The organism is Bifidobacterium sp. 2450 (assembly GCF_041900695.1).
In the GTDB taxonomy this organism is placed as follows: Bacteria; Actinomycetota; Actinomycetes; order Actinomycetales; family Bifidobacteriaceae; genus Bifidobacterium; species Bifidobacterium longum.
In genome coordinates, this window is sequence record NZ_JBHEEA010000003.1 from 115343 (window position 1) to 173013 (window position 57671).

Here is a 57671-nt window from a genome sequence, read left to right on the forward strand (position 1 = left end):
GGCGGCCGATCTCGTGTTCCTTGCCCTGCTTGTCGGTCAGCGCGATGCGCATGTCGTCCACGTGGAAGATGCACCCGGTATAAACGGTTTCGCTACTGATCACTTTGGCGGGCACGTCCATGTCGATGCCGTCCGAGGAGGCGTTCAGCTTATGGTCGAGCCGATGCTCCAGTTGTTTCTGCTTGCTTCCCCCCAACATGTCATCTCCTCGGAAAAAACGTTTTCGCCACGTTACTATAGCGTCTTAATCTCGATGCGCGGTAATGGACAGCGTCCATGGATCGGTCGTGTCGTGGAACCACTCGACTTCAGGCCTTGCTCCGGTCGCTTGTTCGATGGCGGCCGGCACGTCATCGATCGCGTAGTTGAACCACATGGATTCGATGGCGGCATGAGGGGTGTTGATGAAGCAGGGACGCACATGGCTCTCCCCCGCCATTCCATGGCCGAGCATGATGCCTTGGGCCCTCATACGGGCTTCATACCAGGCTTGTTCGATGGCGTCGGTCACCGGGTGGTGACGCAAATCGCTGGTTACGTACACGTCCGCACCGGTGGCACGTACCTCGTTGAACAGGGAGTCCCCGGAGCCAGGCAGAATGGCCACATACTGAACAAAAGTATCCGAATCGCCACATACCTGGATGCCGAGCGCGGTGGTCATGCCATGATCGGACACTTCGTCGAATACGCGCTGAGCGAAATCCTTCAGGGCAACAGGCTTCGGCAAACGACCCACACGCCCCAAGCCGACCGGATGAGAGGCGTTTGCATCGTCAATCGGCACGAGTGGTTTCTGGTCGATGAGTCCGAAGTAGTCGGCCGCCGCCTGCCCCACGCCGCGATACGCAGCGTCGGCATTGGTGTGCCCTACCCACAGCCCGCAGCCGTGCTGGTAGAGCCTGCGGACGATGTCGCCCCGGAAGCCAAGTCCGCTCGTCTCGTGTACGGAACGGAAGAACAACGGGTGGTGGGTGATGAGCAGGTCCGCGCCAGTGGCGATGGCCTTGTCGATGATGGCGGAGGTCGGGTCGGCGGCAAACACGATGCGGTGCACGTCGTGGCTCAGATTGCCGACGATGAGGCCCGGTTCATCCCATTCCTCGGCGTAGCGCAATGGGTACAGGGTCTCGAGAACGTCGATGACTTGCTTGAGATTCGGCATATGTCCCATTGTAGTGGGCTATTGCGGCAAGGGACTCATTCTGCAATTGCGGACAAGCCATGCTCGTGCTCTTCATTGTTTGACTATCGGCTCGCCTTCGCCTACAAACAATCCACTGGACTGTTTGCTCAACGACTCAGCCCCTCCACCCGAGGGGAGCTAGAAATTGTCAGTGTGCGGCGAGCTGCCAGTCGGAACCGATGCCGCACGATACGTCCAGCGGCACGGCAAGGTCGACGGCGTGTTCCATGGCGTTGCGCACCAGTTCGGTGACCTGGTCTCCTTCTCCCGGAGCGATTTCCACTACCAGTTCATCGTGAATCTGCAGAATGATACGGCTCTTGACGTGAGCCTCGGCCAAGGTCTGCTCGGCGCGAATCATCGCAATCTTCATGATGTCGGCGGCAGATCCCTGAATCGGTGCGTTGAGTGCCGCACGTTCGGCGGCCTCACGCGCAACACGATTGGTCGAATGCAGGGCCGGGAAGTAGCGACGCCGTCCGAAAATGGTTTCCGTATACCCCTTCTCTCGGGCATTGGCCACCAGCGATTCAAGGTAATCGTGCACCTTGCCGAAGGTATCGAAATACCGGTTCTTCAACGCTTCCGCTTCGCGTGGCGCGATCTTGAGCTGCTGGGCGAGACCATACGTGCTCAGACCATAGGCCAATCCGTAGCTCATGGCTTTTACGTGGCTGCGCTGGTCGCCGGTGATCTGGTCGACCGGCAGCTTGTAGACCATCGAGGCCACGTATTTGTGGAAGTCAGCTCCGGAGCGGAACGCTTCGATCAGCGCCTCATCACCGGACAGATCGGCCATGATGCGCAGCTCGACCTGTGAGTAATCGCAACTCATCAGGGCTTCGTACCCCTCCCCTGGCACGAACACGCCGCGAATCTCACGGCCGGCGGCGTTCCGGTTGGGAATATTCTGCAGGTTCGGGTCCACGGAGCTCAATCGGCCGGTGGCGGCAACGGTTTGCTCGAAAGTGGTGCGGATGCGCTCATCTGATGTGTTGGTGGCATCGATCAGCGTTTGGACGATCTGCTTGAGCTTGTTGATCTCTCGGTGGCGCAGCAACGCCCCGAGGAAACCATTGGCCCGCTCATTGTCCACTGATTTGACATACAGATCCTGCAATGCGGCCGCATTCGTGGTGTATGAGCCGGACTTGGTGCGTCTGGTGGGCTTCAAACCCATATCTTCGAACAGCACCTTCTGCAGCTGCTTGGGGCTTTGCAGGTTGATTTCGGCGCCGGCATACTCCCAAGCCATTTCCTGTGCCTGGCGAGCCTCGGCGGCAAACTGGTCACGCATGGAAACGAGTCGAACGCTATCGACTTTGGCTCCTGTGTGCTCCATGCCGTGCAATACGCGGGAAACAGGAAGTTCAATCGCGCGCATCAGCCAGCATTGTTCGCGCTCGTCGATAATCGGCCCGAGCATGACGGCAAGGCTGCGGATAATGGCCAGATCACGCAGACGATGTTCGTTCGGATCTTCTTCGACCTGATTGTCGTCGAAGTCCAATGTGCCTTGCGAAGGCTGTTCGGTTTCGGTGAAGTGGATGTCGAGGAAGTGCTCGGCCGCCTGCTTGAGGCTATCGGCGTGGAAATCCGGTTGGGCCAGATACCCGGCAAGCTTGGTGTCGAACATCGGCAGGTCCAGGTCAAGATCTACCGCGCCCAGAAGATGCAGCAACTCTTTATACCCATGCACGATGGTGCGGGAGTGTTCGCTTTCCAGGAACCGCGCAAGCTGTGCTCGCAAGGTATCGGTGATTGGAAGGGCCACTATGGCCGCTGATGTTGCCGTGGCCACGGCAATGGCTTGTGCCGTGGCACGTCCCGGCCTTTCGTCGCCCCATGCGGCCACGGTCCAAGCGTGGCCGACCGCGTCGCCGCAGACGGCATACCGCTGCGAGCCATCGCCATAGTCGGAAACCGTGAAATCGGCGATTTCGCCGGGAACCTTGACTTCGACGCGATGGGCCTTGACCCATTCGTCGAACTGCTCCGGAGCAGTGATGCTCGTGGGTTCCGGCAGGTTCAAGTCGAGGCTGCTATCCTGCTCGTCCTGCTCATTATTCGTAGACTCGCCAGCTCCGGATGTGTTGGATGCCTTGGCCCCGATATTGAAGGTTTTCAGCACGCGACTCTTGGTGCGCGGTCCGAATTCAAGTTCCTTGAACAGGGCGTCGATTTGTGCCACGTCCACGGTGCCGAATGTCAGATCCTCGATATCGACGCCTAGATCGACGTCTCGCACCAGTGCGTTGACTTTGCGATTGAGTTTGACCTGATCGATATTGGCCCGCAGTGATTCGCCTTTTTTGCCGCCGATTTCATCGGCGTGCTCGCAAATGCCGTCGAGGGAACCGAATTGGTTGATCCACTTGGCCGCAAAGCCATCGCCTACACCGGGTACACCGGGAATATTGTCAGCGGTTTCGCCGCGGAGTGCCGCCAGATCCGGATATTGTGCGGGAGTGACTTTGTATTTGTCGATGATGGACTGCGGCGTCATATGCTTCAGGTCTTTGAAGTGATGACCCGGGTACAACACGGTGACGTTGTCATCCACCAGCTGGAAGGCGTCTCGGTCTCCGGACAATACCAGTGTGTGGTAGCCGGCCTTGTCTCCCATGGTGGCGAGGGTGGCGATCACGTCGTCGCCTTCGAATCCCGGCTTCTCGATGTAGGTGACGCCGAGGGCCGTGAGCATGCGTTGAATCAATGGCAGCTGGGTGAGCAGCTCTTCGGGAGCCGCCTCACGGGTGCCTTTGTATTGCGGAAGCATCTCATTGCGGAATGTGCCGCCCTTCACATCGAAGGCGACGCCCAGATGGTCGGGTTTCTCCGCATCGATCACCTGCGCGAGCATGGTGGCAAAACCCCAGACGGCGTTGGTGGCCTGGCCGCTGGAGGTACTGAAGTTGTCGACCGGCAGGGCGAAAAATGCACGGAAGGCCAGCGAGTGGCCGTCCACCACCAGCAATGTTTCATCGGTGGGTACGGTCACGCTGGCCTCTCCCATAGTGTGTTTGTGTTGCTTTACGACTCAGTACGGCGATGCCGATAATCAGCGTTCGCCCGAATCAGAAGGCTTCGGATCGCCGTACTTGGCGATGATGGCCTGGGCCAGGCGCTTCTTGGGGATGCGCTGGTCCATGGAGGTCTTCTGAATCCAACGGAAGGCACCCTGCTCGGAGAAGTCGGCCTTGTCCATCAGCAGACCCTTGGCGCGGTCGACGAGCTTGCGCTCCTCAAGCGTGTCTTCGGCCTTCTTGAGCTTCTCTTCGGTTTCCTTGAGCTGGTCGGTGGTTTCCTTGAGCTTGCGTTCGCTGCGCTCCACGTTGTCCAGCAGATCGTTGATCTCGGCGAAACGGCCCATGGCCACCTCGAGGGTCGGCAGCAGCTTGGATTCCTCGTACGGCTTGGTGACGTATGCCATGGCGCCGGCACCGGTGGCCTTCTTCACCAGATCGGTCTGGGAGAATGCGGTGAGCATGACGACAGGGGCGATGTTCTCATCGCGGATAATGCCGGCAGCGGCGATGCCGTCCATACGCGGCATCTTGACATCCATGCACACCACATCAGGGCGATACTTGCGGGTCAGTTCCACGGCTTCCTCGCCGTTGGCGGCCTGACCAACGACCTCATAACCGCTGTCTTCCAGCATGGCGACCAGATCCATGCGGTTCACGGCTTCATCCTCGGCCACGACGACGGTACGCGGACCATCCTCGGCCACGGCCTTGCGCTCAGCAGGTTCGCTTTCATCGGCTACGGCCTTGAGTTCTTCGTCGGTCAGCACCTCATCGACGTTGATACTCGGTTCTTCGGACTTCTTCCTTGCAGCCATGCCAACCTCTTTCTTGAATTACCCAACAATGGGGTTCGTAATAATTTCAGCGAACTCCTAGCTAAAGTGCCCTCGGTGGGACTCGAACCCACACTGCGCAGATTTTGAGGCTGCTTCCTCTACCAATTGGGATACGAGGGCGTGCCAAAGCACTCTGAAGAGAATAGCATACCAATTCGACTCTTGCGACACAAGACACGCGCCAATCCTCCATTCCCCCGGCAAAACAGGCGAAACACGTCGATATCGCGGACGGCGTACCTGTGTGTTGCCCGTTCTCCTGCGTGGTTTCACCGCTTACAATGGGCTGTAGTTTCGATGTATCGCTTTTGTTAGGAGGGCTTATGAGCAACGAAACTTACCGTCAGTTCGATCCTTGGCGCCCCTCTCCGGTCAAGGAGATTTCCCGTAGACAGATTGTGGAGACGCATTATTTCAATGTCGATCACGTCTCCTATGAGTCGAATCAAATCGGTTCGTTTGAACGCTACTTTGTTCAGGAGAACAATGGTGACACTGTGGCGGTGCTGGCCGTCACCGATGATGGCATGATTCCGCTGGTCGAGCAGTATCGCATCGCCAACCATCGTTGGACGTTGGAGATTCCGGCCGGCCACGCCAACAACCCGTCCGAACGCCCGACCGATGTAGCTAAGCGCAAGCTGGCCGAGGAAGCCGGTTTCGACGCCACCAAGCTTACGCAGTTCACCCGTTTTATGAACACGCCGAGCTATTCCACCCAGCACACCGCAATCTTCTTCGCCACCGGTCTTACCCCGGCTCCCCGTCAGGAAATCGGCCCGGAGACTCCGCGTTCCGACGTGCATATGGTGTCGGTGGACGATGCCTATGAGATGGTGGTCAATGGCACGATTGTGGATGCCAAGACCATGGTCGCCATTTTGCGCCTGAAGAGCGGCACGCTCGATCATCTCAACGACTGATCGCCACGCTCGATCACCGCGGTGACTGTGGGCCATTGCAATCACCACGCAATCGCAACATAACAGATAACGAAAGCCCCCATCCACTTTGGATGGGGGCTTTCGTGTGCTATATGCTAGCTGTCAGCAGCTAGCAGAGGCCTGAAATCAGTCGCAAGCGCCAACGGTGTGCACGTAGATGGAGTCAGTGCGGCCCGGCTGGTGATCGCCCTGAGCAGAGCTCAGGATGACGATCTTGTCGCCGTCAGCAACCTTGCCAGCATCCTTGAGGACCTTGTCCGTGTAGATCATGAGATCCTTGCGGGACTTGTCGTGGTAGTCCTCCTTGAGCATGAAGGCTTCGGTGCCCCAGGACAGAGCCAGCCAGTGGTAGGTGTGCTCGTTGCTGGTCAGGCCGTAGATCGGGGCGGCCGGACGCTCACGGGAGACGCGGTGCACGGTGGCGCCGGTCTGGGTGTAAGCAACGATGGCCTTGGCGTTGAGCTTGTCGGCCAGGTCCACAGCGGCGGAGGAGACAGCGCCGGTGGAGGACATGTCAAGGTTCTTGAGCTCCGGGATGCGGTCGAAGCCGTGGTCGGTGGCGTAGCCGGAGATACGGGCCATGGTGGCCACGGTCACATCCGGGTACTTACCAACGGCGGTCTCGTTGGAGGTCATGGTGGCGTCGGAGCCGTCGAGGATGGCGTTGGCGCAGTCGGAAGCCTCTGCACGAGTCGGAACCGGGGAGTTCACCATGGAGCCGAGGACTTCGGTAGCCACGATGACCGGCTTGGCGTACTGGCGAGCCAGCTCGATGATGCGCTTAGTGGCCAGCGGGACCTCTTCCAGCGGGCACTCAACGGCCATGTCGCCACGGGCGGCCATGACACCGTCGAAGGTCTTGACGATCTCTTCGAGGTTCTCCAGAGCCTGCGGCTTCTCGATCTTGGCAACGATCGGGATGCGACGGCCTTCCTCGTCCATGATCTCGTGGGCGCGGTCGATGTCGGTGGCGAAACGCACGAAGGACATGGCGATGATGTCGGCGCCGGTGCGGATGGCCCAACGCAGGTCGGCCTCATCCTTCTCGGTCAGAGCCGGCAGGGAGACGGCGACGCCCGGCAGATTGATGCCCTTGTGGGAGGACACAGGACCGGCCACGACGACCTTGGTGTACACGTTGTTGCCCTCGACCTTGGTGACCTCAAGACGGACCTTGCCGTCATCGATCAGGATCGGGTCGCCCGGGTGGCAATCGCCCGGCAGGCCCTTGAAGGTGGTGGAGGTGATGTGCTCGTCGCCCTCGATGTCATCAGTGGTGATGACGAATTCCTGGCCGAGCTGCAGCTGAACCTTGTCTTCGCCATCGGCGTTCTTCTTGAACCAACCGCAGCGAATCTTCGGGCCCTGCAAATCAACAAGCGCGGCAACGTTGCGACCAGTGGCTTCGCTGGCCTTGCGCACGTTGTTGTAGACCTTGAGGTGATCCTCGGGGGTGCCGTGGGAGCGGTTCAGACGAGCAACGTCCATACCGGCTTCAACGAGCTTCAGGAGGTTGTCGTAATCCTCGGTGGAAGGACCGATGGTGTCTACGATCTTGGCTTTACGCATGAATGCCTGCCTATTCTTGTTCAATTTGGTTCGAGGCGCGATTGCCTCATTTGCCGAAACCCAGTCTACTAGCGCGAGCCGACTCATGACAAGTTTTCTTCACGGTGTGTTGTGAGCGCTCACATTGTTGTGTTGACTAGGTTTAAGGATTGTATTCTCTAACGATTTCAGCCCTTTTCAGCGCTTTCCATGCTCTTCATCTTGATCACGGAAGCCACGGATGCGCCGCCAATTGCGAGCACAATCACAGCCAGCGACAGCCATGTGGGCACCTCCGGCACCCAATGGATGCCTTCGCCGCCGTTGATGAACGGCAAGGTATTGCCGTGCAGGGCCTCCATAATGAGCTTGACGCCGATGAAGCCCAGTACCACGGACAGGCCGGCAGGCAGGTAGACGAGCTTGTCGAGCAGAGCACCCAGCAGGAAGTACAGCTGCTGCAGGCCGAGCAGGGCGAACACGTTGGAGGTGAACACCAGGAACGGATCCTTGGTCAGGCCGAAGATCGCGGGAATCGAGTCGAAAGCGAACATGACGTCGGTGGTGCCGATGGTCAGGAACACGATGAGCATCGGGGTCCAGTAACGCACGCCGTTCTTGGTGGTGCGCAGCTTCTCGCCGTCGTAGTCGTCGGTAATCTTGATGATCTTGCGCAGATTATGGATGATGCCGTTCTCGTGATATTCCTCATCTTCATCGCCGCCGAGCACCAGTTTGACGGCGGTGTAGATCAGGAAGGCACCGAACAGGAAGAACACCCACGTGAAGCGAGAGATCAGGGCCGCACCGATCAGAATGAAAATGCCACGGAAAATCAAAGCAATGGTGATGCCGATGGACAGCACATACTTCTGAATCTGCTTGGGCACCGCGAAGTTCGACATGATAATGACGAACACGAATAGGTTGTCGATGGACAACGAGTATTCGGTGAGCCAGCCGGAATAGAACTCGATGGCGGGCTTGGAGCCGGCGAAGAACCAGATGCATCCGCCGAAAATCAGCGCCATAACCACGAAGAAGGCGATATGCTGCACGCATTCCTTGGTGGAGGGCACATGCGGTCGGCGCCCGATGACGAACAGGTCGACGATAAAGAACAACGCGAGCACCACGAAGGTGATGATTTCAAATACGAGTGGGGTTTCTGCCATGATTCCCTACACTAACTTATGTATGTGACGGTTTTGGGGCCGTTCCGGTAGCGCTGATCGCCAGGCAGTCAGGGGATGTGTTGTTCGACACGCTCCGGGCCGCTCAGGCCAAGTCTTTACGGTCGAACAACGCATCCCCTGACTGCCCGACTCGGGTATGGGAATTTGGTTACTTGTTGGCTTCCGTCATTTGACGGAGTTCTTTTTTGAGGTCTCGGATTTCGTCGCGGAGACGGGCGGCGAGTTCGAACTGGAGTTGTTCGGCGGCGGTGTGCATCTGTTCGCTCAGTTGGCGAATCAGGTCGGCGAGGTCCTGCGCGGGCAGGCCGGCCTTCAGGATCTCCTCGTGGCGTTTGTCTGCCTCGTTGGGATCGAGTACCGGCACGCCCAGGTGCGTGTTGCCGGCCTTGCCCGCGTTGCGGTAGCCACCTTCAAGCAAGGTCTGGGTGTCCACATCCTCCTTGGCGAGCATGTCGTTGACGTCGCTGATCTTCTTGATCAGGGGCTTGGGATCGATGCCATGCTCCTGGTTGTAGGCAATCTGCTTGGCGCGGCGACGGTCAGTCTCGTCGATGGCTTGCCGCATGGCTTCGGTGGTCTCGTCGGCGTACATGATCACCGTGCCGGACACGTTTCGGGCCGCACGGCCGATGGTCTGGATGAGCGAACGATAGGAGCGCAGGAATCCTTCCTTGTCGGCGTCAAGAATCGCCACCAGCGATACTTCCGGCAAATCGAGGCCCTCACGCAGCAGGTTGATACCGACAATCACATCGATCTTGCCTTCGCGCAACATGCGCAGCAGTTCGACGCGGCGCAACGTATCCACATCGGAATGCAGGTATTCGACCTTGATGCCGCGTTCCAGCAGATAGTCGGTCAAGTCCTCGGCCATCTTCTTGGTCAGAGTGGTGACCAGCGCGCGCTCGTTCTTGGCCACACGGGCCTTGATCTCGGCGAGCAGATCGTCGATCTGCCCCTTGACCGGGCGTACGTCGATCTTCGGGTCCAGCAGACCGGTTGGGCGGATAATCTGTTCGACCACCCCATCGGACAGTCCCATCTCATAGTCGCCTGGCGTGGCGGACAGGTACACGGTCTGGCCGACGCGCTGCAGGAATTCCGGCCATTTGAGTGGTCGATTGTCCATCGCGGAGGGCAGACGGAAGCCGTGTTCGACCAGCGTGCGCTTGCGGGAGGCATCGCCCTCGTACATGGCACCGATCTGCGGCACAGTGACGTGTGATTCGTCGATGACCAGCAGGAAGTCGTCAGGGAAGAAGTCGAGCAGCGTGTGCGGCGGGGTGCCGGCGGCGCGGCCGTCGAAGTGGCGCGAATAGTTTTCGACGCCTGAGCACACGCCAACTTGGGTGAGCATTTCCAGATCGTAGGTGGTGCGCATGTTGAGGCGCTGCGCTTCCAGCTCCTTGCCTTGTTTGCGCAGTTCTGCCAGGCGTTCGTCGAGTTCCTCGCGAATGGTTTTGAGCGCCCGTTCCATGCGTTCGGGGCCGGCCACATAATGGGAAGCCGGGAAGATGTGGACTTCGTTTTCCTCGTCGATCTCGTCGCCGGTCAGCGGGTGCAGCGTGGAGATGCGGTCGATCTCGTCGCCGAAGAATTCGATGCGCACGGCCAGTTCCTCGTAGACGGGGATGATTTCGACCGTATCGCCGCGCACGCGGAAGGTGCCACGCGTGAAGGCGATGTCGTTGCGCTTGTACTGCATGGCCACGAATTGGCGCAGCAGGTCGTCGCGGTTGATTTCCTGCCCGACTTTGAGGAAGAGCATGCGACCGGCGTATTCTTCCGGCGTGCCCAAGCCGTAGATGCAGGAGACGGTGGCCACAACCACGCAGTCGCGGCGGGTCAGCAGGTTTGCGGTGGCTTGGTGGCGCAGGCGCTCCACATCGTCGTTGATGTTGGAGTCCTTTTCTATATAGGTGTCGGTCTGCGGGATGTATGCCTCGGGCTGGTAGTAGTCGTAGTAGCTCACGAAATAACTCACGGCGTTGTCCGGCATGAGTTCTCGGAATTCGGCGCATAGCTGCGCGGCGAGCGTCTTGTTGGGCTCGATGATCAGGGTCGGCCGCTGCAGCTTTTCGATCAGCCAGGCGGTGGTTGCGGTTTTGCCAGTACCGGTGGCACCCATAAGAACCACATCATTCTCGCCGTTTTCGATGCGTTCGGCCAGTTCGGCGATGGCCTGCGGCTGGTCGCCGGATGGCTTATATGGCGATTTGACGACGAAAGGCTTGTCCGCGCGCTCGATATTGAATCCCATAGGGCCTCATCTTAGCGACCTGCGCACCATCCTGCGTATATCTCACCCACTTGGGCCAGCATCTCGGGCAATGGATGGGTGGAGTCGATGACGATATCGGCCATGGCCCGCCGCTCCTCCTCACTGGATTGGTGGCGGATGCGGGCCTCGGCCTGTTCCAGGCTCATGCCGCGTTCCTCGACCATACGGTCGAGCCGCATGCACACGGGAGCTTCGACCGTGACGATATGGTCAAAGGCGAATGGAATATCGTCAATGACCTCGGCGAGCAGTGGAATGTCGTGAATGATGATGGCTGCCTCGGGGTGCTCATGCTCCAGTCGCGCCGCCTCGGCATAGATCAATGGGTGCTCGATGGCGTCGAGCCGTTCACGTGCGCCCGGCGCGGCGTTCGCGCCGAAGACATGATCGGCAATCCATGGCCGGTTCATAGTGCCATCGGCGAGCAATGCATCAGGACCGAACTCGGCGACGATCTGCGGCAGCGCCACTCCCCCGGGTTCGACGATCTGATGCGCCAGCGCATCGTAGTCGATATGCAACGCGCCGAGTTGCTTGAGTCGCGCCGCCACCGTACTTTTGCCCGCGGCGATGCCGCCGGTCAGTCCTATTCGCATCATGGTGCCCATGATAGCTGGCGCTCCCCTCGGTCGGCTACCGCCGACAGCTCCCCTCAGGGAGGGGGGAGCCGGCTCGCGTAGCGAGACTGAGATGAGTCATTGGCGGGTAACTCCAAAAACACAAGAAACCCGGCCCAATCGGACCGGGTTTCCGTTAAACGCTAAGCGCTAGCTTCGCGGCAAACTCACTTGCCGAGCAGCTGGTCGCGCAGGGCGGCGAGCTGATCGGAGTCGGCGAGGGTACCGGTAGCCGGAGCAGCGGAAGAGTAGTTGGAGGTCTCCTCGACCGGCTTCTCTTCCTTCGGGCCCTGGCCGTCAGCGGCTGCGGATTCGGCAGCGTTCTCCAGCTCCTTGGCCACGAACTCCTTGTGCTCCTCCCACAGCTCGTGAGCGGCGGCGTACTGAGACTCCCACTCCTCGCGCTGCTTCTCGTAACCAGCGATCCACTCGTTGGTGTTCGGGTCGAAGCCTTCGGGGTACTTGTAGTTGCCCTGCTCGTCGTACTCGGCCGGCATGCCGTAGATGGCCGGATCGAAGTCCTCGGAAGCCGGGTCAACGGAGTCGTTGGCCTGCTTGAGGGACAGGGAGATGCGGCGACGATCGAGGTCGACGTCGATCACCTTGACGAACACGGTCTCGCCCGGCTTGACCACGGTCTCCGGGTTCTCGACGTGACGGTTGGCGAGCTCGGAGATGTGCACCAGGCCCTCGATGCCGTCCTCGACGGAGATGAAGACACCGAACTGGACGATCTTGGTGACCTTGCCCTTGACGACCTGGCCGGGAACGTGGGTGCGGGCGAAGCGCTGCCACGGATCCTCCTGAGTCGCCTTCAGGGACAGGGAGATACGCTCACGGTCGAGATCGACGTCGAGCACCTCGACGGTGACCTTGTCGCCGACCTTGACGACCTCAGACGGGTGGTCGATGTGCTTCCAGGACAGCTCGGAAACGTGGATCAGGCCGTCAACACCGCCGAGATCGACGAAAGCGCCGAAGTTAACGATGGAGGACACCACGCCCTCACGGATCTGGCCCTTCTTGAGCTGGGACAGGAAGGTCTCGCGGACCTCGGACTGGGTCTCCTCGAGGTACTGGCGACGGGACAGGACCACGTTGTTGCGGTTCTTGTCGAGCTCAAGGATCCTGGCCTTGATCTTCTGGCCGATGTACGGGGAGAGGTCGCGGACGCGACGCATCTCAACGAGGGAGGCAGGCAGGAAACCACGCAGACCGATGTCGACGATGAGGCCGCCCTTGACGGCTTCGATGACGGTGCCCTCAACGACGCCGTCAGCTTCCTTGATCTTCTCGATGTCGCCCCAGGCGCGCTCGTACTGGGCACGCTTCTTGGACAGAATCAGACGGCCTTCCTTGTCTTCCTTGGTGACGACAAGGGCCTCGATGGTGTCGCCGACCTCGACGACTTCGCCAGGATCAACGTCCTTCTTGATGGAAAGCTCACGGGAGGGGATGACACCCTCGGTCTTGTAGCCGATGTCCAGGAGGACTTCGTCGTGATCGATCTTGACGACGGTGCCCTCAACCAGATCACCATCATCGAAGTTCTTGATGGTGGAATCGACTGCCTTGATGAAGTCCTCTTCGGTGCCGATGTCGTTGATGGCAACCTTGGTGGCTTCAGTGTTGTTCTCTGCCATGTAAATATATGGTTTCTAATAGTGGATGGATAATTTCTCGATATTCAGTTATACGCACACCCTTACAGGCACACAGATATTCACAATACAAGCAACTCTGCCCAAATTTCCTAGGAAACTCTAGGCGTGTCGTTCGGCCATTTCCACGACGTTGGCTAGGAGCACGGCTCGGGTCATGGGGCCCACGCCTCCGGGGTTGGGGGTGTAGGCGGAGGCCTTGTCGTAGCAGGCCTTGTCCACGTCGCCCTTGATACGGTAGCGACCGGCTTCTTCATCGTAGACGCGGCTGACGCCCACGTCGACCAGCACGGCACCGTCCTTGATCTTGTCGGGCGTCACGAATCCGGCCGAACCCATTGCGGCGACGATCACGTCGGCGCGGCGCATGTGGTCGGCCACATCCCGGGTACCGGTGTGGCACAGGGTGACGGTGGCGTTGACGGCGTTGCGCGTGAGCATCAGGCCAATCGTGCGGCCAATGGTGATGCCGCGGCCAAGCACGCACACTTCCTTGCCGTTCAGATCAATGTCATAGGCGTCGAGCAGCTCGAGCACACCGCGCGGAGTGCAAGGCAGCGGCGTCGAAATGTCGCCGCGCACATGCAGCACCAGTTCGCCGAGGTTATACGGGTGCATGCCGTCGGCATCCTTGGCCGGGTCAATCATGTCGATGATCGCGTTCTCGTTGATGCCCTTGGGCAACGGCAGCTGGACGATGAACCCGGTGCAGGCCGAATCTTCGTTGAGTTCGCGTACGGCAGCGGCGATGTCATCGAAGCTGGCGTCCGCCGGCAGTTCCTTCTTGACTGAGGTAATGCCCACTTCCTGGCAATCGGCGTGCTTGCCGGCCACGTACTTCATCGACCCGGGGTCCTCGCCCACCAGCAGCGTGCCCAGCCCCGGTTGGATGCCCTGCGCCTTGAGCTTGTTCACTCGCTCGGCAAGGTTGGTCTTGACTTCGGCCGCAATCTGCTTACCGTCGATTTTTGTGGACATCAACGCCCTCCCCTGTAGTTTCGGTGCATTCTATCGAAACGATAGGCTATCGTTGGAACAAGTCAGGATTATATATCGTTCGCTCTCACGAAGAAGGCGTGCCATGGGGACTCAAATCACACGACTTACGCGACTCGCCGCAGCCGGCCTGAGCGCCGTCCTGTTGTTCGCAACCACCGCATGCGCAGCCACCTCCCCCGCTGAAACCGAGCCGGACAACAAGACCAGCGTTCCCGCACCGACCGGGCCGATCAATGTGGTGGCCTCCCTCAATCAATGGGGCTCGCTGGCCGCCGAGCTGGGCGGCGATGATGTGGAAGTCACGTCCATCGTGAACTCCACCAATGTGGATGCCCACGATTTCGAGCCAAAGACCTCGGATGTCGCCAAGCTGTCCAAGGCCCAAATCATCGTGGCCAACGGTGCGGGCTACGATTCCTGGGCCACCAAATCGATGACCAAGACCACGAATATCGTGTCCGTCGCTTCCGTCATGGGTGCCGTCGAGGGCGATAACCCGCATCTGTGGTTCTCCAAAGACGCTCGATCCAGCATGGCCACGGCCATCACCGATGCATATATAAAGGCACTCCCCAGCAAGAAGAAGGCCTTCCAGAAGCGGCTCAAGGCATGGCAGGCGGATGAGAAATCGCTGGAAACATGGGCGTCCGAGTTCACCAAATCCCACTCCGACCTCACCTATGCAGCCACCGAACCCGTGGTCTATTATCTGATGGCCGATCTCGGGTTCAGGGATCAGACGCCCAAAGGGTATACGCAATCGACCGCTTCCGGCGGCGAACCGGCACCCGCGGACCTGCAGTCTTTCCAGAAACTCATCGAACACAAGGGCGTGGATGTGCTGGTCAACAACACGCAGGAGGCCAGCGACGCGAGCAATATGATCACTGGCGCTGCCGGCCGTGCCGATGTGCCGGTAGTCGACGTCTCCGAACAAATGCCCAAGGATGCCGACACGCTGAACGCCTGGATCAACCAGCTCATCAACACCATCATCGACGCGGTGGATCCAAGCTATGGCTGTGAAGACGCCACGGACGGCACTGCTGATGGCGACGCCAATGATTCCGGTGACGCCGGCACCGGCGACGCCTCAGGTGATGCCAAGACGGACGGCGACACCGCGGGCGGCAACGCGAATTCCGATGATTCCAGCGCCGACGGCGCCGCCACGGATGATGCCAATGCGCAAGACTCCAAGGCCAGCACCGGTTCCAGCACGGAGCCCCAGTACATCCGTCAGTGCAAGGCGGCCGCATCCAGCGACTCATCTCAGGATTCGGCAAAGGCCGATGCCGCCAATGGCGATTCCGGCGATGCCTCCGGCAACGACCAGACCGACTCCGGCAAATAGTTAGAAGCAAAGGACACCGGCATCGGATTCATGCAATGCCGATAGACGCCTTGCACGAGAAGGGTTGTGCGGCCATTGTCGAGATGGCCGCACAACCCTTTTCTTTGGTTATCACCATCCGTACACGATATTGAGAACGATTGTCAGCATCGTTTGCCACAATCGGGCGTTATGAGTGAAACTTCCGATTGCATCGTGTTCAGCGATGCCGCCATCAAGCGTGGCGACCATATCATCTGGCAGCATGGCACCTTCACCATTCCCACCGGTTCGGTCACGGCCATCGTCGGCACCAACGGCACCGGCAAAACCACGATGATGAGGGCCGAGCTGGGCCTTTTGCCGCTTTGCCATGGCAGCCTGACCGTACTGGGCAAGCCCGCAGGCGAGATGAACAAACGCATCGGATATGTGCCGCAGAGCTATGTGGCGAATGTCGATTCCAATCTCACCGCCGAACAATCCGTGTTGCTGGGCCTGACCGGCACCCGATTCGGCATCCACCCCATCACCAAGGCCCAGAAAGCCAAAGCACTCGAGGCGCTGGAGTTCACCGGCATCGCCGACAAGACGCGGTACCGTCTGTCCGAACTGTCCGGCGGTTTGCGCCAGCGTGTGGCCATCGCCCAGGCGCTGGTGTGCGACCCACAACTGCTGATGCTTGACGAGCCGTTGGCCAACCTCGATCTGGCCAGTCAGCGCGCCACCGTACACGTGCTGGCCAAGCTGAACCGTGAACTGAACATGACCATCCAGGTGGTTGCGCACGATCTCAATATGCTCTTGCCGATTCTGACCGGTGCCGTCTACTTGCTCGACGGGCACCCGCACTACGCCGATATGCACAAAGTGCTCGACTCCGACCTACTCACCCACCTCTACGGCACACAAGTGCAGGTGGTCACCACTCCGCAGGGTGACATGTTCGTGACCCCGACGCCGGATGAGCCCCAGGACCAGCCGCAGGATATGCACACGGCCGCCGAAGTGGCGCAATTGCACCATCACGAGCACGGCAACGCCACCAATGGCAACGCCGCCAACAGCGCCGAGAATCGATAACATCAAGCGAGCCGACCCACAGCCCATCAACGGACTGCAGCTCAGGCATGGAGAAAATACAGAGACATGAGCACCATCAACTTTTCGTATGATCCCGAATGGCTGGATACACTGTCCGCTCCATTCATGACCAACGCCTTCATCGCCGGCCTGTGCATTGCCCTGGCCGCCGGTGTCATGGGATACTTCACCATCGCCCGTCGTTCCACCTTCGCGGCCCATGCGCTGGCCCATATCGGCCTGCCGGGCGCGACCGGCGCGGTGTTGCTCGGCCTGCCCGTGTCACTGGGCATGGGCGTGTTCGCACTGGGCGGCGCACTGGTGATCGGTGCTTTGGGCAAGCGCGTTTCCGAGCGTGAAGTCGCCACCGGCACCGTGCTGGCCTTCGCCACCGGCTTGGGTCTGTTCTTCGCGCGATTGTCGAGTTCCGCCTCCCAGCAGATGCAGTCGATTCTCTTCGGCTCGATCCTGACCATCACCACCGGCCAGATCATCGGCTTCGCCGTGTTCGACGTATTGCTGCTGGCATTGTTGGCCATCATCTACCGCCCGCTGCTGTTCAGTTCGTTGGATGAGCAGGTGGCACAGGCCAAGGGTGTGCCGATCGGGCTGATGAACGTGGCGTTTATGGCGATTATGGCCGGTGTGATCACCATCGCCGTGCCGGCAGTGGGCACCTTGCTGATTTTCGCACTGGTGATCACGCCTGCGGCCACCGCCAATATTCTGGCCGGCTCCCCATTCAAGGCAATGGTGATCGCCAGCGTGCTGTGCTTGGTGTCGATTTGGGCCGGACTCGTGCTGTCGGCGATGTTCCCCGCTCCCCCGAGCTTCATCATCGTGACGCTTTCCACCCTGTTCTGGGCTATCGCCAAAGCCGTGGAGACGATGCGGAAGTAATCTCATCCATTTTTTCTTGCCCCCGCTGGCAAATTCATAGCGGGGGCTTTGTTATATCTTCTCCACCAAGGCATTGGCGATGGCGGCGATGCCTTCGCCGCGGCCAGTGAATCCCATATGGTCGGTGGTGGTGGCGGCAACCGATACCGGGCAACCAACCGCCGCAGACAGGGCGGCTTCGGCTTCAGCACGGCGTGTGCCGATTTTCGGGCGGTTGCCGATGATCGCCACCGAGGCCGACGCCGGCGTATACCCGTTGGATGCCAGATGCGCCACAACTTCTTGCAGCATATCGATGCCATGCATTCCGGCACCATGCGCGTCCGCACCGACACCGAACAGTGAACCAATGTCTCCCAATCGGGCGGCGGCAAGCAACGCGTCAATCAGGGCGTGCGCGGCCACATCGCCATCGGAATCGCCTTCGATACCCTCGTATTTGGCGGCATCGGCCTCGCTGCATGAATCAGGCACCGGCCAGTAAAGCCCTGCAATCCACAGTTCACGGCCTGAACCAGCAGGCGCAAAACGGTGAGCGTCAAAACCCTGCCCTATCAACACTCCTGCAGACCCCATGCAGCCCCCTTCGATGGCGCTGCCCAGACGAACGGCAGCAAACGATTATGAATCACGAAGCCCCGGCGTATCGCATAAGGACACGACCGAGGCCTCAAAACAATCAAATCACTTCTTCTTGGACTTCTTCTCGGCTTCGACACGAGCCAAAGTATCGGCCGCGGCCTCTTCGGGCTCGGCGGTGTGATGCTTGTCGTCACCGGGCTGAGCGGGCTCGTAGCCCAGGTTCACGTCGAGCAGACGCTGGGCTTCCGCCTCGTCGATCTTCTCAGACAAGGCGATCTCAGAAGTCAGAATGGCTCGGGCCTTGGTGAGCATACGCTTCTCGCCCGCGGACAGGCCGTGCTCGTCGACATCGCGCTGGGCGAGATCGCGAACCACTTCGGCGATCTTGTTGACGTCACCGGTGGCGATCTTTTCGACGTTCAGCTTGTAACGGCGAGACCAGTTCATCTCTTTCTCGATGATCGGGGTCCGCAGGATGCCGAACACCTTGGCCACTTCGGATGCGGAGACGATGTCACGCACGCCGACCTTCTTGGCATTGTCCACGGGAACGTTGATGACCAAACCATCGGAAGAGAGTACGGACAGCTGCAGATATTCGCGCGTCACTCCCTTGACCGTCCGCTCGGTAATGGCCTCCACCTTCGCTGCACCATGACGCGGATAGACGACCATATCGCCGACTTTGTAAGACATGTACCCTCCGAGAACTGACGGCTTACACACAAAAACTCGAATAATTATGCCATGCGGTCTGGACCGCCCCTATGAGAGCGCTCACAACCACGGAGACACACCGAAAAGGGCAAGAATTCGTCATTTTCGACGCGCCAATGTAGCGTTTTCAACTCCAACGCACGTAGACTTTGGGACATGGCTAAAAAAACGAAGATCAAGGAAGATACCGTCACCGTGCCTGTCGCCCAAGGCGACCTCGATGCGGTGAGCAATGCTGAATTCTACAACCCCCACGGAGTTCTCGGCGGGCATCTCGGCATCGGCAAGCATGCCGACACCGCCACAATCCGTGTGCTGCGTCCGCTTGCCAAGTCCGTGACCATCCTCACCCAGGATGGCGAATACCCGATGACCCACGAATACAACGGCGTGTTCGTGGTTACCGTGCCGGCCTCCGGCACCAAGAAGCAGCCCACGATTCCCGACTACCGCGTCAGGACCGAGTGGGAAAGCGGCGCAGTGCTCATTGAGGATGACCCATACCGTTATATGCCCACAGTCGGCGACATGGACACCTATCTGTTCGGCGAGGGCCGTCACGAGAAGCTCTGGGAGGCGCTTGGCGCGCATGTGCTGCGCTACGACGATCCGATGGGCGGCGCAGACGGCACGCCCGGCGAACAGGTGGTAGGCACCGCATTCTCCGTGTGGGCCCCGAACGCCCATGCCGTGCGCGTGGTCGGTAACTTCAACGCCTGGGATGGCCGCCGTCATGCCATGCGCGAGCTCGGCTCCTCCGGCGTGTGGGAGATCTTCATCCCCGGCATCGGCGCGGGCGAGACCTACAAGTTCCAGATCCTGAACGCCAATTACACGTGGGAGATGAAGGCTGACCCGATGGAGCGTCAGCACGAAGTTCCGCCGAACACCGCCTCCATCGTCACCGAATCCACCTACAAGTGGAACGATGACGCCTGGATGCAGCACCGCCGCACCACCAACCCGCATGATGGCCCGGTCTCCATCTATGAGGTGCACGCCGGCAGCTGGAAGCAGGGACTGACCTACCGCGACCAGGCCAAGCAGCTCGTGGACTACGTCAAGCAGGAAGGCTTCACCCACGTGGAGTTCATGCCACTGGCCCAGCACCCGTTCTCCGGCTCCTGGGGCTATCAGGTCACCGGCTACTATGCAGTCGACTCCCGTCTCGGCTCCCCCGACGACTTCCGTTACCTGGTCGACCAGTTCCATCAGGCCGGCATCGGCGTGATTATGGACTGGGTGCCCGCCCACTTCCCGAAGGATGCCTTCGCGCTCGGCCGCTTCGACGGCACCCCGCTGTACGAGGACCCGGACCCGCTGCGCGGCGAACACCCTGAATGGGGCACCTATGTGTTCAACTTCGGACGCCGCGAAGTACGCAACTTCCTGGTGGCCAACGCCCTGTTCTGGCTTGAGGACCTGCACGTCGATGCACTGCGCGTGGATGCCGTCAGCTCCATGCTCTACCTCGACTACAGCCGCGAACCCGGCCAGTGGCGCCCGAACATCTACGGCGGACGCGAGAACCTGGAGGCCATCGACTTCCTCAAGGAGGCCACCGCCACCGCGTACAAGAACAACCCCGGCGTCATGATGATCGCCGAGGAGTCCACCGCATGGCCGGGCATCACCGCCCCCACCTTCGCCGGCGGCATCGGCTTCGGCATGAAGTGGAACATGGGCTGGATGCACGACACCCTCGAGTATCTGCACGAGGAGCCCATCAACCGCAAGTGGCACCACAACGAAATCACCTTCTCCATGGTGTACGCCTACTCCGAACACTACGTATTGCCCATCAGCCACGACGAAGTCGTGTACGGCAAGGGCTCCCTGTACGGCAAGATGCCGGGCGATGGCTGGCAGAAGCTAGCCGGCGTGCGTTCGATGTTCGCCTATCAGTGGGCTCACCCGGGCAAGAAGCTCTCCTTCATGGGCAACGAGCTGGCCCAGTGGGGCGAGTGGGATCACGACGCCTCCATCGATTGGGATTGCCTGAACTGGCAGGAGCACCGTCAGGTCCAGACCATGGTCGCCGACCTCAACGCCTTCTACAAGGCGCATCCGGCACTATGGAGCCAGGACTTCGATCCGGCCGGCTTCCAGTGGCTGACCAGCGACGATGCCGACCACAACACGCTGAGCTTCCTGCGCATCGGCACCAAGGACGAGACCTTGGCCGTGGTGGTCAACTTCTCCGGTGAAGCCTGGTCCGATTATCAGGTGGCGCTGCCCACCGGCGGCAAGTGGACCGAAGTGTTCACCACCGATGACGCCAAGTACGGCGGCTCCGACATCCACAACGGCACCTTCGAAGCGGTCGAGGGCGAATATCATTCGCGTCCGTTCTCGGCGAAGATCACCGTTCCGGCTCTGGGAGTTGTATTCTTGAAGCCGGAAGACTGAACTGGTCAACAGGCTGAAAGGTAACCGGTTTATTTATGTTCAATACCACAGCGCGTCAGAATACGATACCGCGCACGGTGTTGGTGGTCGAGGACGAGCCCACGCTCGCCACGGCCATCGCCCAGCGCATCACCGCTGAGGGATGGACCGCTCGCGTGGCCGGGGACGGCGCTTCCGCCGTCCAGGCCGCGTCCCAGCTACGCCCCGATCTGGTGATCATGGACATCATGCTGCCGGTCATGGATGGTCTTGAGGCCACCAAACGCATCGTCGCCGAACGTCCGGTGCCGGTGCTGATCCTCACCGCACGTGATGACGAGGCCGACAAGGTCATCGGTCTGGGAGCGGGTGCCGATGATTACATGACCAAACCGTTCTCCATGCGCGAGCTCATCGCCCGCTGCAAGGCGCTGCTGCGCCGCGTGGAGCGTGCGAAGGTCATCGCCAAGAATTCGGAGAACGAGAAGCTGCTCGACTTCGGTTCGATGGTCATCGACCCGGCCCAGCGCATCGTCACCGTGAACGGCGAGCAGGTGCATCTGACCCCCACCGAGTTCGATCTGCTGGCCACGCTGGCCCGCCGCCCGAAGTCGGTGCTCACCCGCGAAAAGCTGCTCGAAGAGGTCTGGGACTGGGTCGACGCATCCGGCACCCGCACCGTCGACAGCCACGTCAAGGCGCTGCGCCATAAGCTCGGCGCCGATACCATCCGCACCGTGCACGGCGTGGGCTACGCTTTCGAGCCGTTGACCGCGTGATGGCATCCAAAAAACAACAGCAATCCCGGCTTGACGCGATGAAACCTCGCGTCAAGCCGGTTGATTTGTTCTCCTCTCTGAAGCTGGAACTCAGCGCACTGATCGTTATCGCCACTGCCATCGCGTTTGCCATGTGCTGGTTCCTCCTGAAATTCGGTTGGTCCGGTTGGATCGCCATGCCGCTAACTTTGGTGGTGGCCTTGGGCATCACCTATTTCTTCTCTCGCGGCATCACCGCTCCCCTACGCCAGATGCGCGATGTGGCCGAAGCCATGGCGGATGGCGATTACACGGTCCGCGTGGATATCAATCAGGATCGTCATGACGAAGTCGGCCAGCTGGCTCGCTCGTTCAACGAGATGGCCGGCGAACTCGAGCATGCCGATAAAATGCGCCGCGACATGATCGCCAATGTGAGCCATGAGCTGCGCACGCCCGTTTCCGCTTTGCAGGCGATGGTCGAGAACATGGCCGACGGCGTCATCGAGCCCACTCCCGCCAATCTGGAGAGCATCCTCACCCAAACGCAGCGTCTCTCCGACCTCATCGCCTTCCTGTTGGATTTGAGCCGTATGGAGGCCGGTGCGGCGAGTCTCAATATCGAAAAGTTCAACTTCGCCGATTTTCTTGACGAGACCATCGAGCCGTTGGAAATCGCCGATGGCGGCCACGCCCACGACATCCGCGTCACCGTGCCGGCCGACATCTCGATGGAAGGCGATCAGGACCGCCTGCGCCAGCTGTTCACCAACATCATCGCCAACGCGCTGAAGCATTCGGCCGACGGCACCACCGTGCTGGTCGACGCCCATGAGGATGACAACCAAGGCACCATCGTGACCAATGTGGTGAATTTCGGCTCCCAGATTGCACCGTCCGACCGTTCGGACATCTTCCGGCGCTTTGTCAAAGGCAAGACGGGTCCCGGCACCGAGTCGGGCGGCACCGGCCTTGGCCTGTCCATCGCACGCTGGGCGGCCCAATTGCACGGCGGCACCGTCAAAGTGGTCGATGACACGCGAGGCGCCGATTTCGAAATCATCCTACCTAAATATCACATCGCCGAACGCTGATATTGTCCGCCGTCTTACCGTATACTGTGTTCGAACAGATGTTCGAACACAGGGTGGGAGGCGCGGTATGACACAGCAAGCCGAGTCACAGGCCATGGCGCACGACACCACGCTGTTTGTTATGCAGATGGCCGGCGATTCCATGATCAATGCGGGCATCCACAACGGCGATCTGCTGATTGTCGATCGTTCGTTGGCACCAGTCCCCGGAGATGTGGTTGCGGCTGTCATGGACGATGAAATCGCCATCAAACGGCTGGTTTCACGGGCCGGCATCACCATATTGCACGCCGAGAATCCGCGATACCCCGATTACATGCCGAGCAACGGCGCTTCGCCTGCTATCTGGGGCATCGTCACCGATGTCATTCACCCGTTGATATCGTCATCGGACCGTCGCACCACGGCATCCGCCAATACCAGCACGCCCACCACCTTGGTGCCGGCCTGCTGAAATGCCTGAACGCATTGCCGCACGGTGGCACCTGTGGTGACGATGTCATCAATGAGAAGCACCGCGTCGCCATGGCCGATGAGATCACGCTTCACCGTGACGTGACCGGTGATACGGCGGGCACGCTGCGCCGAAGAGACCTGCTGCACGGAGCGTGCCTTGGTGGAGGAGCTCAGGGCATTGCATGGTCGCGCATCGACGCCGTACCCACGCAATGCCCCTGCCACCGATTCGGCCAACGGTGCCGTATGGGCACGTCCTCTTCGGCGCATTGACGCCCGCGATGATGGCACCGGAACCACCAATACGCGATGACCCAAGCATGATGATGGTATTGGCGTCTTGTTCAGCAGCGACACCATGATGCGGCCGAAAGGGCCGTCAAGCTCGGTATCGTCGTGGTCCTTCCAGTCGAGAATGGCACGACGTACCGATCCCTGATAAATCGATGCGGACCATATACGGGCTCCGCCACCACTGTCTGCATCCCGTTCCCGGCATTGCGCGAACAGGGCCCAGCATGCCGCACACAATACCTCATCCGGCGCGTCACACCCAGCGCAGCCGCGTGGAAACAGCAAATTGCAGACCTGTGCCCACATCGCATGCCACCACTTGTATACGCTCGGCCCGTCCATAACGCGTCACTATCGAGCTGGAGTATCGAATCGCGCAAGCAGTGCATCCAGCAGTTGTACCGTGTCTTGCGGATTCTCCACACGAACACCGATCGCACCGGCCTCAACCGCGGGATAGTCATTACCCGTAGGCGTCATGCGATCACCCACGAACACCATTTCATCGACCCGTATGCCAAGTATCTGCGTCAGCTTGCGCACGGCATAGGCCTTATCGATGCCGCATTCGCTGACATCCACACTGGTGTATCCGCCGGCCCTGACCCGCATATGCGGCAGATCGGCCTTGACCGCTTCGACCAGCGCCTGTTTCTTCGTGTTATCGCGATCCCATGCCTGCTTGGCCGCTACGGGGGCGAACTGCCCAAGAGCGGAGAAGGTGATCTGGCTGCCCCTGTTCTCGATTCGAGGCCCCCATACCTGCTGTTCCCACAATCCCAGTTCCCGGGCATGTCGCTCAAGACTTTCCGAGACAGCGGCCACGGTGGCTTCGGACAGATCATGCGCATACACCAAGGCCCATTGCGTGCCATCCCACCGGTAATACCGGGAGCCGGAGGTAGGCATGACGTGCAGATTGCCGCGCCTGGCATTCGGGGTGAGTACATCCAGCACCTGCGAGGTGACCACCGCCATGCCGCCCCCTGAGATCAGGGCCACCACCGTATGGTCGAGCAACGCACAGAACCGTTCGATCATCGCGGGCTTCATCGGCTGTTTTGAGCTGGCCAGTGTGTTGTCCAAATCGAAACCGAACACCTTGGCGTTGGAGCAGACATTATCGAAATCAAGTTCGGACCACGAACATACCACCATTTGTCGCGCCTCCCTCGTTGACGAATGTTCACAACCAATGAACCAATCCTAACGCATGTTGCCTCCGCCATGTCCTATGGTGGGAACCATGCTTCAGCCACCTTGGAACGCACGAATCTACCGCAACCGCCACGGTCGCGGCACACGAACCCCGATGTTCGGCACCCGTCTGCCCCGTTACCGCACTCGTACCGGCATGTTCGACGATATGGTGGCGGCCCAGGTTCGCAGGCTCGGCCAAGCGTGGCCGGAACTGATACGTCCGCTCCAGTTCGCGGTGGAGGATGTGCCGCCTTCGGATCCGACGCCTTGGCAGACCGAGCCGAATATGACGTCCCAGTGCTTCCCTGCCAGCCACGGCATTCCCGCACGAGTCGTGCTCTACCGCATGCCGTTGCAGACCGAGGCATCTACCAAGCTCGAATTGCAATTGGCCGTCAGGGATGAGCTGGTGGCCCGCATAGCGGAATTGTATGGGCGCAGGCCGGAGGAAATCGACCCTGACTGGGGCCTGTGACAACACTGCGGGCCGTGTCACTTGTAATAAGATAGTGACACGGCCCGCAGCTACATCGCCGCCGAAACATCATCAGACCGATGCTTCGGCGAGCGCGCTCTACTTGACGATGGAGGAATCATTCCGAGCCCAGACATGAACCGTGGCGGGCATCAGCGTTGAAGCGCCGATGACGGACAATCCGGCGATGTCCTTGTCTTGCAACGAATCGTGACTGAACCGCGCTCCCCAGCTCACTTTCATGGATGAGTCCTCCAACATCAGCACGACCGCGGTGCCATGATCGCCGGAAAGGTTGCCGGCTTCAATCGTTTGCGCTGCGTTCGCATCCAGTGTGATTTCCTTGGAGGTTACCGAAGCACCAGCATCATCGTAGGCGCGCAAGGTGACCGTCCTGCGCTCATTGGACGTATTGGCCAGCGTGATGGAGGCCTTTACTCCGTCGGGAAGGGCCAACCCCGAGAATTCGGATGGCTCGCCGGCATTGACCAATGCGAAATCGGCTTGGCCGGAGTCACCGGAGCGTGTGGCCTTGACGGAGAACGACACGGCGTCCTCTGCGGTGGACATCACGCCCAACGCCCCATCAGGAGCCTCTCCCAAGTCGATCGCCGTCACTTTATCAGCAGTGACGGTGGCATCTTTGGCGGGAACCAAGCCTTTGGCGGTAATCCATGACAGCCCGGTGCTGGTGTCTGCCTTGGCGAACAGATAAGCGGTGACCGCATCGCCGGCAGTGATGGACGGCGCCACCGATGCATTGGATGCGGTCGGCAGCGGCAGCGCGAAATCAGAACCTTTCGGTGTCAGACCATCCATGGTCACCGTACGCACCACGGACGCGATAGGAGTCTCCTTGCTGGAAACGGTCACGAACAGACCATGCTGCCCATCGACCGCGGCGGACAGTTCCATCGAGGACTCCCCCTCAGCTGGCACAGACAGCGTGGATTGTGTGGACAATGCCATTTTCCCGGCTGTCTCGGAACCCCAGACGGCAATGTCGACGGTGGTCGGCTTGGTGGAGGGATTCGAGACGATGAGCTGCTGTGTGGTACCAGTCATGCTGCCGGAGAGCAGGAACGACTGGCCGAGCGAGGTCGATACGCAGGATGCCGCCGAGACACCTCTCACATCGCCATCATCGGCCCATGATGCGATGGTGCCGACAGTGCCGGTGCCAGCTGCGGCCTGCAACATACGGGTATTGATCAGGCGAGCTCCCTGATCGATCTTCTGAGCACCGGTTTTCACCGAGGAATCGTCGGTCGGATCGGCGTCTTTCAAAGTCACGTCATCTGAACTGGACGTTTGCCCGATCGCCGAGACAGTGGCGCTGTAGACGGAGCCGAACGCCGCATAGCGCGCCTGCGTACTCAGATTGCCGACAGTGGCCTGGAAGGCGCTGTCGCCGTACGTGCCGGTATCGGCCAATCCTATAGGTGCCGGACAGTAGGTTTCGGACTGGGTCGGACTAACGGTCTGGTCGATGGCATTATCGGAAGCGGCCACCTTATCCACCCAGATATTGGGGATGGGGGCCATGACGAGAACGACGAACAGCGCAATCAACACCAGCATGGTGATCACACCGAGCACGATGCCGATCGCACGTTTGAAACCAGAAGTTTTGTTGCTCATGCCCGCTCCTCCAATCCGTAGGACGGTCGTCTGCGAGGCATGGCGACCAAGCAGTACAACGCCGTGATCACACCTAGGCATATCAGCCAGGCGTGCCTCCAGACACTATGCTGTGCACGTTGCTGCCATGAGGTACCCACCTGCTGTGAGGCGCTGCTACGCAGCGTCAGACGATAGTAGCTGCCGCTATCCGTGGAGACCAGGGACTGGGTGCCGTTCGATGCGGCGATATTCGCGCTCAACTGTTCATACGACATGTCGTTCGAGGAATCGCCGGTCTCGGGAACCACGTAGATGCCGCCGAATCCAAGCGCGCTGATGGCCGCAATGGCCTCTTCGTCGGGATTGGACAGCAGCGAGTCACAGGCCTGGGCCAGTTGTTCGTCAACCGCATCATGCTTGCCGGACAGCAGGCGCGCCCGCTGGACCGGGGAACTGTCGATCAGATCGCCGCGCGAGGTGCGCATCACCGCATAGTTGACGATGTTGCGGGTCTCCGCGCTCACGGCAAGCACACGATGATCGGCACTGGCCTCCAGATAATCGGTGGTGACCATGGGCAGGCCGTTTTCAGACACGCCCAGTCCCGCATCCTTATGACGTTCGATGCCATACATGCATTGAATGCCGATGCAGCACACCAGTATCAGAGCAAGCATCACACGGCCAGACACGATGAGCACATGCAGACGGTCCTTTTTCGGTGCGGGATCACTGCCAGACGCATGCAACGGCTGGAATCGCTTCACCGCCCCACCAGCGACGAGACACACGCAGGCAAGGAAGCCCAATATCATCATCGCGATGCCCGGCTGCGCGGAACCGGCCACGACGCCATCGGCATCCACGGTTATGGCCACACGGCTGGAGACCAGGGCGAGCGCGCCTCCGCAGACGATTACCACCCACATCAGTCGCGAGGTCCGCAACGCGAACGGCAGCACCAGCGAAGCAAGAGCAAGCAGCGTGATGACGCCAAACAGCACAGTGACCGCCAAATCGGCATAATCAGTCGCCCCCATTCGCCATCCCAGCGCACGCTGTGCGGCCTCAAGCAGACTCAGCGACGCCGGCGACCCGTTGGCGGATGGCGTTGGCACCGTGATGTCGCCGAACAGTTGACGCCACATACCCAAATCGGCGTAACGCACCGCATTGACGAGCGTAGGAGCCACCGCAAAGGCGGCAGGAACCGGAATAAGCAACAGCATGGCGCGCTTGCGACGCACGAATAGCAGGAACATCAGGAACACGACGATCAGCGCGAACAGCAGCTGCGGTTCGGCGGCCACCACAGGGATGAAGCACAGTGCGGCGATGGCCGCGGCCTGAACGGATGTGCGCGGCTTGAGCGGGTCTTCGGTATGGTACATGCCCACGGCACGGAACACGAATGCGAACGCGGCCGGCAGGAACACCATTACGGTGAGCATCGGCATATTGGCCTGCGCATACCAGCCGAACATAATGCCGGTGGATGCCCACAGCAGTCCTCCCAGCACACGAACCACGTCCGAGCGGGTGAATACGCCCGCCAGCGCCCAGAACGACAATGCGCTCAGCGGCGCGGCCACAAACAGTATCATCGCCAAAGCGGCGGTCACATGGCCGAGCGTGACCAGCGAGGCCAGCATCAGCACCAGCAGCCACGGAGTGGGCGGCGCAGGAATGCCGGTGCCGCTGCCAAACACCCACGGCGTGGTGGCGGACTGCACCAGTTGCGTGAAGCTGGCACCGGTGGGAAGCAACACATCGGAATACAACGATCCGCCGGAGAATATCGAACGGAACACCGGCCAATACATCACCGCGATGGCCGCAAAGCACACCAGCGCCATCACCACGGCCGCACTCCAGCGATATATGGTGCGTGTCCGCAGATGGGCACGTTCCAGCGGACTGAGCAGCACTCTGCCCTGCTGGGATTGGAATGCATCCCGACGATCATGGAACTGCTTGATCTGCTGACTGTCTGCGAACAAGACATGCAGGGACGATGCGGCGACCTTCGATTGTCTGGCCACCAGCCTGCGTGATTTCATGTTTCCCGCGATATCGGCCAAAGCCAGCCATGGCAGGCACAATTGCACCCATGCTTCATACGGCTTCTTGCCGAACATCATGGCTATGGCCATGCCAAAACTGCGGAGCAGCCTCCACAGCCAGACGATAAACCAGGACGACATGGCCAGATCCGTGTACAGATACCGCTGTTGGGAGCGATGCACCGTCATTGCATGATTGACCGTGTGATCGTCTTTAAGCGGCTCTCCGCCTCGCGTACGAATGCCTTCATACCGTGCACGACGATGTGATATCTCCGCTTGCGGGACAACCACCACGCGTCCGCCGCTCAGGCAGACACGGCGGCAGAAATCAACCGATTCGCTGTAGGTGGTCAGCCAGGCATTGATGCCCCGCAGTCGCGTGAATTGCGACATGGACACCAGCGCGCCTGCCAGCGACACCGCAAACACATCCTGCCGCCCGTCATACTGCTCCTGATCGGGTTCTCCATCGACCACCAGGGAATGCACGGCGTGGTGGCCCGCATACATACCGACATCATGCAGATGGGAGCCTTCCCAATCACACTGTTTGCACCCGAGCACACTGGCGCCCGGCGTATTGCGCCACGCCTCAAGCAATCGTTCAAGGCATGAGGCATCCGAAGGGCGGGAATCATCATGGAGCAGCCACAATGCGCGGGGAGCGTCATCCAGATCGGCACGATCCAATGCCCGGCTGACCGCATCGCCGAAGGAGCGTGCGCCCTTGGCCGAGACGATGTGAATGGTCACATGCTTGGACTGCGGCACCTCCATCACCGGCCCTGATGGCGAGGGGATGACCTCGAACGAGGTGGTTATCCTCGAACTGGTGCGTCCGGTCGCGTCGGCGATGATGACGACTCCCGGGAGAACATTCTGCGTCAATACCGAACGCAATGTAGACCGGAGGAAACGCATATCCTCCTCAACGGTGATCACAGCCGTAATGCCGGTATCCACATCCTGCCTATGCGTATATGGTCGAGAAGACATGGCGTCGGCCAACGCCTCATGAATATCGTTATTACCTGTCGGACTCATAAACTCCCAGTGTACGCACCAGACTTGAAGGGGGTGTGTGGAGCTACGCCTGCTCCCGGTGCTCTCGCTTATATCGACGGCGTTCGCGCTCGCTCATGCCACCCCAGATACCGAATCGCTCATCATGGTCGATGGCCCATTTCAGGCATTGCTCACGCACTTCGCATTTTGCGCACACACGTTTGGCATCACGGGTCGAGCCTCCCTTTTCCGGGAAGAACGCCTCCGGATCGGTTTGCGCGCACAACGCCTTGTGCTGCCAAGATACATCGCCATCAGGTCGGAATAGTCCCCACAATTCGTGCCATGGCTCTTCGGCTGAATCGTCGACCACACCCCACATGCGATTCTCCTTGCCTATTGAGCTTTTCATACGGACTAAATTACACACATGCAATTTCGGTTTTGTCAAATTCTTTCTCGTGTCATTACATCATTTTTATGGAACTGTGTGCTATGGCGTGAACGCGATGCCCCGACGCCGTCGCACATGATATTGTGCCGTTCCTGCGCAGGAACACCATAGCGCAGGAACACCCGGCGGATGCTGTGTCAGAGTGTCATTCAGACAATCGACAGTTTCAGGAGGGGTTATGACGCAGGAATCAGGTGGGGCAGATCCGCATATCAACCCGCCAAGCTTCATTCCTGCGGGAAATCGACGCACCCGGCCTTCCGGACAGGCGCCACGCTCCTTCGCCCCTGCCCGCGCCTCACGTCAGTCAGGGCAGGCTCCATCGGACCGTCTGTCTGTCATGGGAAATAACGTCGAAGAGCCCCAACCGAACGCCAATGCCAAGGCAAGCACCAATGCCGCAGACAACGGCAGGCGGACTCCGCCCAGTTTTTCTCCGAAAACCGGACGTGCCACTCGCAGCACGGCTCCGGATGCCGCCGCACCGCGCAGTATTCCGCCGTCGCGAGCACGGATGTCTTCCGGCTCATCCCGCAACGCCGTGCGCAATCCGTCGGATATGCCGGTTTCCCGCCCCTCATCGCCAGCAGCAAACCTGTCCACGAAGTTCAGCCACCTTGGCCGGCCGGCGGCGGCAACGGCGAAAACGGTAACGGCACACCGGCCGCGCGCCTTGCGCATCATCTTATGCGCGATTGCGGTGCTGGTGGCGGCGTTGATTCTTTCCGTTTTCGGCGCCTGGCAATGGGTGGACAGCAAACTGAATCGGAGCGACTGGCTGACCGACACCCCCAACACGCCGGCCTCGACTTGGCTGATTCTTGGCTCCGATGAGCGTGACGGCTCCACCGATTACGGCGGCGTAGACAATATCTCTGGCTTCAGGACCGATACAATTCTGGTGCTGATCAAGCCCAAAAGCGGGCCGAGTTCGTTGATTTCCATTCCCCGCGATTCGCTCATGAACGTCGATAACCAGTACATGAAAATCAATGCGGTGGCGCTGATTGCGGGCAAGAAGGCTTTGGTAAGCAACGTTGAGCAGATCACCGGCCAGAAAATCGATCATGTGGCACAGATCAAGTTCGGCGGTCTGCAGAACGTGGTGAACGCCTTGGGCGGTATCGAACTGTGCTATGACGAGGATGTTCAGGATTCCTATTCCGGACTGAACTGGAAGGCGGGATGCCATACGGCGGATGGTTCCACCGCATTGTCCTTCTCTCGTATGCGATACGCCGACGCGCGAGGAGACTTCGGGCGCAACGAACGCCAGCGGCAGGTCATCTCGGCCATCGTCAAGAAGGCTTCCAGCAGTGGGACCCTGACCAATCCGTCCAAAATCGTGGCAGTGTCCAATGCCGCGATGAGCGCACTCACCGTGGACGAGAAGACCAACCCTGACACGTTGCTCACCATGGCGTTGGCGTTCAAAAGCGCCACCGGCTCGAATGGCATCTCCGGCAGCGTGTACTGGTCCGACCCCGATTATTACGTTGATGGCATTGGCTCCTCGGTGCTGCTCGATGACGCCAAGAACACCGAACTGTTCAATCAGATTGCCGACGGCACGCATAAGGCCGGCACCGTGGGCAATCTGGCGGAAGGCTGACCGACGCTTTCCCGGAGCCTATCGGCTTCATCGTCGGTGCATAATCGCCGCCGTTGCCCACGCAGCCAATCATGCACGGGCAAAATGTCATGTGGATAACTCGGCAAGCTAGAACCACATACCTTGATTCGACTTGCGCCTTCGGCACGCGCTCCCCCACGCTGGAAGCATGACATCACAGCAGAACGATTCGAAGCGACATTCCGCCCATACGGCATCCGCCGTATCCCAGGCGAAGCACCGTTTGGGCGCGCCGCCATTGCGCGCCCGCCTGACCATGCTTGCCGCGGCGTGCCCGATGATCGCGCAAGCATTGATGATGGTCATACTGCTGTTGCACGGGCAATGGCTGTTCGCCGCCATGATCGCGCCAGGCATATTCGCCTGTCTCGTGTCCCTGTTGCTGACGCTCCCCTCGTCTCCGGGCCCGGAGAAGGCTCACGCCCCGAAACAGGCAACGATCGATGTCGGTATCACGGACGACGCCGATGACCGCGCCGCAGACCTCCGTCATACGCCGTCGCAGCCGATAGAATCGCTGCTGCACTTCGCACGCCTGCCATGGCGGACCATTGTGGGCCACTGGCTTGAGCCCCTTGACCTTGCGGTGCCGGTTGGCATGACCGGAAGCGAGCCGCTGACGCTCGACCTGAACCGTCAGGGGCCACATGCCCTGGTGGCCGGCACCACCGGTTCCGGCAAATCCGTGTTGCTGCAAAGCTGGTGTCTGGCGCTCGCCTCGATGAACGGGCCCGAGCATCTGAATTTCGTGTTTTTGGACTTCAAAGGCGGTTCCGCGTTCCGCAAACTCGAACGGCTGCCTCATACCGTGGGCAGTGTATGCGATCTGGATCTGGCTCATGCCGTACGCGCGTTGCGTGCGTTGGAAGCCGAACTGACACGCCGTGAGCAGCTGTCCGCCGCTGTCCGTGCTTCCGATATCCGCGATATGGTCAATCCGCCACCGCGCCTGATCGTGGTCATTGACGAATTCCATGCTCTGAAGGACCAGCTCCCGGATTATGTGAATCGTCTGGTGCGTATTGCCTCGCTCGGCAGGTCGCTGGGCATGTATCTGATCGCCTGTACACAGAATCCCATGGGCCAGGTCAGCGCCGATATGAAGGCGAATATGTCCGTCAGCATTTGCTTACGGGTTCGGGACCGTCTGCAATCATGCGAGCTGCTTGGCGATGGTCGTGCCGCCGACCTCAGTCCGGCAATGCCCGGTGCGGCGTTCTGCAACGATTCCGAACAGGTGACGGCATTCCGCTGTGCAACGGCACGCGATATCGATGCGGTGTGCCGCCAGATCGCGTTCGCATCGCGGTTCGTCGGAAGCCCGCCGCAACCGTCCCTGTTTACCGCGCCGCTCCCCCGGCACGTAAAAGACCGGACTGTGGCCGATCACGCACCGCAACGCATTCGATTTGGACTTGCCGACGATGGCATCAATCTGCGAGAGGCGACAGTATCCCTCACCGGCGGCAATATCGGCGTCATCGGCCCGCAGGGGCGTGGCAAAACCACGTTGCTGGAAACATTGGCTCGACACGCCAGCTTGACCGATGGCTTGGCGGTACGCGTCAGTTCCCCGCATCGCCGGGTATGGAGCTCGCAATGGCTTCATAGCAGCCGTCGCATGCCGTATGCCAGCTCGGATGCACCACCGCCTCCGCATATCGTGTGGTTTGTCGACGATGCCGATGAGTTGTTCGATCCATTCCGCACCGACGAACAGGCGCTGTCTTTCACGTATGCGTTGGCTGATGAGTCAGTCAGCGTGGTATTCGCCGTCAGCACGATTCGACCGATACGCATACCGGAGCATTGCAATACCAGAATCGTGTTCCCGTGCGGGGAGAGAACATCCGATCTTATGGCTGGAGTCCCCGCTCGCCTATTGGATACGATGAGTCTTATCGATGCCGACAACGCGGGCCGGGCCGTGCTCATCGAGGGCACATCGGCATGTCTGGTGCAGTGCGCTTCGTGAAAACTTCGGTTTTTTCTCGGCGAAACCTCTTGAAAATCACCACGGTTCGTGGTTACCTTGGTACTGGACTTAAGGAACAACACCAGCCACGGGGCTTTTAAGGGAGGCAAGCAATGAGCAGCGCTTTTGATTGGCGAGCCAAGGCCGCATGTCGTGACAAGGATCCGGAACTCTTCTTCCCGGTGGGCAACACCGGTGCAGCCTATCAGCAGATTGAGGAGGCCAAGGCCGTGTGCCGCACCTGCAAGGTGATTGACGCATGCCTGAAGTGCGCACTGGACACCAATCAGGATTACGGCGTGTGGGGCGGCTTGAGCGAAGACGAGCGTCGTGCGCTGAAGCGCCGCGCCATGCGCGCCCGCCGTTCTCAGGCCATGCAGATGCAAATCTGATGTTTTGATTATTTCTTCGTCATACCAGGAAACCCTCCCACTCGGGAGGGTTTCCTCATTTCGGGCTTCTCGTCACTCGTCCTGAGCAGCCCTGAGCTTCATATCGAGCACCACACGGGTGCCGCCTTCGCGGCGCGGCTCCCAATGCACGGAACCACCGAAATCATTGGTCACGAAGGTGTTGATGATCTGCGTGCCCAAACCGGAACCGGAAGAACGAGCCAATCCACCCTGCTCTTCGGAGCCGAGACCGGAACCGTCATCTTCAACCACCACATTGAGGTTCGGGCCGGAGCGGCCCACGGAAATCGTGATATGGCCATCCTTGCGGCCTTCGAACCCATGCTCCACCGAATTGGTGATGAGCTCGGTCAGCACGAGGGACAGCGGCGTGGCATCCTGAGCGGGCATCATGCCGAACTTGCCCATGTAGTTGATATCGATATGCTGGTCTTTCATCGTGGCCAAGTCCACGGCCATGCGCAGCAGGTTGGCGATTACCTTGTCGAAGTCGACGACTTCGTCGGCGGTCTGGCTCAATCCCTCATGCACCATGGCAATGGTCTGCACGCGGCGTTGTGCCTCCTGCAATTCCTTCTTGGCCTCATCCGACTTGGTCTTACGAGCCTGAAGCCTCAGTAGCGCAGAGACGGCCTGCAGGTTGTTCTTGACACGATGGTGAATCTCGGAAATCGTAGCGTCCTTGGTCTGCAGCTCCTGCTCTCGGCGGCGCAGCTCGGTGACGTCACGGCATAGCAGAATCGCTCCGATACGGCCGTTGTTGTCATACAAGGGCAGCGAGCGCATCGAGACGGCGGAACGGTTGGCGTCAAGTTCGGAATCCACCGCGGCCTTGCCGGCCAGCACCAACGGCAGGATTTCCGGAACGGGGTCGTTCTCCTTCAATAGCTGTGTGCCAAGTTCGCTGAGGTAATGGCCAGGCATGGTGGTCAGCAGACCGAGACGCCTAAAGCAGCTGATGGCGTTCGGGGCTGAGTATCGAACCACGCCGTCCATAGTCAGGATGATGAAGCCGTCCGCCACGCGAGCGATATGGCGTTGGCTCATCACCGAATCCTTGTAGGGGAATTGGCCTCGCGGAATCATCTCGTACAGATGCTTGCCGGCGTTGATGCTTTCCGACTCATATCGGCCGTTGGATTCTCGTGTGGCCATATTGGTCTCACGCACGACCAAGCCCAAGGTCTTGCCATTGTGCCGAACCGGCGCGTACACGTTGCAGATGGTCGCCTTGCCCACGGTTCTCAATACCGTGGAGCGGAACACCCCGCTGGAGAGCATGGCGGCGTCCAATTCGCCGACCATGTCGTCCGGCATGACGTTTCCCACCACGTCTTCCGCCCGCAGCGTCATCACGGTGGATGGACGGCATTGCTCGGCCACCACGTATTTGCCATCGCCATTCTGTACCAGCAGCAGCAGATCGGCGAAGCTCAAATCGGCGATCACCTGCCAATCGGCGACAAGATGATGCAGCCACTCGCGGTCCTCGTCGTCGAAGTCGGGGCGCGTTGCAAGGATATGTGAAAAATCAGCCATATCCCTATCATACGCAGACGCACCGCCGCCATCGCGGCAAGCCACACGGGCAAGTACGACGACTATGACGACATCGCATCTTCAATACCGCGCCAATCGCGTTGCACGGCTGACCGCCGTTCATGCGGTCATCGCCGTATACACCTGAGAGGACAATGCGGCGATCTGCTGCTGCGCGGTTCCCGATACCACTCCCGAGGTCATAACCACCATCACATAATCCCGTTCTGTTCCGTCCGCGGCCTTGCCCCACACCACGGCGGCATCATTTTCCACGCCGGCCAGTTCACCGGTTTTATTGGCTACCTGAATGCCAGACGGCACTCCGGCGGGTATTTTGGCGCGTCGCGTCTGCCCGAGCAATACGTCAAGCATGGAGCGGCTGGCTTCGGCGGAAACCAGTTTGCCTCGGTACAATGCGGCGAGGAATCTGCCGCAATCGGAAGCTGACGTCCAGTTCTCGGTGCCGGTCCCGTCTGTGCCGGCATCGGACAATGCCCGCAACTGCTTGGATGCGCTGAAGCCGTATCGGGCGGCCGTACCAGTCACCCGTTGCATGCCTGTGGCCATGTCGCCATCGCCGACCATCAATACCAGCTGATTGGTGGCCGCGTTCGAGCTGACGGTGATCATCTGGTTGATCAGTGAGGTGGTATCCTGCCCGCCCGTGGCCAAGGTGCCGGCATGTTGCTTATCGTACACGGCAAGCATCACGTACAGTTTGACATCCGAAGCCGCCACCATGGGCTGGCCGCCGACGCTCACGGTTTTGCCCGTGGCCAAATCCTCGACATACACCGACCAGGTGCCTCCACTGCCGGCCACAGCTGCCGTGACCGCCGAGGACACATTTGACATCCGCTTCTCTTCCGCCACCGTGGTCAGGTCGGGAGCAGGTGCCGCCTTACGCTCCAAGGTGTCATGCACAGGGCGTTGTTCATGTTTCGATGACGCCGTTGACGACGATGCCGACGCTGTTGCCGATGAGTCCGATGCCGAGGCGACGGGCGATGTTTTGGCGTGCGATGTGCCGAGCCCGTTATGCGCGTACATCCATCCACCGACGCCGATTACCAAAGCGGCGATCAGGGCGGCGATCAGGATCAATCCCACGACGCTGCCTGTTGCACGCGTGCCGCTACTATGCTTGGTATGCCGAGCCACCGTCACTGCCCCAATGTCTTGTCAACACTGGCCAGCACCCGGCTCATCAGGTCCGCGGCCACCGACTGCCCCTGATATTGGGTGACAACGGCCACGGCGGCCTTATGACCATTGGCTTCGACGATGGCAAAGTAATTCCAGGTGTCCTGGATGCCTTGGCCTCGGTGAGCATGCACGGTCATGTCGGACGGAATGATTACGCCTTCGGAGGCAATGTCTACGTTCATCAATGACGTGCCTCCCTTGGCGTCCACTGCGGCGAGCATGCGGGCCGCATCGCGGGAGGAACTGTAATTCTCATAACCGGCATTGCTGGCCGCCACATCGCCGAAATCGCGGTTGAACGAGGTGCCCTTATACCCATGCGAAGATGCCCACGAATTGACGCCGCTCCAGCCACCTACCGCCGCTGCCGCCATATTGCCGGCATTGTTGTCCATGGAACCCATCATCGCGTTTGCCTGCGCTTTGGCGTTGTCATCGCCATTGTCCTGGGCCGCAAGATAGACCGGCAGATAGAAACCGGCAGCCACGAATTGCTTGCCGGACTGCGACGTGGTCGCGATGGTGGCGTCCTCTGAGGAATCGGCGAATGTTCCATCGATGACCATGGCGGAGACGGCCACATCGGAGGACGAGTATGAATCCGCGATGTCAGACAACTGGCTGGATGTGATCACCGGAGTGGAAGGCTTCGACTTCTCCGTCGAGCTTTTCTTGGACGAATCGTCGCTGTTCTTGTCTTTGGCGCTATCAGACGTGTTCTTCTTGGCCTTGGACTTGGCGTCAGAGGAATCCGTCGTGCCATCATCGGCGGAATCCGACGCATCGGCCCCGGTCGACTGTGCCGATGTTTGCGCCTGCGGCTGAGCTCCCCACAATCCCATGCTATGGGTGACGAACAAGCCGATGACCAACGCCACGACGCAAATCAGCGCGATGAGCACAATCACCACCGCTTTGGTGTGATCGCCGTCAGGACGCCCGGCGGGAGGTTCAGGAGAAGCAGGTGCCGCAGGGCCAGCGGTCATGGGTCCCGGTGCCATAGGCCCCGGCACCGCGGAACCCGGCGCCGTTGGCGGCGCGACGGCGGGCAACGGTGCCGCCGGCTGCTCCACCAGCGTCAGCGCGTTATCGTCATAGGCAGGGGCCGCCGGATTGGCCTCGGGCTGCTCCAATGGACTTCCGCACTGCGAACAGAAGGCATCTCCTTGCTCGTTGGCAAACCCACACTCCGTGCAATACACCATCACCGAACCCCTTATTGCTGTGACGTTCTCATCTTCGGATTCCATAGTATCGCCGCCATTGGGTGATAGTGTTCGCGTGAGTCGGTATTGACAAGCATAAAAGTTACGCTAACGTAGGTTACGTCAGCGTAAGAAGCGTATCGTCAACTCGTGAAACGGGGGCATCATCATGGCATCAACAACCGACGACGCGGAAAAGACGATGCATCACGACGCTCATAACAGCGCGGCGATTGCAGAGGATGCCACCATCGCATCCAAGCGTCAGGCGGCTATCGAGGCGCGCGAACAGGCGTTGCAAGCCAAGGCTGATGCCGTACGGGCCAAGGCCCAGTTCAAGGCCGAGGCCATTCGAGCCAAAGCCGAGGAGAAGGCCCGGCACAATCTCGCCAAAGCGGAGAACCGTGCGCTGAAAATCGAGGGCATTGCCCCTGCGGAAGTGGAACGCAAGATTCGTCTCGACGTGCACGGACGGCCAAAGCCGTTGATGCGTGGCTGGATTCACGCGATTGCCGCTCCCCTGTCATTGGCGGCAGGCATCGTGCTTATATGCCTGGCACATGGCGCGAGTCTGAAGTGGGCGTGTGCCGTGTTCATGACAGCGTCGCTGATTCTGTTCACCAATTCGGCCTGCTACCATCTGGGCGATTGGAGCCCGCGCATCACCGATGTGCTGCGGCGTATCGATCATGTCAACATCTTCCTGCTCATTGCTGGCACGTATACCCCGGTTTCGTTTGCGCTGGAACCATTCTGGCGCAATGTGATCATCATATCGATGTGGGCGTGCGCGGCCATCGCCATCGTGATTCATGTGATCTGGATCAATGCACCACGCTGGCTGTATACGGTGGTGTACATCATCTTCGGCATCTACGGCCTGGCTTATATGGTGATGTTCTGGAATTCGCCGTATGCGGGGCCAGCCGTGGTGGTGCTGCTGTGCGCCGGCGGTGCCTGCTACATCCTCGGCGCCATCGTCTACGCCTTGCGCAAGCCCGACCCTTGGCCTCGCGTCTTCGGCTTCCATGAGATTTTCCACTGCGGAACGGTGGCCGGATATGCCTGCCATATGGTGGCCATCTACATGGTGATCGTCTCGCTGTGGCAATAAGCGCTACGCCATATAAGTATGTCCCCGCCTACGGGGGCATACTAGTCAACTAACTCAGGCCAGCGGCTTGGCGGCCTTGACCGTCACGGACAGCTCGCGGCCGTTCGGTGCGGTGTAGGAAACGACGTCGCCCACCTTGGCACCCTCGATGGCCTTGCCAATCGGGGAATCCGGGGTCATGATGTCGTAGTCGGTGCCGGCCACGATGTCACGGCTGCCGAGCACGTAGGTCATCTCGTTGCCGTTGAGCTCGATGGTCACCACAGAGCCCTCGCCCACGGTGCCTTCCGGAGCATTCTCGATGATCTTGGAATCGCGCAGCTTGACGGTGAGCTCGGTGATGCGGCCCTCGTTCTTGCTCTGCGCTTCACGGGCGGCCTGGTAGCCGCCGTTCTCGGACAAGTCGCCCTCGGCACGCGCCACGGCGATCTTGTGCGCGATTTCCTCACGCAGCTCACCTTCACGATGGGCGAGCTCTTCCTTCATCTTGTTGTATGCTTCCTGCGTCAGCAGGTAGACCTTGTCCTCAGCCATATCGTCCTCCTGAACCGTTGTCGATGCTGAAACAATCTTCGTTATTTATGACAAAACGCCGGCTATGACCCCGGCGTTCGTCATGTGCTGACCTATGGTCAGCGGGTGGAAATGATGTCGATGACGAACACCAGCGTGTCCTCGCCGCCGATGCCAGCCTGCGGGATGCCGCGGGAACCATAGCCGTATTCCGGCGGAATGGAAACCACCAGACGCGAACCCACGTTATGGCCCGGCACAGTCTGATCCCAGCCCTTGATGACCTGTCCCACGCCGATGCCGAAGCTGGCGGGCTGATGACGGTCGAAGCTGGAGTCGAATGGGGTGTCCTTACCCCACACCACGCCGTGGTAGTTCACGGTGACGGTGTCGCCGCGACGCACGATCGGGCCGTCGCCTTCGGTCAGCTCCACAACCTTGAGGCCCTTCGGGGCTTCGGGCGTCGGGAACTCGATAACGGGCGTGGTGCCGAATTCGGCGTTCACCTGAGGCATCTGATCTGCCATTAGTCCTCCTTCAAAGACACAATGCGCCCTACCTTAGCACCATCGGCGAATCGGCGGTAGTCCTTCATCCCTGTGCGATACGACACGCTGGCCGTATACGTCAATTCCGGTCATCATGCTGGTGAATACCAGACATGTCAATCAGCATTCGACGACATTGACGGCAAGCCCGCCCTTGGAGGTCTCCTTGTATTTGGCCATCATGTCTTCACCGGTCTGCTTCATGGTTTCGATGGCCTGATCAAGGGTCACGATGTGTGAGCCGTCGCCGAGCATGGCCATACGCACGGCGTTGATGGCGGTGTTGGCGGCCATGGCATTGCGCTCGATGCATGGAATCTGCACCAGTCCGCCCACCGGATCGCAAGTCAGACCCAAGTTGTGTTCGATGCCGATCTCAGCAGCATTCTCCACCTGTTCCGGCGTGCCGCCCACGACTGCGGCAAGTCCGGCCGCCGCCATCGAACAGGCCGAGCCGATTTCGCCCTGGCAACCGACTTCCGCGCCGGAAATCGAGGCGTTGCGTTTGAACAGGTATCCGATGGCACCGGCGGTCAGCAGAAACGTGACCACGCCCTGTTCATTGGCGTTGTCCACGAAATGCCAGTAATAGTGAAGCACGGCGGGAATGATGCCGGCGGAACCGTTGGTCGGAGCGGTTACGATGCGCCCGCCTCCGGCATTCTCCTCAGAGACGGCCAAGGCGAAGAGATCCACCCATGCGGCGTCGGAAGACTCGAGCACGGCGTCTTTGCGCCGGCTGTCGCGGCGCAGCACATCGGAATTCGAGGCGAGACGCCGATACATTTTCGGCGCGCGGCGGGGTACGTCAAGGCCACCGGGCAATGTGGGTTCCGCCGAGGTGCATCCGTGGTCCACACAGGCGCGCATAACACGCCAGATGGCATCAATATCGGATCGGACCTGGATGCCCGAGCGTGAAGCGGTTTCGTTGGCCCATACAAGTTCGGCGATGCTGAGATGATGTTCCCGGCATAACGACACCAATTCGGTGCATGATGAGAACGGATAGGGTGCCTCGACGCCGAAATCAGTGGATGATGATTCGTCCGCATCGGCAAAGGAGGTGCCTTCCGGAGGGCGTTCATGAATGCCGATCATCGGGTCTTCGAGAGCGCCTTTGCGCACGAATCCGCCGCCGATGGAATACCAGACCTGTTCGTCGACCAAGCTTGCGGCGGCGTCGAAAGCCTGGAATCGCATGCCATTGGGGTGCGCGGCCATGCGCTTCCATTGTTCGAACACCACGTCGCGGTCGTAGTCGAAACGGATGCGTTTGAGGCCGGCGAGGTTCAGAGTATCGTCCAACGCGCAGGTCTCGCGGATGTGCATCATGTGGTCGGTATCCACGGTGGCCGGCAGATTGCCTTCGAGCCCGGCCATCGCAGCGCGATCGGTGCCGTGGCCGAGACCGGTCAGCGCCAGAGAACCGTAAAGCGTGATTTTGACACGTGCGGTGCGATCGACCAAATGGTCGGCCTGCAACGAGGAGGCGAAAGCATGTGCCGCGACCATCGGGCCTACAGTGTGCGAGGATGAAGGTCCGACGCCGATGGTGAACATGTCAAGCACGCTGAACATTTGGCTCCTTCTCCCCTGCTGGTTCGGCATGCCGGTGTTATCAGGCGTCATGCCATCACGATATCGTATTCCAGCCTAGCGCCCGGAATCGCTTTCGCCTTATGCGATGATGGCCGCGCGCGTCGTGCCGGCGAGCGATAAGTCAGTCAGTGAGACAGTGCGGAGAACATCATGACCAGTACGATGATACCGATGATGGCCAATACGATCTGCACCACCATCAGCCCGATGGTCAGTCCCTTCTTGGTGGCGATTTTGGGCGCGTACGCCTGTGCCAACAGGAAGGCGATGAAGCCGAACACCGCGTAGTTGACGGTCAGGGCCATCACATCGCTGTTCGACAACACCACGCCGTTCAGCGGCTGGTTCAGCGTGTTCATCATCGCGCTCATCACGAACATGCCCCACACGCCGTAGCCGATTAATCCGACGACGCCGTACAGCCATGGCTTGAGTTTGTCGTTGGCACGCAGGGTCAGGGCTTCGGCACACCACAACAGGGCGAAGCCGACGATGTAGGTGAACGCCACGGCGATCAGTATCACGATAGTCGCCCATGGCAGGAGTGCGGCCACATTGCCGATCATGGACAGATAGAATCCCGAGCAGGCAATGGCACCAACGGTGAGTGCAGTGCCCGCAATGACGGCTTGGGCAAGCATGGTGGGCAGGGCGCCTTGTTCGACTCGTTCGACATCGGTCCAGCGTGAAGCCATGTGGATTCCTCGTTTCATCAGGTACATCGTCACAACGCCACATAGCCTAACGGCCTTTTGTTTCGGCCTTATAAGCTCTCCACATAGTGAGCTGCGAGCCCCCTCTGACGAGGGGGCGTCGGCGAAGCCGACTGGGGAGAGACCGCGGCACAGCCGCAAAAAACGGCATCGGCCACAGGCCGATCTCAAGGTGCCTCCGGTGGGACTCGAACCCACAAGCCGAAGCGATCGATTTTAAGTCGACTGCGTATACCATTTCGCCACGGAGGCCAACTTTTCTATTATAAGCTATCTCCTGCCCTGAGCATTGCTTGCGGGTTGCTGCACTTCGTGCAGCCGTCGCGGCATAGCCGCTCCCCTCGCCTACAAACAGCCCACCGGGCTGTTTGCTTAACGGCTCAGCCCGCTGGAGGCACTCACCACTTACGCTATTGAGCCAGCAACCGGCGACCATAATCGAGCACAATGCCGTCCAGCAGCCCGTGTTCGCTGGCAACGAACGAATCGATGGCTTCACCATGATCGGCCTTGGCGGCTCCGCTGGCACGCGCCAGCACACGGCTCCAGACCACAGCGCCGCCGCCGACCACATCGATACGGCCGGGGTGGATGGTCTTGTATTCGCGGCGCTCGGCGCGCGTCATCCTAAGGAACTTGTCGTCCACGGCATAGGCGTCTTCAAGGCTCAACCGATGCCCGTCGACCACGGTGTGATCGTATTCCTTCAATCCCATGGCCAAGGCGGTCATCGTGGTCACCGTGCCGGACACGCCAATGATGGTACGGGCCTTGCCTGCGTCCACGGTGCGGAAGGCCTCATCGATATGTTCATCGACGTCCGCAACGGCCTCATCGATCTGTGTCTGGGTCGGCGGATCATTGGTCAGATGACGTTCGGTCATGCGCACGGAACCGATGTTCATGGAAAACGCGCCCTGAACCTGGGTAGTGGGCGCACTGACGCCGTCGCCACCGATGACCAGCTCGGTGGACCCGCCGCCGAGATCAACCACCAGATAGGGGGCGGGCAGATCGTCGCGATTGACCACGGAAGTGGCACCAAGGAAGCTCAGGTCGGCTTCTTCGGTGCCGGGAATGACTTCGGGGTGCATGCCGAGGATACGTTCGATCTCATCCTCGAACTCCTCACGGTTTTCTGCGTCACGAGTTGCAGAGGTGGCAACGAAACGCAGGCCGTCGATGGGATGCTCGGCGATCACACCGGCGAATTCCCGAGCGGCCGTATAGGCGCGTTCCAACGCTTCGTCGGCAAAACGATGGGTCTTGTCCACATCCTGGCCGAGGCGGATCACACGCAGGATGCGCGGCACCACCTCATGCATGCCATCGGCATCGACACGTGCGATTTTCAGTCGAATGGAGTTCGTGCCGCAATCAATGCCGGCGACGGTTACGGATTCCTTGCTCATTGCCTTCTCCTCGTATCCCTTAGTGCGTATGAATGGGCCGTTCGCGGTGGCTCATCTGTTGATCAATCGTCCAGTGTGCAACGGCAGACGGTCGGATCGAACTCGTCCTTGACACGTTCCAGCACCAAATCGCCAATGGGGTTGGCACCCGGTCCCATAACCAGGGATTGGGCCAGCAGAGCGTGCAGGCACTTGACGCGCACTGGCATGCCGCCGGCCGAAGTGCCTTCAATATGCTCCTCACTGTCGCCAAGACGTCCTGCCAGTTCGTGGCGGAATGCCAGATACAGGTTATGGGCCTGCTCATATGCGGCCTTGAGCTCCTCGTCCGAGGCCAACATGTCGTTGTATTGCTGCATCACGCCGGCGGCCTCGACATGGGAGGCGGCCTTGACGGCTTCCGGACCGGTCAGATAGCACGTGGTGGGGAAAGGGATTCCGCCGGGCAACACCGGACGGGTGATTACGGCAAGTGGCCTACCGCAGACGCATCGCGCCCCCACGGCGACCATGCCGCGCGGGTATCGGCCGAGCCGACGCTGCACCAAGTCGATGTCATGGTCGTTGGCGGGCTCGGCAAGCACGGTATCGACAAGGGCCTTGGCCTTGGCGGCGATATCGATGGTCACTGTTGGGTTCCCTCCCCTGTGTTCTGTTTGGTATTCTGTTGGGTGTTCTGATCGGATTGGGTGTTCTGGTCTGACTTATCGGACTGCTTGGATGAGTCGTTGGATGACGAGTCAGCGGAACCGGTAATATCGGATTTGCCGGACTCGCTATCGGTCACAGGCTCATCGGCCTTTTTGAGCGAGTAAGACAGTTCGCTGTACCATGGCAGGACTTCTTTGTTGCTGCTACTGGAATCTTCCGTTTTCTGGGATTCGCTATCGGAGCCGGTCACGGCTTCGGGATGCAGCACACGCACGGCCTGTTCGCCGGGGAATACGAAGCTGAGGCGTTCACGGGCCTGGGCGGTGATGTAGGCCTTGTCATCCCAACGCTTGATATCGTTCTCCAACTCCTGCTTTTTGGCGATCAGCGAAGCCTCCTCACGCTTGAGGCCATTGAGTTCGGCCAGGTTCAGGGCATAGGTATGGAAGGTGGAGACCAGCTGGATGGTGCCGAGTGCGATGATGAACAGGGAGACGAAGAACGCTATGGGCCCCGCCGACCCTTTTTTCCTGACTTGTGCTTTGCCGGTTTTGCCAGGTTTGCCGGTACGGGACGACTTGCTCATGTCACACGAAAATACCCGCCGCATTCGACTTGACGAACACGACGGGTATCGAGCTTCAGCGGAAACTCACGCCTTTACGGGCGTTTCAGCTCACTTGGCCAGGTACTTCTTGCAGGCCTTGAAGGCGCTGTAGCCGGCGTACTGAGCGGTGGAGCCGAGCTCCTCCTCGATCTCGAGCAGGCGGTTGTACTTGGCGACGCGCTCGCCACGGGCCGGGGCACCGGTCTTGATTTGGCCGGTGTTCTTGGCGACGGCCAGGTCGGAGATGGTGGTGTCCGGGGTCTCGCCGGAACGGTGGGAAACCATGGAGGTGAAGCCGTTCTTGGTGGCCAGCTCGATGGCGTCAAGGGTCTCGGTGACGGTGCCGATCTGGTTCAGCTTGACCAGCAGGGAGTTGGCGGCGCCGAGCTCGATGCCCTTGGCCAGACGGGCCGGGTTGGTCACGAGGAGGTCGTCGCCGACGAACTGCAGGCGGTCGCCGAGGCGCGCGGTGATGGCGGCCCAGTCCTCCCAGCCTTCCTCGTTGAACGGATCCTCGATGGAGACGATCGGGTACTCGTTGATGAGGTTCTCGTAGAAGTCGAGCATGTAGGAGGCGTCGCGGTCGTCACCCTCGAAGTGGTACTTGCCGGTCTCCTTGTTGTAGAACTCGGAGGAGGCGACGTCGAGGGAGATGCCGATCTGCTTGCCCGGCTCGTAGCCGGCGGCGGAGATGGCGTCCATGATGTAGTTCAGGGAGTCCTTGTTGGACTTCATCTTCGGAGCGAAGCCGCCCTCGTCGCCGAGGCCGGTGTTCAGGCCTTCCTTCTTGAGGACGTTCTTCAGGGTGTGGTAGACCTCGACGCCGGCCTGCAGGGCCTCGGAGTAGGTGTCGAAGCCGTACGGGGAGATCATGTACTCCTGGATGTCGGTAGCGAAGTCCGCGTGAGCGCCGCCGTTCATGATGTTCATGTTCGGGACCGGCAGGATGTGGCCGTTGGTGCCGCCGAGGTAGCGGTACAGCGGCTGGCCGGCGGACTCGGCGGAGGCGTAGATGGCAGCCAGGGAGACGCCGAGGATGGCGTTGGCGCCGAGGCGGCCCTTGTTCGGGGTGCCGTCGAGCTCGATCATCAGGTCGTCGAGAGCGCGCTGATCGGAAGCGTCCATGCCGATGACCTTCGGAGCGATCTCCTCGTTGACGGCCTTGACAGCGTCCAGAACGCCTTTGCCGCCGTAGACGGACTTGTCGCCGTCGCGACGCTCCCAAGCCTCGGCCTCACCGGTGGAGGCGCCGGACGGGACCAGGCCCAGGCCCTGAGCGCCGTCTTCGGTGTCCAGAACGACCTGAACGGTCGGGTTGCCACGGGAATCCAGAATCTGACGCGCGTACACGCTTTCAATTACTGCCACAACTACTCCTTAAAACGGTTGTGTATCTTGAATGACATTCTTAAGAGTAGTGCGATTTGTGGACGTTGTGAACAACACGCCCAAAATTTAGTGTTAGCGCTCACAATGCCAGTGTGCCGCCTGATTGCAAGGTGGTACGGACGAAATCGCTCAGTCGACGTCCTTGCCATTGAGGTAGTCGATTTCACTGTCGGACAATTTCAGTTCGCTGGCTTTGAACGAGTCCTGAATCTCCTGCGGGTTTCTGGCCGAGGGAATCGTGAACAGATATTGGTATTGCGCAAGTTCCCACGCGAGCGTGACGCGCTGGTAGGAGCAGTCGTGAATCTTGGCGACTTCGCGGAACCGGTCGAACAGATGCTCGTTGAACGGGTCGAGGAATCCGCCGAGTGGCGACCAGCAGACAAAAGCCAAACCGAGCTTTTCGCAGGTTTCCAACGTGTGTTCAGGGTCACGATGGGCCGGGGAGAACTGGTTCTGGACGGCCACGAGACGATCGCCCAAAATATTGCGGGCGGTTTCGATGTCCGCGTTGTCGATTCTGGAGATGCCGACAGCTTTGGCCACACCTTCGTCCACGAGCTGCTTGAGTGCGCCCATCTGGTCTTCGTACGGCACCTGCGGATCGTTGCAGTGCGAGTAGAGCAAATCGAGCGTGTCGACACCGAGGCGGCTGGCGGATTCCTTGGCATTGGCGATCATGGTTTCGGGTCGGGCGTCGGCCTGCCAGCCGTAGTTGCCACTGCCGTCAAGCGTACGCAGCCAACCGGTTTTGGTGGCCACGAGCACCTGTTCTCTCGGCCCATGCCACGAGTGCAGAGCATCGCGGACCAGATATTCACCATAGCCCATATCCTCCGGCTCGCCGGTTCCGGGTGCGCTGGGCAGATAATAGGACCAAGCCGTGTCCAAATAACGGACTCCGGCATCGAGCGCGGCATGGATGGTCTCGATCGCCTGATTACGGTTGGAGGGGCGTCCCTCGATGGCGAGCGCCATCGTGCCCATGCCGAGGCGGGGAATCTCATAGCCGGCAAGTGTTGCCGCGGTCGCGCTCTGGTTCGTGCGGTTCGTAGTCGTTTCGCTCATAGCAGTCACTTAATCTCGCTCGCTGGACAGTCGGAACGATTCCGTCTGGGGTGAATCATCGTCACAAACGACGGCATGAATATGAATATGGCTCACCGGAGGTTGCCCGGTGAGCCATAGCTGGCTCGACTGTCACCTCGCACCCCGTCTACAAACGGCTCTGCCGTTTGCTTGACGACGGGGTCCATGCCAAATCATCAAGTAACTGGTTGGTCCAGAGGACTACCTGGTCGGAGCTCATGGGGCCTTGGCCCAGGGAGCCGGTGAACGGGGTGGGGACGATGAGCTGGTGGGTGACCGGGCGGTATTGGGCGCCTTTGTAAATACGGCCCATACGCATCTGGATGGATTCGGGCGGGTCGATGCGACCGATGCGCACGCGGTTGGATTGCGCGAGAATCTCCGAAATGCCGAGCTTGCGGGCCTTGAACTTCAGACGGGCCACGTCGAACAGGGTCTCGAATTCGACCGGCGGCTTGCCGTAACGGTCGGTAAGTTCCTCTTCCAAATCCTTCAGATCGGCCTCGTTGCGGGCGGAGGCGAGCTTGCGGTACGCTTCCAGACGCAGCTTGTCCGAATCGATGTACTCGATCGGAATCGACGCTTCGATGGGCAGGTCGATGGACACGGCCACCGGCTCGACGTTCTCCTCGGGCTCCTTGTACTTCTCCACGGCTTCGGACACCATGCGTACGTACAGGTCGAAGCCCACGCCCTCGATATGGCCGGACTGCTCGTCGCCCAGAAGGTTACCGGTGCCGCGCAATTCCAAGTCCTTCATGGCCACGTCGAAACCGGAGCCGAGCGCCGTGTTCTGCGCGATGGTGGCGAGCCGGTCATGGGACTGCTCGGTCATCGGCTTGGACGGGTCGTACAGGAAGTAGGCGTACGCGCGCTCGCGGCCGCGACCGACGCGGCCACGCAGCTGATGGAGCTGGCTCAAGCCGAAACGGTCGGCATGGTCGACGATCAGCGTGTTCGCATTGGAGATATCGAGACCGGTCTCGATGATTGTGGTGCACACGAGCACGTCAATGTCGCGATGCCAGAAATCGCGGATGATCTGGTCGAGCTGCTTCTCCCCCATCTTGCCGTGGGCGATGCCGACGTGCGCCTCGGGCACCAGCGTGTGGATCTTGTCGGCGATGGACGAGATATCCTGCACACGATTGTGGACATAGAACACCTGGCCGCCTCGCAGCAGTTCGCGGCGTACGGCTGCGGTGACCTGCGCATCCTCGTAGGCGCCCACATAGGTCAGCACCGGCAACCGGTCTTCGGGCGGGGTGGCGAGCGTGGACATCTCGCGAATGCCGGTCACGGCCATTTCCAGCGTGCGCGGGATAGGCGTGGCAGACAGGGACAGCACGTCCACGTTGGTGCGCAGGGCTTTCAGCGTCTCCTTGTGTTCCACGCCGAAACGCTGCTCCTCATCGATGATGACGAGTCCCAGATCCTTGAACTTGATTTTCGGGTTCAGCAGCTTGTGCGTGCCGATGACCACGTCCACCGTGCCGGTTTCCAGCCCCTCGATGGTCTCGTCGATCTCTTTGGTGATCTGGAATCGGCTCATGGCCGCCACATTGACCGGGAAACCCTCGAATCGTTCGCTGAACGTCTCGTAATGCTGCTGGACAAGCAGCGTGGTGGGCACGAGCACGGCCACCTGCTTGCCGTCCTGCACGGCCTTGAAGGCGGCACGCAGTGCGATTTCGGTTTTGCCGAAGCCCACGTCGCCGCAGATGAGGCGGTCCATCGGCACGGGCTTTTCCATGTCGGATTTAACTTCGTCGATGGTGGTGAGCTGGTCGGCGGTTTCCTGATAGGGGAAGGCGTCTTCCAGCTCTTTCTGCCATGGGGTGTCCGGGCTGAACGCGAAGCCCTTGGCGCGCTGGCGGGCGGAGTACAGCTCGATCAGGTCGTCGGCGATCTCGTGGACGTGCTTGCGGGCCTTGGCCTTGGTGGCCGCCCAGTCGGAGCCGCCGAGCTTGTTGAGCTTGGGGGCTTCGGCGCCGATGTATTTGCTGACCTGGTCGAGCTGGTCGGTGGGGATGAACAGTTTGTCCGCCGGGGCGCCGCGCTTGGAAGGCGCATATTCGATGACCAGGTATTCGCGAGTGGTTTTGTTGGCGCCGGTGCCGATGGTGCGCTGACGCATTTCGATGAACCGGCCAATGCCGTGCTGCTCGTGCACCACGTAATCGCCTTTTTTGAGTTCCACCAAGTCGATGGCCTTGCGCCGGCGTTTCGGCGTTTTGGCCACGGCCACGGCTGAAGTGCGGCCGGTCAGGTCGCGTTCGGTGAGCAGGGCGATTTTGACGGCTTTGTCCACGAAGCCGTCGATGGCCTGAGAGCGGATGACGTCGAAATTGGCGATGCCGGTAGTGTTGATCGCGCGCTTGAGCCTGGCCAAGGTGCCGGCCGCAGCGGCGGTGATGGTGACGTGGAAGCCGGCATCGAGCAGGCCTTCGATGCCTTGGGAGGCCTTGGCCTCATCCCCTCGGAATTCGGCCGGGTTCTGGGCGTCGAGCTGCACATGGCCGGTCAACGCGGTGTCCACGCCGAAACTGGTGAGGCGAATCACCGGATGTTCGGAGTATTCGAGGGAGCTGATGGTTTCCGCATAGTCGAGGAAGCTGGCTTCGTCGAAGCTGATGGGCGCGCCGGCGCCGTGGCCGGAGGCGGCCACATGCCAGCTGGCGGCCAGGAACTCGTTCGCGGTTTTTGCCAAGTCTTCGGCGGAACGGCGCAGTTTCTCCGGGTCACCCAGGAGGATCACGGCGTGCTTGGGCAGCATGGAGCCCACCGGTTCCAGATGGTCCACGAGTGCGGGCATCAGGGATTCCATGCCTTCGACCGGAATGGCGTTGGCGATGGATTCGAGCATGTCCTCAGCATTGGGAATCGAACCGACCAAGGCTTTGGCGCGGGTGCGCACGGCGTCGGTCAGCTGCAGTTCACGGCATGCGGTGGCCCAGATGGTCTTGAGGCCGTCGCCGTAGGTACGCTGGTCGGAGGCGTGGAATTCCTTGATGGTGTCAATTTCGTCGCCGAAGAATTCGATACGCACCGGGTGCGGTGCGGTGGGCGGGAATACGTCAAGAATGCCTCCGCGCACCGCGAACTCGCCACGGTCCATGACCAGGTCCACGCGCGTGTAGGCGTTTTCGATCAGACGTTTGGCGGCTTCGTCGAGGGGCAGGTCCTCCCCCACGGTGAACACGAGCGGCTCGACGTCGCCCAGTCCTTGGACGACCGGCTGGATGAGCGAGCGGATCGGCATGACGAGAATGCGAATCGGGCCGAACATCGAATCGGTATCGCTCGGATGCTTGAGTCTGCGGAACACGGCCATGCGGCTGGCCACGGTGTCCGCGCGCGGGCTCAGACGCTCGTGCGGCAGGGTTTCCCAGGCTTCGAGCTGGGCGATGTCGTTCGGGTCGCCATCATACCAGGAGCGCAGCGAGCCCACGGTCTCTTCGGCTTCGCGGCCGGAGGCCACGACCAGCACGACCGGCTTGCCGGGTTTGCCGGCCACACCCTGCCCGATGGCGGCGGCCAAAGCCGGGCGCAAACCTTCGGGGATGCCGGCCAGGACGGAGTTGTCGACGTCGTCCGAAGCCTCGATGTCGCCGGCGGCGAGCTTCAGGAAGGTCTTGTCCTGTTCCAGCTCAGACAGGATGCCTACCAGTGAGCCGTTGATCAGGTCCGGGTGCGTCGCCTCACCGGCCATTGAACTTCTCCTGAGTCTTGGCAAGACCGTGGAAGATGATGTCCTCGGCGGCGTCGGCGCCGTCAGCCAGGAATTCGGGCAGCTGCTTGCACTGGTCCGGACCGAACCCGCCCAGCACCCAGTTCACCGTGTTGTCATGCGCGTTCGCACCGCGCTTGGAGTGACCGACGCCCATGCGCACACGCGCGTATTTCGGCGTGCCGAGGGAACGGTCAATCGACTTGATGCCGTTGTGGCCGCCTGCGGAGCCGCCTGCCTTGACCTTGATACGGCCGAATTCCAAGTCCATGTCATCGTGAATCACCACAATATGGTCGGGCTCGATCTGGTAATAGGCGCTAATGGAAGCCACCGCATTGCCGGAATCATTCATATAAGTCAGCGGCTTGGCCAGAAAGAACTTGACGGTGCGGCCGTCCAGGTTCATCACGCTTTTACCGAGCATGGCCAAGCCCTTGTGATCGGCGAAGTTCACCGTCCAACGTTCGGCGAGCACGTCGGCGGTCCTGAAGCCCATGTTGTGCCGCGTGTCCTCATATTTTTTGCCGGGGTTGCCCAGTCCCGCAATCAGCCAGAAATCCGATGCCATAATCCGCTCCTCGTCCGTCTTCCTATATTCCCGTATGCACGTTCTGTACGTTCCGTACGTCATGCGCGCGTTCGCCTCGCGCATCGGCCCATGCCCGGCCGGATTCAACCGTCAAGATTGTACTCAACGCCGCCGTCAAGCTCGTTTGCTCCGGCATCCTCACACTTTTCTTGACTGAAATGACTTACTGCAAGGCTACAGGTCCAAATACCAGTAGGACATGTCCCGCATGGTGCCGGTGGAGTCGGTGGCAGCGGCGGGCATGAGTCCGAATTGGGTGAAGCCGAAGCGGTGCATGAGGGCAATGGAGCCGGCGTTATCGGCGAAAATGATGCCGCAGGCCTTGCGCATGTGGCGGGCCCGCGCCTCGGTGAGCAGCCTGTCAAGCATGAACGTGCCTACTCCCCTGCCTTGCCATGCCGGATCAATGTAATAGGCCAAATCGGTGACACCGTCATATCCCGCGCGGTCATAGAACACGGAGAGCGCACCGAAGCCGATGATTGAACCGTCTTCCGATTCCACAACAAAAACGCCGTAGGGCGGCGTATGGGGTTCGACCCAGGCGCGGCGTTGGTCGAGGGTGCGCGGGGTGAGGTCGGCGGTCGCACCGCCGGCCATCACTGAGGCGTTGTAGATGTCGGTGATGGCTTGGACGTCGGATTCGACGGCCGGACGGAAGGTGTATGGCATGAGGTTCCTTTGAATACGCAAATAGCCCGTCCCTATGATAAGGACGGGCTATGTCAGTTGAGGTAACCGACTCCCTTCAGTCGCCTTCGGCGATAGCTCCCCTCACCCTGAGGGGAGCCAATTCCTGTCGGAACTACTTGTCGAGCCCGATGGCCTTGTTGAGGGCGTCTTCAAGCTCCTTCTGCGCCTTGCCGTAGGCGGTCCAGTCGCCGTTCTTCATGGCGGACTGGCTGTCCTTCATGGCTTGGGCGGCATCGTTCAGCGCCTGCTGGAGTTCGGGGCTACGGTCGGAAGACGAGCCGGAATCCGACTTGCCGTCCGCGGTGCCGGACTGGCCACCATTGGTATCGGAACCAGATTGGTCACCGGATGTGCCGGAAGCCTGGTCACCAGACGATCCGTCACCGGACACGTTCTCAGCATCGCCTGCGGCCGCGCCGGAATCACCACCGAACACCTGATCCAAGGCCTCATCCAACGTATCCGCGAATCCAACCTGATCACCGAATGCGACCAGCGTCTTCTTGAGCAGCGGGAATGAAGTCGCACCCGAAGACTTGACGTACACGGGCTGCACGTACACCAGTCCGCCACCGAGCGGCAGGGTGAGCAGGTTGCCGCGCACCACTTGCGTGTCGCCGGATTGCAGCAGGTTCAGTTCCTTGGACACGTCGGCGTTGGCGTTGAAGTTGTTCTGCGCCTGGCCGGGGCCCGGTACGTTCGAATCCTTGGGCAGCTCCTGCAATCGGATGGTGCCGTAGTTTGAGCCTATCTTGCCCTTCTCATTGCCGGCATCCGAGTCGACCGACAGGAAGCCGGTGAGGATCTCACGGGTGGACTGGCCAGCCGGAATGTAGGTGGAGGTCAGCGAGAACACCGGTTCCTTGGTGCCACCGGTCTGCAAGGTCAGGTAGTACGGCGGCTGCAGGATGTCCTGGTCCTGCTGGGACTGGGATTCGGTCGGGTCGACCGGCGTCTGCCAGAAGTCCTCGCCGGAGTAGTACTGGCTGGCGGAGGTCACGTGGTACTTGGAGAGCAGTTCGCGCTGCACCTTGAACAGGCTTTCCGGGTAGCGCATGTGGCTCATCAGGTCGCCGGAGATATCGGAGAGCTGGTGGTACTGGCCGGGAAAGATCTTCTCCCATGCCTTGATTACCGGGTCGGATTGATCCCATACGTACAGATCCACGGAACCGTCGTAGGCGTCCACGGTGGCCTTGACCGAGTTGCGGATGTAGTTGGCCTTCTGCGAGCCCAAGGATGAGACCGTTGCGGAAGAGACGGTGGTGGAATCCTTGGTGGAGGAGCCGAGGTCGGTCATCTGCGAGTATGGGTAGGCATCAGAGGTGGTGTAGCCGTCGACGATCCACTTGACGCGGCCATCGACCACGGCCGGATACACACGGCCGTCAAGCGTCAGGTACGGCGCCACCTTGGCCACGCGCTCCTTGGGGGAACGATCGTAAAGAATCTGCGATTCGCTGGTAACACGGTCGGAGAAGAGAATCTGATCGGAGCCGAAGCGGATTGCGTAGAGAATACGGGAGAACAGGTTGCCAACCGAGGGGCCGCCGTCGCCCTTGAACGTGGTCAGGGCGCCTTCCGAACCGGTCGGGTAGTCGAACTCCCAAGCCTGCGTGCCCTCCGGTGCGCCGACGATCGAGTATTCGGTGGTGTTCGGCGAGAAGTAGATGCGAGGCTCATACTTTTCGGATTCAGTGAGCTTGCCCTGAGCGGGGATGCCGGATTCGAAGAATTCAGGCTGGCCGTCGGCGGTCACCTTGTTACCGTAAGCAGCCACCACGCCGTAACCGTGGGTGTACACGGTGTGGTCATTGACCCAGTTGCGGTTGTCGTTGCCGGCCAGATCGAGCTCGCGGGCGGCAATCACGGTGTCTTGGGAAACGCCGTCGATCTCGTACTTGTCGACGGCCAAAGTGTCGGCGAAGGTGTAGTACTGCTTGGACTGCTGTAGCTGCTTGAATGTGGGGCTGACGACCTGCGGGTCGAGCAGACGAATCTGCGCGGTGGTGTCGCCCTCCTTGGCCAGAGCGCCCTGCTCGCCCTTGTCGGTTACCTTGTATTGCTCGGTCTTGAGCTTGTCAAGACCGTAGGCGGCGCGGGTGGCGTCGATATTGCGCTGAATGTAGGTGGATTCCATCTCCTGTGCGTTCGGGTTGACGCGGAAGCGCTGCAACAGCACCGGCCATGCCACGGTGAGCACAAGACCCACCACGACCACGACGGCAATGGAGGTCACCGGCACACGCCAGGCCTTGAGCGCGGCGGAGGCGCGCACGCCGATGGACGCCTGGCCTTCGAGCGTGTGGGAACGCATGAGCCAGATGCCCAGCACCACGCCGAGGATGGCGGTCAGCGCGGCCATGATGAAGGTGACGGGGATGTTGGCGTGCACGGCGGTGTAGGAGGCACCGGTGATGCGTGAACCCTGCACGGTGAGCTGGTCGAATACGCCGATCATCTGGCGCACTGCCCAAGCGAACATATTGAGCATCAGCCAGATGCCAAGCTGACGACGGCAACGCTTGGTGATGGAGAACAGGCCGCGTCCGTTAACCGGCATGGTAATGCGGATACCACCCATCAGCACATGCGTGACCACGGAAAACACAAGGCCCACGCCCAGCAGCATGGCCACGGCGGCGAGCACGAGCTTCAGGCCCGGCAGCACGAACACGTAGAAGCCGTTGTCCAGACCGAACTGCGGATCGGTGGTGCCGAACGACTGCGCGTTGAACATGAGCAGAATCTCGCTCCAGTTCGCGTTGAACTGAGAGCCGAAGATGACGCCGACGATCAGCGAAATCACCACGGCCACGCGGCGAGCGGTTTTCGAGCTGACGGATTTGCCGACCTCGACCACATCGCCGTTAATGCGAATGGTGGATCCGTCGGCCGAATCAGGGCGTGCCCGGATAGCCAACCAGGCGGAAACGAAGCCGGTCAAGGCCATGAGCAGCGCGTAGGCCACCCACAGACCGATTTTCACCCCGAGCTGGGTCCAGACCACGGACTGGAAGCCGAGCTGGCCGTACCACATCAGATCGGTGATGAATCGGGACAGGCCGAAGAACAGACCGACGATGATGGCCAAGGCCAGCACCACGCCGATCAGAACCTTGCTGCCACGGCTGGCTCCTGAGCCACCGGACGCTGGCTTACGGGTGATACGCGGATTGGCCGGGCCACGTGGAGAGCGGGATGACCCGGAGGGGCCGGCGTTGGTGTTGCGGGCCGGACCGTCCCCATCGGCCTCGACATCGAGGATGATCGGATCGTCATTGTTCGCATTGTTGCGTCGTGAATCGCCGCCATTGCCGAACAGTACTGAGAAAGGATTGTTAAAAGACATAACTCAAGCCTATCGAAAGGGCGGGAGGTAGGTTATGCCCTGAGCACAGAATGAGGCAGCGTTCTGTTCTACGCTCCGTTCTACGCTTGCCGGTATGAACAGCCAACGGCCACAACATATGCGTCCCTCAGCACACGCCACACGCCAACTTCGGCACAGGAGCACTCCAATCGTGGCGACAATATGTGCTTTGGCAGTGGTGTTGGCCGGCGTGGCGGCCTACGGATGGCATATCGGGTGGTTTGCCAAATCCGCATCAAACGGCGACACCACCACTCCCCAGACCTCCCAGACAAGCGCGTTACCGCGCACCGGCGTTCCTTCCCCGAAGAAGAACGACCCGGCCGCACAAGCCCAACGTGCGGTATCCGCCATGACGCTTGAGGAACGTGTGGGACAGTTAGTGATGGTGCCGTTGTTTGCCGGTTCCGACCCCTCCTCGTTGGCTTCAACAATCGCCGACGAGCACATTGGCTCGGCCATTCTCATTGGCAATTGGAATACCGGCGCCGATACGGTCAAGACCGCGACCGCGCAACTCCAAGGATATGCGCCGGCCGGCGATCGTCTCATCATCGCCACCGATCAGGAGGGTGGTCAGGTACAGCATCTGACTGGTACCGGTTTCGACACAATGCCCAGTGCCGTTGAGCAGGGCACAATGTCCGCTGACGCATTGCGTCAATCGGCAGGCACGTGGGGTTCGCAATTAGCTGCTGCTGGCATAAATGTCGATTTGGCACCGGTGCTCGGCACGGTGGTGGGCGATCGTGCCTCAAATGCTCCGATTGGCGCGCTGGATCGTGATTTCGGATTGGACGCGGCCGGCAACGCCGAACATGGCATCGCCGTTATTGAAGGTTTGCGAGACGCTCAAGTCGGTGCGGCGGTCAAACATTATCCTGGGTTGGGCGCGGTAAGCGGCAATACCGACTTCACCACCGAAGGCATTCTGGATACGACC

47 protein-coding genes, 2 tRNA genes and 2 pseudogenes (2 of these 51 running past the window's edge) are annotated in these 57671 nt (G+C 60.2%); 14 read left to right on the forward strand and 37 right to left on the reverse strand.

What is annotated here, in order from left to right; translation table 11 throughout:
• From ACEUKI_RS01620 to ACEUKI_RS01640, 5 genes are all read right to left on the reverse strand, one after another.
• A protein-coding gene (locus ACEUKI_RS01620; RefSeq protein ID WP_374156417.1) for an NUDIX hydrolase crosses the window boundary here: on the reverse strand, nt 1–199 show its beginning. Its footprint begins 476 nt before the window's first position; only the first 199 of its 675 coding nucleotides appear in the window; its start codon is at nt 197–199; the stop codon falls past the left edge of the window.
• A gap of 45 nt (nt 200–244) precedes the next feature.
• On the reverse strand, nt 245–1165 hold the full coding sequence (locus ACEUKI_RS01625; protein ID WP_374156418.1) for a Nif3-like dinuclear metal center hexameric protein: 921 nt from the start codon (nt 1163–1165) through the stop codon (nt 245–247).
• A gap of 169 nt (nt 1166–1334) precedes the next feature.
• Nucleotides 1335–4202 carry a DNA polymerase I gene (gene polA / locus ACEUKI_RS01630; protein WP_115770093.1) on the reverse strand — a complete coding sequence of 956 codons (2868 nt, stop codon included), beginning with the start codon at nt 4200–4202 and terminating at the stop codon, nt 1335–1337.
• A gap of 45 nt (nt 4203–4247) precedes the next feature.
• Nucleotides 4248–5033, reverse strand: coding sequence for an ANTAR domain-containing response regulator (locus ACEUKI_RS01635; protein WP_144169210.1), 786 nt, complete (start codon nt 5031–5033; stop codon nt 4248–4250).
• 67 nt (nt 5034–5100) lie between these two features.
• Nucleotides 5101–5174: transfer RNA gene (locus tag ACEUKI_RS01640), tRNA-Leu, on the reverse strand.
• A 203-nt stretch (nt 5175–5377) separates the two neighbouring features.
• On the opposite strand from ACEUKI_RS01640, the gene ACEUKI_RS01645 reads away from it, so the two are divergent.
• Nucleotides 5378–5977, forward strand: coding sequence for an NUDIX domain-containing protein (locus ACEUKI_RS01645; protein ID WP_374156419.1), 600 nt, complete (start codon nt 5378–5380; stop codon nt 5975–5977).
• A gap of 147 nt (nt 5978–6124) precedes the next feature.
• Here the strand turns inward: ACEUKI_RS01645 and pyk are convergent, their stop codons facing one another.
• The 6 genes from pyk to ACEUKI_RS01675 form a co-directional block, all read right to left on the reverse strand.
• The gene (gene pyk / locus ACEUKI_RS01650) at nt 6125–7567 is read right to left on the reverse strand and encodes a pyruvate kinase (RefSeq protein WP_115770091.1); all 1443 of its coding nucleotides are present in this window, start codon (nt 7565–7567) and stop codon (nt 6125–6127) included.
• A 167-nt stretch (nt 7568–7734) separates the two neighbouring features.
• Nucleotides 7735–8721: a TerC family protein gene (locus tag ACEUKI_RS01655; protein WP_374156420.1), complete on the reverse strand. Its 987-nt coding sequence runs from the start codon at nt 8719–8721 to the stop codon at nt 7735–7737.
• A 169-nt stretch (nt 8722–8890) separates the two neighbouring features.
• Nucleotides 8891–11002 carry an excinuclease ABC subunit UvrB gene (gene uvrB, locus ACEUKI_RS01660; RefSeq protein WP_007051919.1) on the reverse strand — a complete coding sequence of 704 codons (2112 nt, stop codon included), beginning with the start codon at nt 11000–11002 and terminating at the stop codon, nt 8891–8893.
• Between the two features lie 11 nt (nt 11003–11013).
• Nucleotides 11014–11631, reverse strand: coding sequence for a dephospho-CoA kinase (coaE, locus tag ACEUKI_RS01665; RefSeq protein WP_115770089.1), 618 nt, complete (start codon nt 11629–11631; stop codon nt 11014–11016).
• Nucleotides 11632–11807: 176 nt separating this feature from the next.
• Complete coding sequence (gene rpsA, locus ACEUKI_RS01670; RefSeq protein WP_374156421.1) at nt 11808–13283, reverse strand: 30S ribosomal protein S1; 1476 nt, start codon at nt 13281–13283, stop codon at nt 11808–11810.
• 120 nt (nt 13284–13403) lie between these two features.
• Nucleotides 13404–14279: a bifunctional methylenetetrahydrofolate dehydrogenase/methenyltetrahydrofolate cyclohydrolase gene (locus ACEUKI_RS01675; protein WP_374156422.1), complete on the reverse strand. Its 876-nt coding sequence runs from the start codon at nt 14277–14279 to the stop codon at nt 13404–13406.
• A gap of 103 nt (nt 14280–14382) precedes the next feature.
• On the opposite strand from ACEUKI_RS01675, the gene ACEUKI_RS01680 reads away from it, so the two are divergent.
• The 3 genes from ACEUKI_RS01680 (at nt 14383) to ACEUKI_RS01690 (ending at nt 17616) form a co-directional block, all read left to right on the forward strand.
• The gene (locus ACEUKI_RS01680) at nt 14383–15654 is read left to right on the forward strand and encodes a metal ABC transporter solute-binding protein, Zn/Mn family (protein WP_374156423.1); all 1272 of its coding nucleotides are present in this window, start codon (nt 14383–14385) and stop codon (nt 15652–15654) included.
• A 171-nt stretch (nt 15655–15825) separates the two neighbouring features.
• Nucleotides 15826–16716, forward strand: a complete 891-nt coding sequence (locus ACEUKI_RS01685; RefSeq protein WP_179133444.1) for an ABC transporter ATP-binding protein — start codon at nt 15826–15828, stop codon at nt 16714–16716.
• 66 nt (nt 16717–16782) lie between these two features.
• On the forward strand, nt 16783–17616 hold the full coding sequence (locus tag ACEUKI_RS01690; RefSeq protein WP_080785104.1) for a metal ABC transporter permease: 834 nt from the start codon (nt 16783–16785) through the stop codon (nt 17614–17616).
• Between the two features lie 51 nt (nt 17617–17667).
• Here the strand turns inward: ACEUKI_RS01690 and ispF are convergent, their stop codons facing one another.
• Complete coding sequence (gene ispF, locus ACEUKI_RS01695; RefSeq protein WP_251847607.1) at nt 17668–18192, reverse strand: 2-C-methyl-D-erythritol 2,4-cyclodiphosphate synthase; 525 nt, start codon at nt 18190–18192, stop codon at nt 17668–17670.
• 108 nt (nt 18193–18300) lie between these two features.
• Nucleotides 18301–18894: a CarD family transcriptional regulator gene (locus ACEUKI_RS01700; protein WP_007053566.1), complete on the reverse strand. Its 594-nt coding sequence runs from the start codon at nt 18892–18894 to the stop codon at nt 18301–18303.
• Between the two features lie 177 nt (nt 18895–19071).
• Between ACEUKI_RS01700 and glgB the strand changes: the two genes are divergently transcribed.
• From glgB to ACEUKI_RS01720, 4 genes are all read left to right on the forward strand, one after another.
• Entirely contained in the window at nt 19072–21324 is a 2253-nt protein-coding gene (gene glgB, locus ACEUKI_RS01705; RefSeq protein WP_143248017.1) for a 1,4-alpha-glucan branching protein GlgB, read from the forward strand.
• 35 nt (nt 21325–21359) lie between these two features.
• Nucleotides 21360–22082, forward strand: coding sequence for a response regulator transcription factor (locus ACEUKI_RS01710; RefSeq protein WP_374156424.1), 723 nt, complete (start codon nt 21360–21362; stop codon nt 22080–22082).
• Entirely contained in the window at nt 22082–23155 is a 1074-nt protein-coding gene (locus ACEUKI_RS01715) for a cell wall metabolism sensor histidine kinase WalK (RefSeq protein ID WP_179133445.1), read from the forward strand. Before ACEUKI_RS01710 ends, ACEUKI_RS01715 begins: the two co-directional genes overlap by 1 nt.
• Nucleotides 23156–23222: 67 nt before the next feature.
• A complete protein-coding gene (locus tag ACEUKI_RS01720; protein ID WP_080785108.1) occupies nt 23223–23609 on the forward strand; it encodes a LexA family transcriptional regulator in 387 nt (128 codons plus the stop codon).
• Here the strand turns inward: ACEUKI_RS01720 and ACEUKI_RS01725 are convergent.
• Together ACEUKI_RS01725 and ACEUKI_RS01730 are read right to left on the reverse strand one after the other, a co-directional pair.
• Nucleotides 23525–24247, reverse strand: a complete 723-nt coding sequence (locus ACEUKI_RS01725; protein WP_374156425.1) for a ComF family protein — start codon at nt 24245–24247, stop codon at nt 23525–23527. The genes ACEUKI_RS01720 and ACEUKI_RS01725 overlap by 85 nt on opposite strands.
• A 9-nt stretch (nt 24248–24256) precedes the next feature.
• Complete coding sequence (locus tag ACEUKI_RS01730) at nt 24257–25063, reverse strand: HAD-IIB family hydrolase (RefSeq protein ID WP_080785110.1); 807 nt, start codon at nt 25061–25063, stop codon at nt 24257–24259.
• 154 nt (nt 25064–25217) lie between these two features.
• Here ACEUKI_RS01730 and ACEUKI_RS01735 point away from each other — a divergent pair, with 154 nt between their 5' ends.
• Nucleotides 25218–25580, forward strand: a complete 363-nt coding sequence (locus ACEUKI_RS01735) for a metallopeptidase family protein (RefSeq protein ID WP_179133473.1) — start codon at nt 25218–25220, stop codon at nt 25578–25580.
• Between the two features lie 99 nt (nt 25581–25679).
• On the opposite strand, the gene ACEUKI_RS01740 is transcribed toward ACEUKI_RS01735, so the two are convergent.
• Genes ACEUKI_RS01740 through ACEUKI_RS01750 form a run of 3 tightly spaced genes read right to left on the reverse strand, consistent with a single transcriptional unit; the run spans nt 25680 to nt 30656 of the window.
• On the reverse strand, nt 25680–27221 hold the full coding sequence (locus tag ACEUKI_RS01740) for a DUF5719 family protein (protein ID WP_080785112.1): 1542 nt from the start codon (nt 27219–27221) through the stop codon (nt 25680–25682).
• Nucleotides 27218–30313 (reverse strand): glycosyltransferase family 2 protein, encoded by a 3096-nt coding sequence (locus tag ACEUKI_RS01745; protein ID WP_374156426.1) that lies wholly within the window; start codon nt 30311–30313, stop codon nt 27218–27220. Before ACEUKI_RS01745 ends, ACEUKI_RS01740 begins: the two co-directional genes overlap by 4 nt.
• Nucleotides 30314–30356: 43 nt before the next feature.
• Nucleotides 30357–30656, reverse strand: a complete 300-nt coding sequence (locus tag ACEUKI_RS01750; RefSeq protein WP_012578068.1) for a WhiB family transcriptional regulator — start codon at nt 30654–30656, stop codon at nt 30357–30359.
• 778 nt (nt 30657–31434) lie between these two features.
• Between ACEUKI_RS01750 and ACEUKI_RS01755 the strand changes: the two genes are divergently transcribed.
• The 3 genes from ACEUKI_RS01755 to ACEUKI_RS01765 all read left to right on the forward strand — a co-directional run bounded on the left by ACEUKI_RS01755 (nt 31435) and on the right by ACEUKI_RS01765 (nt 34728).
• Nucleotides 31435–32340: an LCP family protein gene (locus ACEUKI_RS01755; protein WP_179133474.1), complete on the forward strand. Its 906-nt coding sequence runs from the start codon at nt 31435–31437 to the stop codon at nt 32338–32340.
• 169 nt (nt 32341–32509) lie between these two features.
• Nucleotides 32510–34336, forward strand: coding sequence for an FtsK/SpoIIIE domain-containing protein (locus ACEUKI_RS01760; protein ID WP_374156427.1), 1827 nt, complete (start codon nt 32510–32512; stop codon nt 34334–34336).
• Nucleotides 34337–34449: 113 nt separating this feature from the next.
• Nucleotides 34450–34728, forward strand: a complete 279-nt coding sequence (locus ACEUKI_RS01765; RefSeq protein WP_003835265.1) for a WhiB family transcriptional regulator — start codon at nt 34450–34452, stop codon at nt 34726–34728.
• 72 nt (nt 34729–34800) lie between these two features.
• Here ACEUKI_RS01765 and ACEUKI_RS01770 read toward each other — a convergent pair whose 3' ends face one another.
• The 5 genes and pseudogenes from ACEUKI_RS01770 to ACEUKI_RS01790 form a co-directional block, all read right to left on the reverse strand.
• Nucleotides 34801–36288 (reverse strand): sensor histidine kinase, encoded by a 1488-nt coding sequence (locus ACEUKI_RS01770; RefSeq protein WP_181896164.1) that lies wholly within the window; start codon nt 36286–36288, stop codon nt 34801–34803.
• 120 nt (nt 36289–36408) lie between these two features.
• Nucleotides 36409–37401 carry a serine hydrolase gene (locus ACEUKI_RS01775; RefSeq protein ID WP_374156428.1) on the reverse strand — a complete coding sequence of 331 codons (993 nt, stop codon included), beginning with the start codon at nt 37399–37401 and terminating at the stop codon, nt 36409–36411.
• Nucleotides 37402–37454: 53 nt separating this feature from the next.
• Nucleotides 37455–37871 (reverse strand): serine hydrolase, encoded by a 417-nt coding sequence (locus ACEUKI_RS01780; RefSeq protein WP_374156429.1) that lies wholly within the window; start codon nt 37869–37871, stop codon nt 37455–37457.
• Nucleotides 37853–38498 (reverse strand): annotated as a pseudogene (locus ACEUKI_RS01785) (zinc ribbon domain-containing protein). The gene ACEUKI_RS01780 and the pseudogene ACEUKI_RS01785 overlap by 19 nt, the downstream one beginning before the upstream one ends.
• A 135-nt stretch (nt 38499–38633) precedes the next feature.
• Nucleotides 38634–38747 (reverse strand): annotated as a pseudogene (locus tag ACEUKI_RS01790) (zinc-ribbon domain-containing protein); the annotation flags it as partial.
• A gap of 124 nt (nt 38748–38871) precedes the next feature.
• Here ACEUKI_RS01790 and ACEUKI_RS01795 point away from each other — a divergent pair.
• Complete coding sequence (locus tag ACEUKI_RS01795; RefSeq protein WP_179133449.1) at nt 38872–39816, forward strand: hemolysin III family protein; 945 nt, start codon at nt 38872–38874, stop codon at nt 39814–39816.
• Between the two features lie 54 nt (nt 39817–39870).
• On the opposite strand, the gene ACEUKI_RS01800 is transcribed toward ACEUKI_RS01795, so the two are convergent.
• The 14 genes from ACEUKI_RS01800 to ACEUKI_RS01865 all read right to left on the reverse strand — a co-directional run bounded on the left by ACEUKI_RS01800 (nt 39871) and on the right by ACEUKI_RS01865 (nt 56707).
• A complete protein-coding gene (locus tag ACEUKI_RS01800) occupies nt 39871–40350 on the reverse strand; it encodes a transcription elongation factor GreA (protein ID WP_007055115.1) in 480 nt (159 codons plus the stop codon).
• A gap of 98 nt (nt 40351–40448) precedes the next feature.
• Entirely contained in the window at nt 40449–40856 is a 408-nt protein-coding gene (locus ACEUKI_RS01805) for an FKBP-type peptidyl-prolyl cis-trans isomerase (RefSeq protein ID WP_080785117.1), read from the reverse strand.
• A gap of 141 nt (nt 40857–40997) precedes the next feature.
• Nucleotides 40998–42458, reverse strand: coding sequence for an L-serine ammonia-lyase (locus ACEUKI_RS01810; RefSeq protein ID WP_080785118.1), 1461 nt, complete (start codon nt 42456–42458; stop codon nt 40998–41000).
• A 146-nt stretch (nt 42459–42604) separates the two neighbouring features.
• Nucleotides 42605–43174, reverse strand: a complete 570-nt coding sequence (locus tag ACEUKI_RS01815; protein ID WP_080785119.1) for a cadmium transporter — start codon at nt 43172–43174, stop codon at nt 42605–42607.
• Between the two features lie 191 nt (nt 43175–43365).
• Nucleotides 43366–43444: transfer RNA gene (locus tag ACEUKI_RS01820), tRNA-Leu, on the reverse strand.
• 158 nt (nt 43445–43602) lie between these two features.
• A complete protein-coding gene (locus tag ACEUKI_RS01825) occupies nt 43603–44604 on the reverse strand; it encodes a Ppx/GppA phosphatase family protein (protein ID WP_144169201.1) in 1002 nt (333 codons plus the stop codon).
• Nucleotides 44605–44666: 62 nt separating this feature from the next.
• Entirely contained in the window at nt 44667–45233 is a 567-nt protein-coding gene (locus ACEUKI_RS01830) for a DUF501 domain-containing protein (protein WP_080785121.1), read from the reverse strand.
• A complete protein-coding gene (locus ACEUKI_RS01835; protein ID WP_179133450.1) occupies nt 45230–45841 on the reverse strand; it encodes a septum formation initiator family protein in 612 nt (203 codons plus the stop codon). Before ACEUKI_RS01835 ends, ACEUKI_RS01830 begins: the two co-directional genes overlap by 4 nt.
• A gap of 90 nt (nt 45842–45931) precedes the next feature.
• Nucleotides 45932–47230, reverse strand: coding sequence for a phosphopyruvate hydratase (eno, locus tag ACEUKI_RS01840; RefSeq protein ID WP_080785123.1), 1299 nt, complete (start codon nt 47228–47230; stop codon nt 45932–45934).
• Between the two features lie 150 nt (nt 47231–47380).
• A complete protein-coding gene (locus ACEUKI_RS01845) occupies nt 47381–48319 on the reverse strand; it encodes an aldo/keto reductase (RefSeq protein ID WP_179133451.1) in 939 nt (312 codons plus the stop codon).
• Between the two features lie 148 nt (nt 48320–48467).
• Nucleotides 48468–52052 (reverse strand): transcription-repair coupling factor, encoded by a 3585-nt coding sequence (mfd, locus tag ACEUKI_RS01850; protein WP_251847613.1) that lies wholly within the window; start codon nt 52050–52052, stop codon nt 48468–48470.
• Nucleotides 52042–52641 carry an aminoacyl-tRNA hydrolase gene (gene pth, locus ACEUKI_RS01855; RefSeq protein ID WP_251847614.1) on the reverse strand — a complete coding sequence of 200 codons (600 nt, stop codon included), beginning with the start codon at nt 52639–52641 and terminating at the stop codon, nt 52042–52044. The genes mfd and pth overlap by 11 nt, the downstream gene beginning before the upstream one ends.
• Nucleotides 52642–52836: 195 nt before the next feature.
• Nucleotides 52837–53334 (reverse strand): GNAT family N-acetyltransferase, encoded by a 498-nt coding sequence (locus ACEUKI_RS01860; RefSeq protein ID WP_251847615.1) that lies wholly within the window; start codon nt 53332–53334, stop codon nt 52837–52839.
• A 133-nt stretch (nt 53335–53467) separates the two neighbouring features.
• Nucleotides 53468–56707 (reverse strand): UPF0182 family protein, encoded by a 3240-nt coding sequence (locus ACEUKI_RS01865; RefSeq protein WP_115770728.1) that lies wholly within the window; start codon nt 56705–56707, stop codon nt 53468–53470.
• Nucleotides 56708–56879: 172 nt separating this feature from the next.
• Here ACEUKI_RS01865 and ACEUKI_RS01870 point away from each other — a divergent pair, with 172 nt between their 5' ends.
• Nucleotides 56880–57671, forward strand: the 5' portion of a protein-coding gene (locus ACEUKI_RS01870; RefSeq protein WP_251847616.1) for a glycoside hydrolase family 3 N-terminal domain-containing protein. The gene runs 411 nt beyond the window's last position; the window shows 792 of its 1203 coding nt (coding positions 1–792); its start codon is at nt 56880–56882; its stop codon lies off the right edge, out of view.

Bases quoted from the DNA above. Each gene is read 5' to 3' on its own strand.
- ACEUKI_RS01625 (WP_374156418.1), bottom strand. From the start codon at position 1,165: ATGCCGAATCTCAAGCAAGTCATCGACGTTCTCGAGACCCTGTACCCA.
- polA (WP_115770093.1), bottom strand. From the start codon at position 4,202: ATGGGAGAGGCCAGCGTGACCGTACCCACCGATGAAACATTGCTGGTG.
- ACEUKI_RS01635 (WP_144169210.1), bottom strand. From the start codon at position 5,033: ATGGCTGCAAGGAAGAAGTCCGAAGAACCGAGTATCAACGTCGATGAG.
- ACEUKI_RS01645 (WP_374156419.1), top strand. From the start codon at position 5,378: ATGAGCAACGAAACTTACCGTCAGTTCGATCCTTGGCGCCCCTCTCCG.
- pyk (WP_115770091.1), bottom strand. From the start codon at position 7,567: ATGCGTAAAGCCAAGATCGTAGACACCATCGGTCCTTCCACCGAGGAT.
- ACEUKI_RS01655 (WP_374156420.1), bottom strand. From the start codon at position 8,721: ATGGCAGAAACCCCACTCGTATTTGAAATCATCACCTTCGTGGTGCTC.
- uvrB (WP_007051919.1), bottom strand. From the start codon at position 11,002: ATGGGATTCAATATCGAGCGCGCGGACAAGCCTTTCGTCGTCAAATCG.
- coaE (WP_115770089.1), bottom strand. From the start codon at position 11,631: ATGGGCACCATGATGCGAATAGGACTGACCGGCGGCATCGCCGCGGGC.
- rpsA (WP_374156421.1), bottom strand. From the start codon at position 13,283: ATGGCAGAGAACAACACTGAAGCCACCAAGGTTGCCATCAACGACATC.
- ACEUKI_RS01675 (WP_374156422.1), bottom strand. From the start codon at position 14,279: ATGTCCACAAAAATCGACGGTAAGCAGATTGCGGCCGAAGTCAAGACC.
- ACEUKI_RS01680 (WP_374156423.1), top strand. From the start codon at position 14,383: ATGGGGACTCAAATCACACGACTTACGCGACTCGCCGCAGCCGGCCTG.
- ACEUKI_RS01685 (WP_179133444.1), top strand. From the start codon at position 15,826: ATGAGTGAAACTTCCGATTGCATCGTGTTCAGCGATGCCGCCATCAAG.
- ACEUKI_RS01690 (WP_080785104.1), top strand. From the start codon at position 16,783: ATGAGCACCATCAACTTTTCGTATGATCCCGAATGGCTGGATACACTG.
- ispF (WP_251847607.1), bottom strand. From the start codon at position 18,192: ATGGGGTCTGCAGGAGTGTTGATAGGGCAGGGTTTTGACGCTCACCGT.
- ACEUKI_RS01700 (WP_007053566.1), bottom strand. From the start codon at position 18,894: ATGTCTTACAAAGTCGGCGATATGGTCGTCTATCCGCGTCATGGTGCA.
- glgB (WP_143248017.1), top strand. From the start codon at position 19,072: ATGGCTAAAAAAACGAAGATCAAGGAAGATACCGTCACCGTGCCTGTC.
- ACEUKI_RS01710 (WP_374156424.1), top strand. From the start codon at position 21,360: ATGTTCAATACCACAGCGCGTCAGAATACGATACCGCGCACGGTGTTG.
- ACEUKI_RS01715 (WP_179133445.1), top strand. From the start codon at position 22,082: ATGGCATCCAAAAAACAACAGCAATCCCGGCTTGACGCGATGAAACCT.
- ACEUKI_RS01720 (WP_080785108.1), top strand. From the start codon at position 23,223: ATGACACAGCAAGCCGAGTCACAGGCCATGGCGCACGACACCACGCTG.
- ACEUKI_RS01725 (WP_374156425.1), bottom strand. From the start codon at position 24,247: ATGGACGGGCCGAGCGTATACAAGTGGTGGCATGCGATGTGGGCACAG.
- ACEUKI_RS01730 (WP_080785110.1), bottom strand. From the start codon at position 25,063: ATGGTGGTATGTTCGTGGTCCGAACTTGATTTCGATAATGTCTGCTCC.
- ACEUKI_RS01735 (WP_179133473.1), top strand. From the start codon at position 25,218: ATGTTCGGCACCCGTCTGCCCCGTTACCGCACTCGTACCGGCATGTTC.
- ACEUKI_RS01740 (WP_080785112.1), bottom strand. From the start codon at position 27,221: ATGAGCAACAAAACTTCTGGTTTCAAACGTGCGATCGGCATCGTGCTC.
- ACEUKI_RS01745 (WP_374156426.1), bottom strand. From the start codon at position 30,313: ATGAGTCCGACAGGTAATAACGATATTCATGAGGCGTTGGCCGACGCC.
- ACEUKI_RS01750 (WP_012578068.1), bottom strand. From the start codon at position 30,656: ATGTGGGGTGTGGTCGACGATTCAGCCGAAGAGCCATGGCACGAATTG.
- ACEUKI_RS01760 (WP_374156427.1), top strand. From the start codon at position 32,510: ATGACATCACAGCAGAACGATTCGAAGCGACATTCCGCCCATACGGCA.
- ACEUKI_RS01765 (WP_003835265.1), top strand. From the start codon at position 34,450: ATGAGCAGCGCTTTTGATTGGCGAGCCAAGGCCGCATGTCGTGACAAG.
- ACEUKI_RS01770 (WP_181896164.1), bottom strand. From the start codon at position 36,288: ATGGCTGATTTTTCACATATCCTTGCAACGCGCCCCGACTTCGACGAC.
- ACEUKI_RS01780 (WP_374156429.1), bottom strand. From the start codon at position 37,871: ATGGCGGCAGCGGCGGTAGGTGGCTGGAGCGGCGTCAATTCGTGGGCA.
- ACEUKI_RS01795 (WP_179133449.1), top strand. From the start codon at position 38,872: ATGGCATCAACAACCGACGACGCGGAAAAGACGATGCATCACGACGCT.
- ACEUKI_RS01800 (WP_007055115.1), bottom strand. From the start codon at position 40,350: ATGGCTGAGGACAAGGTCTACCTGCTGACGCAGGAAGCATACAACAAG.
- ACEUKI_RS01805 (WP_080785117.1), bottom strand. From the start codon at position 40,856: ATGGCAGATCAGATGCCTCAGGTGAACGCCGAATTCGGCACCACGCCC.
- ACEUKI_RS01810 (WP_080785118.1), bottom strand. From the start codon at position 42,458: ATGTTCAGCGTGCTTGACATGTTCACCATCGGCGTCGGACCTTCATCC.
- ACEUKI_RS01815 (WP_080785119.1), bottom strand. From the start codon at position 43,174: ATGGCTTCACGCTGGACCGATGTCGAACGAGTCGAACAAGGCGCCCTG.
- ACEUKI_RS01825 (WP_144169201.1), bottom strand. From the start codon at position 44,604: ATGAGCAAGGAATCCGTAACCGTCGCCGGCATTGATTGCGGCACGAAC.
- ACEUKI_RS01835 (WP_179133450.1), bottom strand. From the start codon at position 45,841: ATGAGCAAGTCGTCCCGTACCGGCAAACCTGGCAAAACCGGCAAAGCA.
- ACEUKI_RS01845 (WP_179133451.1), bottom strand. From the start codon at position 48,319: ATGAGCGAAACGACTACGAACCGCACGAACCAGAGCGCGACCGCGGCA.
- mfd (WP_251847613.1), bottom strand. From the start codon at position 52,052: ATGGCCGGTGAGGCGACGCACCCGGACCTGATCAACGGCTCACTGGTA.
- pth (WP_251847614.1), bottom strand. From the start codon at position 52,641: ATGGCATCGGATTTCTGGCTGATTGCGGGACTGGGCAACCCCGGCAAA.
- ACEUKI_RS01860 (WP_251847615.1), bottom strand. From the start codon at position 53,334: ATGCCATACACCTTCCGTCCGGCCGTCGAATCCGACGTCCAAGCCATC.
- ACEUKI_RS01865 (WP_115770728.1), bottom strand. From the start codon at position 56,707: ATGTCTTTTAACAATCCTTTCTCAGTACTGTTCGGCAATGGCGGCGAT.